Here is a 55,306-nt window from a genome sequence, read left to right on the forward strand (position 1 = left end):
GGACCATCGCCGTCTCCCCCGTTGCGCCGTACCCGTTCAAAACGAAGATCCACGAGCTCGGCCACGTTGAGCTTGGGCACACCGGGGACGCTCCCGACGAGGAAGAAGAGCCGGGAACCATGCACCAGGGCATCGGTGAGTTTCAAGCGGAGTCCACCGCGTACCTGACGTTGCATCAGCTAGGTGCCGAGGACCAGATGAACGCGAGCGAGAGCCGCGCCTACGTGCAGCACTGGCTACGCGGAGGTGAACCGTCCGAGGTTGATGTCCGCCAGGTCTTCAGCGCTACGGATCGGATCGTTAGAGCCGGGCAAGAGCCAAGGGAAGAATAGCATTGACCGACTTAAGCAGAAATGCGAATATCAGAGTGTCCCGCAAGACAAACGGCGGTGAGCGTCAATATCGTGGCAGACGTTTCATGTGCTCAACGTAACAAGCACAGCCGCCTCGCACCTTTCACAACCGGATCAACGACAGACATGCACGCAACAAGCGTGAGAGAAGTACGCTAGGTCAAAGTTTAGGCCGATGACGGCGGAGTACCGAGAGGTCCCGCACGGGCGATCCTTCGTCCGATAACCGTCCCCACTGTGAGGTGCAAGTCCTCACCTCGCGAGGCAGTCGTTGAGCCGTCTGGCTCGTTCGCCGTCGCCGCCCATGTTGAGAGGCGGGGACAGGACGGTCCAGACGGGCGCGCGATTTCAGGCGTCCCCCTGATCGTGCGCTTCAGCCAGTGGTCGACCAGGCAACTACCCACCGTCTCGTCGACCTCCTAGTTCCGCGCATACCTCGCAGGTGCGTGGAACTAGGAGGACACAGCAATACCAATCCACTCCCCCATCCTCAGAGCCGGCCGTCGTGCGTAGGGCGATGCTGCCCAACAGCGAGTCTGTGATCCAGCAGCGCGTCTGCCTCTATCTGGCCACGCACTACCCGGACGTCATCTTCCGCTCCGACTTCGCGTCGGGCCTGAAGCTGTCGATCGCGCAGGCGTCGCTCCACAAGAGGCTCCAGTCAAGCAGGGCGTGGCCAGACCTGCACATCGTCGAGCCGCGCGGTGAACACGCTGGCCTCTTCATCGAGCTCAAGCGCGAGGGTGTCGTCGTCTTCAAGCAAGACGGAACGCTGCGCGCTGACGAGCACCTCAAGGAGCAGGCGGCGATGCTCGCTTCACTACGGGCGCGTGGGTACCGAGCTGAGTTCGCGATCGGCTACGACGCGGCCGTGGCGTTGATCGAGTCGTACCTCTCTTAATGCGGCTGGAACTGCACGCCCAACCGGACGTGCTGACCACCCACGATCACTAGGAGACCTCGTGACCAAGGCCATCGTCCTGCCCGCAACGGACGCCCCGTACCTCGTCGACCTCAACAGCGCAGCGGACATCCACGCACTCGTCGAAGGCTGGTTCGAGATCCTCGATCTCGCCACACCGGACGCGACGCTCTGGATCAACGACGAAGCAGCGATCGACGGCAAGAGCTGGAACAAGCACGCGATGTGGCTGCTCGTCGTTCACTCCGTACACCCGACCACGAACCCGTTCCTTCGCGGAACCATGGTGCTCACCGGACCCATGAGCACCAACGAGGACGGACTGTCAGATGTTGACGACTACTACGTCGATCTGATGTTCCCGTCGAAACGGCTGACGGTGCACGTGCAGCGAGCGAACAGCGACGAGTGGATCGACATGCGCATGCCGTTCGACACGTGGCGTTCTGCGTACAACGCTGCGCTGAATGTGCAAGGCGCGCACGAAGACATCACGAAATTTAAAGTTGTACCAAAATGATCGTGGGGAGCCCCGCAGCGTATTTTGCTGCGGGGTTTTCTAACTGTAGAACTTATTCACTGTAAAACGTTGAGCTCGTAATCAACCTTGATTTGTATCCAGCGATCTCGTTTTACACCGCCTACGTAAACTAATCGCGACACTTAGTCAAGACTCAGCTCGAACTCGCCTTGGATTGGCCTTCCATAAGCGGGGCATAGGTGCTAGAGTCCTACTTGTCTCTTCGAACAGAAGGGCCGGCCATCCTCTCGGACGGCCGGCCCTTTTTGTGACCGCAAGTTCCCGCTTGCGACCCACCTTGCAATATCTACGCAAAATCCCTAGGAGGACTTCACATGCTGAAGTTTACACGAAAAATTAAAAACTCGCAGGGCGAGTCTACAACGACGAAGTTCTCGATTACAACCTCGTTCGTCGTTCAAGGCCTGGCTGCATTCGGTACGTTCCTCGTGATCGTGATGCAGTACTGGCCGTTCTAAATGAAGGGGCCCCTACCACCGGCGAGCCTTCGGGTCGCTCAAGCTGGTAGTAGGGGCGTCGGTGGACCGTTCAGGAGCCAGGCTTGTAGCCCTTGCGACGACCCTTGAGGCCGTCAGCGTTCTCCAGGACGGCGCTGATGTTCGGAGCGAGCTTGTTGAACTCGGCCACGGAGACGACCATCTCGGTCGTCTCGCCGTTGCGGATCTCCAGCGCCACCAAGTTGCTGGCGGGCTTCAGATCCTTGACCTCAGACGGAAGCGCGTCGAACTGCTTCGGCTCGTCGAGGTCGGGGTGGCTGCGGACGACAATCGTTACGATCTCGTCCTCGGTCGCTTCGGCCCCGGTGAGGTCCGAGACCCTGATCTGGCGGAACCCCATGGGGATCGCACTCCTTTTTGTCGGTGGTCTTCACGGGATGTGTCGACCTGCCACTAGTAAGAAGCATGCGCGCTAGATCGTAAACCGTAGAAATTACAACAGACTTAAGGATCTCTGTTTGAGACAATAGATGTACACATGCAAGACCAGTTCGACCTCACCACTTACGTCAGCGAATCCACTCAAGCGAGCGCTGTTCCGTTGATGGTCGAAAACCGCGACGTACTTGCCTCGATCGCGACGATGGTTTCGAAGCGTCGAAATCAGACCCCCGCGTCTAACTAGCCCTCGTCAGGGGTGCTCTGCTCTTCGGCTTTCGCCCTTCGAGCATCACGCTTCTTTCTGTACGTCAGCATCGTGGTGGCATCGGCCTGGGCGCCGTCGTGCCCAAAAGTACGCAGACCGTGGTGAAGCGGGTCGGTCCACTTGTCGGTGTTCTTCTTAATTGCAACTACAGCTTCAGCTAGCTCATTCAGTCCCTTGCGGGTTATCCAACTCTGGTGCATGTAGACGTGCCAGTCCAGAACGACTTCGGTCGTCAATTTCTCGTTGTCGATCCCGTCGTAGGTGATCGTGCCCGTGTGGCGGTGCGGCAGACCTGCCTGATGGCGCTCAAGGTGCGCATCCCAGAACGTCCGATACTCCTGACCCGGCGCGAGCGCCGGAATGAAGTGCGGGAACATGAGGAACTCGGGCTCGCCATTGTTGCTCGTCTTCAGGTCAGAGTCCGTCTCGAAGCTGACGTTGCGCGCTATCGTCTGCCCGTAGTTACGGATAACGAGGTCCATGAATCCTTGAAGGTACGGCACCGGCTCCATGGAAACGACCACGTACGGCTGAGACCGAGCACGGTCAAGATCCGCGGTCAGTCTTCGCGCCTCGCGGGCTTCCTTCACCTGCCGCGCTCCAAAGATCCACGCAACGACGAAGGCTGCTGCTGCCACGAGGCCAGTGCCGAGTGTCGACCATGCGGACAGCGCGTCGAGGGCGGCTGAAGTCTGGTCGGGTGTCATAGGTGCATCCTGCCAGGGACCTCCGACACAGCTCTCGCAGGAGCGGACAGCGTGGTGTACTTTGCAGCTCCACGCCTCGTCGAGGAAGAGGATCCCCCTGGTGGCGCGCGCGACGGCGCCGGGCCGGATGCGTCCGCTACCGCCTCCGACGATCGCCGCGGGCGACGCGGAGTGGTGCGGGCTCTCGAACGGCGGCCGCCGCACGAGGTCACCGCCGGTCGGTTCGCCGGTCAGCGAACGCATGCACGTCGCCTCCAGCGCCGCCTCGTCGTCGAGGTCGGGCAGGATGCCGGGCAGCCGCGACGCGAGCATCGTCTTGCCCGCGCCGGGCGGCCCGAGCAGGAACACGTGATGCCCACCCGCGGCCGCAGCGATCATCGCCTCCGCCGCCTCCTCATTGCCGACCACGTCGGAGAAGTCGAGCCGCGACTCCGCCCGGACCGGCGGCCCCGGCACCGCCGCCTCCGCGGGAAGCACCGGCACCTCCCACTCCGCTCCGCGCCAGACCGCGACCGCCGCGAGCGAGGACACCGCGATCACCTCCACCCCATCGACGAGCTCGGCCTCACAGGGAGATGGATCTCGATATGCCGCCTGCGGCGGCTACTCGACCAGCAGACAGCTATTCGATCAGCCCGGATAGTGCACGCCGTGGCTCAGGAGCGACGAAGTCGTCCTACTCGTCGAGCGCCAGCTCCTTGGGCAGCTCGAACTCCTTGCGGGAGAGCTCCTCGACGTTGACGTCCTTGAAGGTCAGCACGCGGACGGACTTCACGAAGCGGTCGGAGCGGTAGACGTCCCAGACCCACACGTCGCGCATGGTCAGCTCGAAGTAGAAGTCGTGCTCGGTGTCGCGGCGGACCAGCTCGACCTCGTTCGCCAGGTAGAACCGGCGCTCGGTCTCGACGACGTACGAGAACTGCGAGACGACGTCGCGGTACTCCCGGTACAGTGCCAGCTCGACCTCGCGGTCGTAGTCCTCGAATTCGTCCTCATCCATCGTCCGACAATCCTACGCCGGTGCGGAGGCGGCCTCCGCCGCGACGGCCTCGCGCGACTTCGACAGCCAGGTGACGCGGTGCAGCGGGGACGGGCCGACGCGCTCGAGGCCCGCCCAGTGCGCGGCGCTGCCGTACCCCTTGTTGCTGTCCCACGCGTAGTCGGCGAAGTCGTCGTGGTGGCGCACCATCTGGCCGTCGCGGCCGACCTTCGCGAGCACGGAGGCGGCCGAGACCGACGCGCAGTCGCGGTCGGCCTTGATCCGGGTCACGATCGTGAGCTCCGACGCCCAGGGGCCGAGAGCGGGGCTCAGCCAGTCGTGCTTGCCGTCCAGCAGCACGACGGCGGTGGCGAGATCCACGCCCTGGTCGACCAGGCGCTCGATGCCGCGCGAGGCGGCGCGGGCGAGTCCGGCGATGATCCCGGTCTCGTCGATCTCGTCGGCGGAGGACTCGCCGATGGCCCAGCCCGAGACCCACTTCACGACGCCCGGGAGCAGCGCCTCGCGGCGCGCGGGGGCCAGCAGCTTGGAGTCGCGCAGTCCCTCCGGGAACCTGCCGCAGCGGCGGCCGATGGAGACGACTCCCACCGAGACGGGACCTGCGATCGCGCCGCGGCCGACCTCGTCGCAGCCGATGACGCTCTCGTAGCCCTGGCGGAACAGCCGGCGCTCGATCGTGAGGGTGGGGTCGGCGACGACCACCTAGCCCTCGCTGCTCTCGGTGTCGTCGGAGCTCTCCTCCGAGGCCTCGCTGTCGACGCCCTGGAACACGGACGGGTAGTCGTCGAGCCAGGCCCACTGCTCGATGGGCCAGGTGACGAGGATGGCGCGGCCGACGACGTTGTCGATCGGCACGAAGCCGCCACCGGGCTTGTCGGTGTTGTAGCGGGAGTCGGCGGAGTTGTAGCGGTTGTCGCCCATGACCCAGAGCGAGCCCTCGGGCACGGTGACGTCGAAGGGCGTCGCCGAGACGGCCTGCACGCCGTCGGGGAGCTTCACGTAGGGCTCGTCGATCGGGTTGCCGTTGATCTCGATCTGGCCGAGCGGGGTGCAGCAGGTGACGTGGTCGCCCGGCAGGCCGATCACGCGCTTGATGAGGTGGTCGTTGCTGTCGGGGGCCGTGAGGCCGACGATCGCGAGGGCGGAGTCGACGGCCGCCTGGAACGCGGGGACCTGCGGCTCGATGGTCGGCGAGAGCCAGCCGCCCGGATCCCGGAAGACGACGACGTCCCCGCGGGAGATCGGGACGACTCCGGGCACCAGCTCGTTGACGAGGATGCGGTCGTTCTCGATCAGCGTCTGCTCCATCGACGACGACGGGATGTAGAACGAGCGGATCAGGAACGTCTTCACGAGGAAGGAGACGAGCACGGCGACGACGACGATGATCAGCACATCGCGGAGGAAGAGCAGGATGCCCCGGCGTCGGCGCGGGCGGCGGGACTCCCCCGGCTCGGCGGAGTGGCGGGCGTGCTCACCGTCACCGGGGAGGCGGACCGGGGTCGTGCTGTCTGTCATCGCTGGCGTGGCCCCTCAGGTGCTTCTGGCTGCTGGGCCTCTCGGCGCGGTGTTGCTCAGCACCGTGCCTCTCAGCACGGCACGTTCCGGCGAGCGGCCGGTTGAGGTGCGACACCGGGCCGGAATCCCGAGCGGGATCGACCCCGGAAACGAGTCGAACCCCGGTCCCATTGTAGAGGGACCGGGGTTCGGGACGTCCTGTGCGGAGACCGCCTAGGAGCGCTTCTCCTTGATCTTGGCCTTCTTGCCGCGGAGGTTGCGCAGGTAGTACAGCTTCGCGCGACGCACGTCACCGCGGGTGACGACCTCGATGTGGTCGATCACCGGGGAGTGCACCGGGAAGGTGCGCTCGACGCCGACCTGGAAGCTGACCTTGCGGACCGTGAAGGTCTCGCGGACGCCCTCGTTGGAGCGGCCGATGACGACGCCCTGGAAGACCTGGATGCGCGAGCGCGAGCCCTCGACGATGTTGACGTGGACCTTGACGGTGTCGCCGGCGCGGAAGTCGGGGATGTCGGTCCGGAGGGACGCCGCATCGACGGAATCGAGGATGTGCATGGTGTATCGCTCTCCGTGCCCGCCACAGGTCGAGCACCGTTTCGTTGAATGGGAGTCGGTGCGTGCCCGCGTCTAGACGGCTCCCCTGTGGCAGAGCCTGCGCGAGGCACAAGCGCTTATTCTGTCACGCCGCGAGAGTCGGCGTCAAAGCCGGAGGCGCACCGCGTCAGAGGACGAGGGTCTGCCCGTCCTGCGGGCGCTCCGGGTCGAAGCCGTCGCCGACGACGGCCGGGTGTGCGGCCTGGGCCGACGTCGCCTCCGCGAACGCCAGGAGGGTGGCTCGCGCGTCGTGGAGGAAGCGCCACGTCGAGTGCCAGAAGGCGATGACCCCGAGCAGGACCGAGAGCAGGCCGATCGCCCAGGCTCCGGGAGGGAAGAACCCGAACGCGATCAGGGACGCGTGCCAGGCGCCGAGAGCGGCGACGTCGCCCCACGCCGGGGTCCGCGTCGGCCGCACAGTCACCCGGAAAGAGACGATGCCGGCCACGACCGCCAGGCTGACCGCCAGAATGGGGAGGGCGATGACGAGACCGAGGACGGTCCACCCGCTCGATCCCCCGAAGAGTCCGTACCCGAGGAGGATCCACAGGGGCAGGACGATCGCGGCCGGATACTGCCAGGAACCGAAAGCCCGTCGCGTGCGCATGCACCGACCGTACCCACGACCGCTGAACAACGCCTCAGCGACTCCCGAGAGGATCAGGATGATCGAGCTACGCACCCCCGCCGAGATCGAGGAGATGCGCCCCGCCGGCCGTTTCGTCGCCGAGGTCCTCCGGGCGACGGCTGCCGCCGCCGGAGTGGGTGTGAACCTCCTCGAGCTCGACCGCCTCGCCCACGACATGATCCGCAGCGCCGGCGCCGAGTCGTGCTACATCGACTACCACCCCTCGTTCGGCGCCAGCCCGTTCGGCAAGGTGCTCTGCACCTCGGTCAACGACGCCGTGCTGCACGGCCTGCCGTTCGACTACCGGCTGCGCGACGGCGACCTGCTGACCCTCGACTTCGCGGCGTCCGTCGACGGCTGGGTCGCCGACTCCGCCCTGAGCATCGTCGTCGGCACTCCGCGCGCCGAGGACCTCGCCCTGATCGACACGACGACCCGCGCGCTCGACGCCGGCATCGCCGCCGCACGTCCGGGCGGCAAGATCGGCGACATCTCGGCCGCGATCGCCGCCGTGGCCCGCGCCGAGGGTCTCTCGATCAACACCGACTTCGGCGGGCACGGCGTCGGACGGACGATGCACGGCGACCCGCACATCGCGAACGACGGACGCGCCGGCCGCGGCTACCCGCTGCGCCCGGGCCTCGTGGTCGCCATCGAGCCGTGGTTCCTGCAGTCGACCGACAAGATCTTCACCGACAAGGACGGCTGGACCCTCCGCAGCCGCGACGGCTCGCGCGGGGCTCACATGGAGCACACGATCGCGATCACCGAGACGGGCGTCGAGGTGCTGACGGCGCGCAGCTGACCGTTCGGCTCGCAGGAACCGCTTCGGCTCGCAGGAATCCGCAGTTCCTGCGAGCCGAACGTGCTTCTGCGACCCGGAGGTCGTCGGGCCCGCATCCCGGGCTCGTCGGATCGAGTTCGGCTCGTCAGAATCGGCGGTTTCTGCGAGCCGAACGGGATTCCGCGAGCCGGAGGTGCGCGTGGTGGACAGCGGCACTATCGGATAGTCATACTCTCTGTATGCGCATCTCCGAGCTCAGCGAGGCCAGCGGCATCAGCGTGGCGACGATCAAGTACTACATCCGCGAGGGGATCCTCGCCCCCGGCCTCCCCTCCGGTCCGCAACGGGCCGACTACGGCGACGGGCACCTCGCGCGGCTGCGGCTCCTGCGGGCGCTGATCGAGAGCGGCGGAGTCGGCATCGCCGGCGCCAAGCGCATCACCACCGTGCTCGACCGCGGGGATCCGCCCTCGGTCGCGTTCGAGGTCGCGCAGGACGTCGTCTCGGCGAACGCCGACTCGGCGACACCTGCGTCGGCGGAGGCGGTGGACCGCGTCCGCTCGCTGGTCGGCGAGGACGTCTGCGGACACCCCGCGGTCGCCACGGCGGCGCGCGCGCTCGACGCTCTCGAGGTGTCGGGCGGCGCGATGACCCCGGCGTGGCTCGAGAGCTACGCGGAGGCGGCCCGGATCGTCGCCCGCGCCGATCTCGACGAGCTCGAGGCCCGGACGAGCGTCAGCGAGCAGGCGTCGATCGCCGCCGTCGGCACGGCGATGGGCGACGTGGTGCTGCAGTCGCTGCGCCGGATCGCGCAGGCGACCGAGACGAAGGCCCGCTTCGGCGCGGGAGCCGGACGGTGAGCGTCGCGACCACGCGGCTCGCAGCGAGCAGCGCCTCCGGACGACCCGCACCGCACCGGCCGCTGCTCGCTCTGGCGATCGTGACGGCGATCGGCGCCGCTCTCTGCGTCGTCGCCCTGGTCGTCGACCCTCGCGAGCTCGGCGGGCAGCCGCTCTGGGCGAAGCCGCTCAAGTTCTGCCTCTCGATCGCGGTGTACTCGGTGACCCTCGCCTGGCTGATCGGCCTCCTCCCCCGCCGCCGGCGACTCGCCTCCGCGCTCGGGACCGTCGCCGTGGTCGGACTGGTGATCGAGATGGTGATCATCGCAGGTGCGGCCGCCGTCGGGGAGACCAGCCACTTCAACGTCTCGACTCCGCTGCACACGGCGCTGTGGAGCGCGATGGCCGTCTCGATCGTGGTCGTCTGGCTGGTGACCGTCGTGCTCGCGGCGCTGCTCGTGCGGGTGCCGCTGCCGAATCCGGCCCTCACGCTGGCCGTCCGCGCGGGCCTCGTGATCGGCCTCGTCGGCATGGCGCTCGCGTTCCTGATGACGGGTCCGACGGCGTCGCAGCTCTCGGACTACCAGGGGATCGCCGGTGCCCACGCGGTCGGCGTCGACGACGGCGGAGCGGGCCTCCCCCTGCTCGGCTGGAGCACCACCGGGGGCGACCTGCGGATCCCGCACTTCGTCGGCATGCACGCCCTGCAGGGGCTGCCGCTGCTGGCGATCGGTCTCGACCGCCTCGCGCCGCGGGTGCGGAGGCTGCGGAGCGCGACGACGCGCCTCCGCCTGGTCGCGATCGCCTCGATCGCGTGGGCCGCCGTGGTCGCACTGACCTGCTGGCAGGCCCTGCGCGGCCAGTCCATAGCGACTCCCGATGCCCTCACCCTCGCCGTCGGCGGAGTGGTCGCCGCGCTGCTCGTCGGGAGCACCGTCGCGGCACTGGTTCAGCGACAGGAGGCGGCTCGATGAGTGCGCTCCGTCGCGGCTGGACGCCGCTCGCCCTGATCTACCTGGTGCTGGCGACCGCCGGCCTCGTCGGCACGTGGACGTGGAACATCCGCGCCGTGCTCGAGAGCGTCGACTTCCTCGGCGATCTCACCCGAGGCGGCCCCGCGGTGTCGTCGATCACGACCGACCTGCTCATCGTGGCCATCGCGGCCGTCGCGTTCATGGTCGTCGAGGGGCGCCGCGTCGGGATGCGCCGCGTGTGGGTCCTGGTGCTGCTCGCACCGCTGGTCGCGCTGGCGTTCGCTTTCCCGCTGTTCCTCGCGCTGCGAGAGCGCCACCTGGCGCTGAGGGCGGGGCCGGAGGACTAGGGCAGCAGCTCGGGACGGACGCGGCGGGTCCGCTCGACGCTCTGCTCGTGGCGCCACGCGGCGATGGCTCCGTGGTTGCCGCTGAGCAGCACCGGAGGGACGTCGAGTCCGCGCCACGACGCCGGCTTGGTGTAGCTCGGGTACTCGAGCAGGCCGTCGGAGTGGCTCTCCTCGACGAGGCTCGCGGGATTGCCGACGACGCCCGGGACGAGCCGTCCGAGGGCCTCGATCATCGCCATCACGGCGACCTCGCCGCCGTTGAGCACGTAGTCGCCGAGGCTGATCAGCCGCACGCGCGCTCGCGAGGCGGTGTGGTCGACGACGCGCTGGTCGATGCCCTCGTAGCGGCCGCAGCCGAAGACGATCGACGACTCCAGGGCGAGCTCGCGGGCGGTCGCCTGGGTGAAGAGCTCACCGGCGGGCGACGGGAACACGACGACCGGGTCGACCGCAGGGTCGACGAGGGCGTCGAGCGCCTCACCCCACGGCTCGGGCCGCATGACCATGCCGGCGCCGCCTCCGTAGGGCGTGTCGTCGACGGTGCGGTGCCGGTCGTGGGTGAAGGAGCGCAGGTCGTGCACGCCGAGCTCGATCAGCCCGCTCTGACGCGCACGCCCGAGCAGGCTGATGTCGAGCACTCCGAAGAACTCGGGGAAGATCGTGACGATGTCGATCCTCACGACCGGGGCTCCTCCTGAGCGGTGCCGTCGACGGTCCCGGTCTCCTCGATCGGAGCGGTCTCCTCCGCGGCGGCCTCGTCGGCCGGCTCCTGCGCGGTGAGCGCCGGATCGGCGAGGTCCACGCCGGAGAGATCGATCTCGGCAGGCTCCTCCTCGGGCGCCTCCTCGAAGAGGCCGATCGGAGGGGTGACGGTGACGACGCCGGCGACGGGATCGATGGACGGCACGATCGCGTTCACGAACGGCACCATCACCTCGCCCGCGGGGGTCGCGACGATCAGCAGATCCTGCGCCGGGAAGTGGTCGACGCGGCGGACCGTGCCCACCTCGACTCCGTCGCGGACGACCTTCAGGCCGACGAGCTGGTAGTCGTACCAGCTGTCGTCGTCGCCCGGCTCGGTCTGCAGGTCCTCGTCGATCCAGAGGATCGCCTTGAGGAGGGTCTCGGCCGCACTGCGGTCCTCGATGCCCTTGAAGAAGGCGACGGCGTGGCTGTTGTACCAGCGGAGCTCGACGAGCTCGAGCTTCTTGCCGTGCCACTCGGAGGTGCGGGGCACCTGGAGCGTGAAGGAGGCGCCGGGCGTGAAGCGCTTGCCGGGCTCGTCCGTGTAGAGCTCGAGCTTGATCGCGCCCTTGAGCCCGTGGGCCTTGGTCAATCGGGCGACGCGGAGCTGCGTCGTGCCCGTCTCGGGGATCGACACCTCTACTTGTCGGTGTCGACGACGTCGACGCGCACGCGACGCCCGTCGGCGAGAGCGGCGACCAGGGTGCGGACGGCCTTGGCGGTGCGGCCGGAACGTCCGATCACGCGGCCGAGGTCCTCGGGGTGCACGCGCACCTCGAGGACCTCTCCGCGTGGGGAGCTCGCAGCCACGACACGGACCTCATCGGGGTTCTCGACGATCCCCTTGACGAGGTGTTCGACGGCAGGAGCGAGCATCGACTACGCCTCGGTGGAGGTCTCGTCGGCGGCGTCGGCCTCGGGCGCGGCGACCTTGGCCGGAGCCTCGGACTTCGGCTTGAGGACGGGCTTCTTCTTGGCGTCGATGACGTAGGGAGCCTTGGGCTCCTTGACCTTGACGGTGCTGACGGCGTCGGCGTCGCCCTTGAAGCGGCCCCAATCGCCGGTCAGCTTGAGGATCGCGGCGACCTGCTCGGTCGGCTGCGCGCCGACTCCGAGCCAGTACTGCGCGCGCTCCGAGTCGACCTGGATGAACGAGGGCTCCTCGGTCGGGTGGTACTTGCCGATCTCCTCGATCACGCGGCCGTCGCGCTTGGTGCGCGAGTCGGCGACGACGATGCGGTAGTAGGGCGCCCGGATCTTGCCGAGGCGCTTCAGACGAATCTTGACAGCCACAATTCTCCTGTGTGGTCGTTGACCAGATGATGGTCGGTGATGGATGAACTGAGCCGTGAGCGTGGGGGCACACCCGGCCGGAAGCTCGAGGGGGTTTCGTCGGCGGTGAGTAGAGGGTCGACCGCCTCGGACCCGACGGATCATTCTGCCAGAAAAACGCCCGGTCTGCGGGCCCGACACCCGGGCACATGCTGCGGGAGCCGCTGAGCGCCGCCGGGAGCGCGTCGGAGGCGGCGCTCGGGCGCCGGATGCGAGGATGTCCACGCGCGCCCCGACCCTGCGGGCGCCGGATCGACGAGGACGCCGTCATGGAGATCAGCTTCGCCCCCTCCGCCCGCTCGACCCTCGGGATCGAGTGGGAGGTCGCCATCGTCGACCGCGAGACCGGCGACCTCGCCAACGTCGCGGATGTCGTGCTCGAGGCTCTCCGCGGCGACGACGGCGAACCGCATCCGCAGATCACCGGCGAGCTCCTGCGCAACACGGTCGAGCTCGTGTCCGGAGTCCACGACACGGTGCGCGATGCCGTCGCCGACCTGCAGGACCAGCTGCGGCAGGTGCGCGAGATCACCGACCCGATGGGGCTCGACCTCGTCTGCTCGGGGACGCATCCGTTCGCGCAGTGGTACGACCAGAGCATCACCGACAAGGAGCGCTACCACCGGCTCATCGACCGGACCCAGTGGTGGGGCCGCAACATGATGATCTGGGGCATCCACGTGCACGTCGGCATCGAGGATCGCGACAAGGTCCTCGCCATCCTCAACTCGCTGCTCGACTACTACCCGCACCTGCAGGCGCTCTCGGCGTCGAGCCCGTTCTGGGGCGGGGTCGACACGGGCTACGCGTCGAACCGCGCGCTGATGTTCCAGCAGCTGCCGACCGCCGGGCTGCCTCCGCAGTTCGGCGCCTGGGCGAACTACGAGGAGTACGTCGACGACATGATGCGCACCGGCGTCATCGACGACCACACGGAGGTGCGCTGGGACATCCGCCCGTCGCCGCAGTGGGGCACGCTCGAGATGCGGGCCTGCGACGGCCTGTCGTCGGCGGAGGAGATCGGAGCGGTCGCCGCGCTCATCCAGTGCCTGGTCGAGCATCTCTCGACGCGGCTCGACGCCGGCGAGGACCTGCCGACGATGCAGCCCTGGTACGTGCGCGAGAACAAGTGGCGGGCGGCCAGGTACGGACTCGACGCCGAGATCATCCTGGACGCGGCAGGAGCCGAGCGGCTCGTCACCGACGACATCCGCGATCTGCTGCAGACCCTCGCGCCCGTCGCCGAGCGGCTCGACTGCGCGACGGAGCTCGCCGACGTCGAGCTGATCCTCGTCGCGGGCGCGAGCTACCAGCGGCAGCTGCGGACCGCCGCCGAGAACGACGGCGACCTCAGGGCCGTCGTCCGGGCGCTGGCGGGCGAGCTGCGCGACGGACTCCGGGACCCTCGGGCATGAGGCGCGCGGGCGTGCCGTCGGCGGTGGCGCTGCTCGGGGTGCTCGCTCTCGCGGGATGCTCGGCGGCGCTCCCGGCGGCGACCGCCGATGCGACCACCACGGCTCGTCCGAGCGAGAGCACGAGTACGGGCGCCGATCCGGAGCGGCTCCTGCCGGGCACGCCGATCCCGGCCGGATCGCGCATCACGGTCGTCGGCGACAGCATCGTGCGGGGCTACGGGCTCGAGCCCGAGGCGGCCTGGCCGATCCTCGCGGGCGACGCGTTCGGCTGGAGCGTCACCAACCTCGGCTGCGACGGCGGCGGATTCGTGCAGCCCGGCGCGTGCGGCGAGCCGATCGGCGACCGCGGCGAGGAGATCGCCGCGACGGGTCCCGATGTGGTCATCGTCATCGCGAGCAGCAACGACCTCGGCTCCCCGAGCGACCAGGTGACCGACGCGATCCCTCCGGCCGTCGCGGCGATCGCGGACGCGGTGCCCTCGGCCCGGCTGATCGCGCTCGACTCGGTCTGGGGGCCCGATCCGCGCCCCGCCGACCTCGACGCGTACGACGCGGCCCTCGTCGCGGCCGTGACCGCGGCGGGGGGCACCGCCCTGGAGTACCCGGACCCGCTGCGGGCGGACGGGCTCCTCGCGGCGGACGGGGTGCACCCCACCGAGGCCGGTCAGCTCGCCCTCGCCGAGGCGTTCGCGCTGGCGATCGAGAAGGCCGGGCTCTCGGAGGCTGCGCCCACCGACGTGCGGGCGACGGACGCGCCGGACTGAGCCCGCTCCGACAGCGGAGGGGGCTCGCACGCCCTCGGCGCACGGCCCCCTCAGCCGGCGACGCGTCAGGCGTTCTTGCCGTCGCGCCAGGACAGGAGCTCGCGCACCGGCGCGAGATCGATGTCCGGACCGGTGATGCCGAGGGTGAAGAGGCGCGCGCCGAGCTCGAACTGCTCGTCGAGCACACCGAAGGAGGCGTCGCCGACTCCGCCGCGCACGCTCGCGCCGGTCGAGATCTCGATGGCGGCCATGTCGCGGTCGACGCGGCCGCACCACTCCGACAGCACGCCGAGCTTGCGCTCGAGCGTCGGGACGTCGGAGAAGCTGTGCCAGATGTCGGCGTGCTCGGCGACGATGCGCAGCGTCTTCTTCTCGCCGCCTCCGCCGATCATCACGGGGATGTCGCGGGTGGGAGCCGGGTTGAGCTTCTCCCAGCGGCTGCGGATGCGCGGCATCGCCTCGGACAGCTCGTCGAGGCGAGAGCCGGCCGTGCCGAACTCGTAGCCGTACTCCTGGTAGTCGCGCTCGAACCAGCCGGAGCCGATGCCGAAGATCAGGCGACCCTCCGCGCCCTTGGCGCTGATGTGGTCGACGGTGCGGGCCATGTCGGCGAGCAGATCGGGGTTGCGGTAGCTGTTGCAGGTCACGAGCGGGCCGAACTCGATCCTGCTGGTCTGCTCGGCCCAGGCGGCGAGCATGCTCCAGCCCTCGAAGTGCAGGCCGTCGGGCTCGCCCGACAGGGGGAAGAAGTGATCCCAGTTGAAGGCGATGTCCACGCCCATGTCCTCGATCTCGGCGAGCGTGTCGCGGATGACCTCGTAGGGGACGTGCTGGGGGGCGATCTGGACGCCGATGCGGACGGGGCGCGCGGGTGCGGTTGTCATGCCTTCACGCTAGACCTCGAGGGTGACGGGGAAGGGGTGCACTTCATCTCTCGGGCGGAGCCTTTTCCTCGCTGATCGAGTAGCCCGCGCAGCGGGCGTATCGAGATCCACGTCCGTCAGAAGGTGAGGGCGGACGCCTCACCTGCTGAAGTCGGTGGGTCTCGATACGCCCCTGCGGGGCTACTCGACCAGCATGGTGGCGGGGCTACTCGACCAGCATGCAGTGCGCACTACTCGCCCGCCGGGTCGGGGGCCGTCGTCGGGCTCTCGTCGGTGGTCGAGCGCGCGAGCTTCACGGTGGTCGCTCCGGCGTCGTCGAAGAGGCGGAGGCGTCCGCCGTCGATCGAGGCCATCGCCGACGAGCTGAAGATCGTGGGCAGGGCGACGCCGTCGCAGGCGATCTGAGTGCTCATGCCGGCCTCGACCGAGAGTGCGCCCTCGCCGTCGATCGACCACTCCCCCTGCGCACCGTTGCAGCCGTCGGATCCCGTCCAGGTGCCGTCGTCGGCGATCAGGAGGAAGGGCACCTCCGGCGAGTCGTACGACACACCGGTCACCCAGCGTCCGACGAGGTCCTCCGGCGCCGGAGCCGCCATCGCGTCGACTCCCGACCCTTCGGCGCAGCCGGCGAGGCCGAGCGCGACCGCGAGCACCGCGGAGGCGCCGAGCACTCGGCGGATCATCGACCGAGGAGCTTCTGCAGCTGCTCCAGCTCCTCCGGCGTCGGCTGCGCCGCGCCCTTGCCGGCGCCGCCGCCGAGCCCGAAGCCCGAGCCTCCGGCGTCCGAGGGACGGGGCCCCGCGGCCAGCGCCGCGTTCTCGGCCGCGCGCTTGGCAGGGTTTCCCGACTTCGAGCCGGCCTTCTTCTTCTGCGGCTTCGGCTTGCCGCCGTAGCCGGCGCCGGGCACTGGACCCATGCCGGGGACGTTGGGCATCCCGCCCTTCGCGACCGTCTTCATCATCTTCGCGGCCTGCTCGAAGCGGATCACGAGCTGGTTGACGTCGGTGACGGTCATGCCCGAGCCGCGCGCGATGCGCAGGCGGCGCGAGCCGTTGAGCAGCTTGGGGTTCAGGCGCTCGGCCTTCGTCATCGACTGGATGATCGCCTCGGTGCGCACGATCTCGCGCTCGTCGAACTGGTCGAGCTGCTCGCGCATGCCCTTCGCGCCCGGGAGCATGCCGATCATCTTCTTGATCGAGCCCATGTTGCGCAGCTGCTGCATCTGGCTGAGGAAGTCGTCGAGCGTGAACGAGTCGCTCATGATCTTCTCGGCGACCTTGCGCGCCTCGTCCTCGTCGAACGCGGACTGCGCCTGCTCGATGAGGGTCAGCACGTCGCCGAGGTCGAGGATGCGGCTCGCCATGCGGTCGGGGTGGAACTGCTCGAAGTCGTCGAGCGACTCACCCGTCGAGGCGAACAGGATCGGACGGCCGGTGAGCGACGCGACCGACAGGGCCGCGCCTCCGCGGGCGTCGCCGTCGAGCTTCGACAGGACGACGCCGGTGAAGTCGACGCCCTCCTGGAACGCCTTCGCGGTCGCGACCGCGTCCTGGCCGATCATCGCGTCGATGACGAAGAGCACCTCGTCGGGGTTCGTCACCCGGCGGATGTCGGAGGCCTGCTTCATCATGTCGGCGTCGACGCCGAGACGGCCGGCGGTGTCGATGATGACGGTGTCGTACTGCTTGTCGGTGGCGTAGCGGATCGCCTCCTGGGCGACCTTGACCGGGTTGCCGACTCCGTTGCCGGGCTGCGGGGCGAAGACCGCGACTCCAGCCTGCTCGCCGACGACCTGCAGCTGCTGCACCGCGTTGGGTCGCTGGAGGTCTGCCGCGACGAGGAGCGGGGTGTGGCCGTCCTTGCCGAGGTACTTGCCGAGCTTGCCCGCGAGGGTCGTCTTGCCCGCGCCCTGGAGGCCGGCGAGCATGATGACGGTCGGCGGCCTCTTCGCGAACTCGAGACGGCGCGACCGGCCGCCGAGGATCGCGACGAGCTCCTCGTTGACGATCTGCACGACCTGCTGCGCCGGGTTGAGCGCCTTGTTGACCTCGTCGCCGAGCGCCCGATCGCGCACCTTGCCGGTGAACTCCTTGACCACCTCGAGCGCTACGTCGGCGTCGAGCAGGGCGCGCCGAATCTCGCGGACGGTGCCGTCGACGTCGGAGGCCGAGAGCTTGCCCTTGGTGCGGAGGTTCTTGAACGTCTCGACGAGTCGATCGGAGAGGGTGCCGAAAGTAGCCATGATGCCCGGAATTCTACCGGAGCCGCGGAGAGGGTCGGTCGGGACGCGGTGACCGGCGATTAACTGGGTCCAGTGCAAGAAACCGAATAGGGTGGCGGCGTGATCGAGACACTCGTGGCGGGCGACTCCGCCGATCCCCTGGACTACCGCGACGGCTGGGAGCTGCAGCGCCGCCTCCACGCCGAGATCGTGGCCGGTGAGCGGCCGAGCACCCTGGTGCTCTGCGAGCACGCCTCCGTCTACACGGCGGGCAAGCGCACCGAGGCGCACGAGCGGCCCGACGACGGCTCCCCCGTCGTCGACGTCGACCGGGGCGGACGCATCACCTGGCACGGGCCCGGCCAGCTCGTCGGCTATCCGATCGTGCGGCTGCGCGAGCCGGTCGACGTGGTCGCCTACGTCCGCTCGCTCGAGGGTGCGCTGATCGCGGTGCTCTCCGACCTGGGCGTCGAGGGCGTGCGGGTCGACGGACGCTCGGGCGTCTGGATCCGGCGCGCGACGGGTGCCGACAAGATCGCGGCGATCGGCATCCGCGTCGCCGGCGGCGTGACGATGCACGGCTTCGCCCTCAACGTCTCGAACAGCCTCGAGCCCTACTCGCGCATCGTGGCGTGCGGCATCGCCGACGCGGGGGTCACCACGATCGAGCGCGAGCGGGGCAGCGCGCCGTCGATGGCGGTCGTGCGCGCGAGGGTGCTGGCGAGGTTCTCGGAGGCGGCACCCGCCTTCGCAGCGCCGGCCATCGCCTCCGAGGGGGTCGCGGCGTGAGCGCCGAGATCGGCGGCCGCAAGCTGCTGCGGCTCGAGGTGCGCAACGCCGAGACGCCGATCGAGCGGAAGCCGCCGTGGATCCGCACGAAGGCGACGATGGGCCCGGAGTACCGGCAGCTCCAGTCGCTCGTGAAGAGCGAGGAGCTGCACACGGTCTGCCAGGAGGCGGGCTGCCCGAACATCTTCGAGTGCTGGGAGGACCGCGAGGCGACGTTCCTCATCGGCGGCGCGCAGTGCACCAGGCGCTGCGACTTCTGCCAGATCGACACCGGGAAGCCGGCCGACTACGACGCCGACGAGCCGCGACGCGTCGGCGAGTCGGTGGCACGGATGAACCTCCGCTACGCCACCGTCACCGGGGTCGCGCGCGACGACCTGCCCGACGAGGGCTCGTGGCTCTACGCCGAGACGATCCGGCAGATCCACGCGCAGTCGCCGGGGACGGGCGTCGAGATCCTGGTGCCCGACTTCACCGGGCGCGCCGAGCACCTCCAGCGCGTGTTCGACGCGCGGCCCGAGGTGTTCGCGCACAACGTCGAGACGGTGCCGCGGATCTTCAAGCGGATCCGGCCCGCCTTCCGCTACGAGCGCTCGCTCGACGTGCTCACCCAAGGCCGCGAGGCGGGGCTGATCACCAAGTCGAACCTCATCCTCGGCATGGGCGAGGAGCGCGAGGAGATCTCGCAGGCGCTCCAGGACCTGCACGACGCCGGCACCGACATCGTCACGATCACGCAGTACCTGCGGCCGACCGCGCGCCACCTGCCGGTCGACCGCTGGGTGCACCCGGAGGAGTTCGTGGCGATCAAGGAGGAGGCGGAGGACATCGGGTTCCTCGGCGTGCTCTCGGGTCCGCTGGTGCGCTCGTCCTACCGCGCAGGGCGGCTCTGGGCGCGGTCGATGGAGTCGAAGGGGCTGCCGGTGCCGGAGCACCTGCGGCACCTGGCCGACGCGGCTCTCGGCTTCTCGCAGGCGGTCTGACGCGGCTCCGCGAGATGCCACTTCGGTACGCCTCCCGCGGCGTGTCGCGTACCGGAGTGGCATCTCGCGGTGGGGTTGCACCCGTGGGGGCCGGGGAGCAACACCGGAGGAGAGACGCCCCGCGTATTCTGACGTCATGTCGACGGTCACGGAGCGAGCGAGCGCCCTGCGCGCGGCGGTCGACGCGCACCGTGGTGCTCTGTCCGACGTGCTCGCCCGCTACGGCGCGAGCAATCCGCGACTCTTCGGCTCCGTCGCGCGGGGTGACGCGCATACCGAGAGCGACGTCGATCTGTTCGTCGATCTCGACGCGGCCGCGGGCAACCCGCTGCTGCGCGTCGCGGGGATCGGGGAGGAGCTCAGCCGGATCCTGGGTGTGCGAGTCGATGTGGTGGCGGAGTCGCTGCTCCGCGAGGCCGTGTCCGTCACCGCCCATCGCGACATGGTCGCCCTGTGAGCAGGTCGTCGGACGACCGCTTCTCCGACATGCTCGCGGCGATCGAGCGCGGCCTCGAGTACCGCGCCTACCTCGAAGAGGAAAATGCTCTTCTCTCGGGGATGGCGCTCGACGCGGTACTCCGAAATCTGGCAGTGATCGGAGAAGCGGTGCGCACGCTCCCTGAAGCCGAGCTCCGGTCTTTCGCCGATGTTCCCTGGGCGTCGATCGCCGGTCTCCGGAATGTCATCGTGCACGAGTACTTCCGAATTCAGCCGGCACTGATCGTCGAGATCGTCGACGACGAACTCGTCCCTCTGGCCGCCGCGCTGCGCGGGAGACGGTCGTAGCGGTAGCCGACGGCGCTCTCGTCGGGTGGCTCTCCCAGCGCCAGGGTCAGCCGACGAGCTGCTGGGCGAAGACGTGGGGGGTGAAGCCGGTCAGGTCGCCGATCTTCTCGCCCTGGCCGACGAGCTTGATCGGGATGCCGGTCCGCTCCTGGACGGCGAGGACGAAGCCGCCCTTGGCGGAGCCGTCGAGCTTGGTGATCACCAGACCGGTGACGCCCGCGTGCTCGATGAACGCCTCCGCCTGGCTGAGGCCGTTCTGACCGGTCGTCGCGTCGAGGACGAGCAGGATCTCGGAGATGGGCGCCTGCTTCTCGATCACGCGCTTGATCTTGGTCAGCTCGTCCATCAGACCGCCCTTGGTGTGCAGGCGGCCGGCGGTGTCGATGATGACCATCTCGATGCCGTTGTCCTTCGCGAACTGCACGGTCTGGAAGGCGACGGACGCGGGATCCTGACGCTCCTGCTGCGGGCGGACGATCTGCGCGTCGGCGCGCTGAGCCCACGTGGCGAGCTGGTCGACGGCGGCGGCGCGGAAGGTGTCGGCCGCGCCGACGACGACGCTGCGGTCGAAGTTGCGGAGGAACTTGGCGAACTTGCCGATGGTGGTGGTCTTGCCGACGCCGTTCACTCCGACGACCAGGATCACGGCGGGGCGCTCGCTGAGCTTGAGCGTCGTGTCGTACTTCGACAGCCGCTCCTCGAGCGACTCGCGGAGCATGCGCTGCAGGTCGCGCGGGTCGGTCGTGCTGTAGCGCTCGACCTTCGCGCGGAGGTCGGCGACCATCTCCTCGGTGATGTCCGGACCGAAGTCGGCGGTGATCAGAGCCGTCTCGAGGTCGTCCCACGTCTGGTCGTCGATCGTGCGCTTCTCGAACAGGCCGCGCAGTGCGCGACCGAGCGACCAGGAGGTGCGTTCAGCCATGGGTCCAGGGTACCGGGGCGCGGGGGTGGGGCACTCTGGCGCGGATAGGTGCGTTCTGCAGGTGATGGCGGTGTCGCGAGAGGATCCGTGCGGCTGAGCGCGCTCTCTCACGCCGGAGTCCTGCAGATCGCACCGGCTCCTGCAGATCGCACGGGAGCCTGCAGACCGCACGCGAGCCGCGGCGTCAGACCGCCGGCGCCTCCACGCGCTGGCCCACCACGGCCGACACGCCGTCCTGGCGCATCGAGACGCCGTAGAGGGCGTCCGCGATCTCCATCGTGCGCTTCTGGTGCGTGATCACGATCAGCTGGCTCGAGGTCCGCAGGTCCTGGAAGATGCTCAAGAGTCGACCCAGGTTGGCGTCGTCGAGCGCCGCCTCGACCTCGTCCATGATGTAGAACGGGCTCGGCCGCGACTTGAAGATCGCGACCATGAAGGCGACCGCTGCGAGCGAGCGCTCGCCTCCCGAGAGCAGCGAGAGCCGCTCGATCTTCTTGCCGGCCGGGCGCACCGCGACCTCGATGCCGGTCGTCAGCAGGTTCTCGGGGTCGGTCAGGCGGATGCTGCCGGTGCCGCCCGGGAAGAGCACCGGGAAGACGTCGGCGAAGGCGGCCTGCGTGTCGTCGAACGCCGAGGCGAAGACCGTCTGCATGGTCTCGTCGAGCTCCTCGATGATCGTGAGGAGGTCGCGGCGGGTGTTGGTGAGGTCGGTCAGCTGCTCGGTGAGGAAGACGTGCCTCTGCTCGAGCGCGGCGAACTCCTCGAGAGCGAGCGGGTTCACCCGGCCGAGCTGGCCGAGCTGCTTCTCGGCCTTGTCGAGGCGCCGGCGCTGCTCGTCGCGGACGAACGGGCGATCGGGGGCCTCGGAGCCGGTCTCGTCGGGCACGCCGACCTCGGGTCCGTACTCGGCGACCAGCACGTCCTCGACGAGGCCGAGCTCGGAACCCGCTCGCTCGAGCAGGCCGGAGAGCTGCAGCCGCTTCTCGTAGATCTGCAGCTCGAGTCCGTGCACGCTCTCGGTCACCGACTGGAGGCGATCGCGCAGCGCGGCCTCCTCGCGCCGCAGCGTCTGCAGCTCGGCGTTCTGCTGCGAGCGCGCGGTCTCGGCCTGCACCAGCTCGGCGCGCGCCTGCTGCACCGAACGGTCGACGGAGGCGAGCACCGCGGGGATCGCGCCGGTCACGTCGGCCGCGGCGTCGTGCTGGCGCCGACGGAGGACTGCGCGGCGCGCGGCCTCGTCGGCGGCCGCACGATCGGCGGCGAGCTGGCGGGCGAGGGCCTCGCCGCGGGACTGCTCGGCGCGCACGCGCTCCTTCGCGGTCTCGACTCCGAGCCGCGCCTCGATCTCGCGCTCGCGCGCCGCGTCGACCTCGGCCTGCAGACCGTCGCGGCCGCTCACGTCGAGGATCGGCCGTGGGCGGGAGCGGGCGGTGTCGAGCTCGCTCTTGGCCCGGTGCGCCGCCTGCTCCGCGTCGCCGACGCGCTCGGACGCGATGGCGAGCGCCTTCTCGCCGCGGCCGTGCTCGGCGACGGCGGCCTCGAGCTGCGCGCGGACCCGGCCCAGGCGCTCGGTGTGAGCGGCTCGGGCGGCGTCGTGCTCGCGCAGCGCGGAGAGGGCGAGCCTCGACTGCTCCTTGGCCGCCTTCAGCGCGCCGGTCTGCTCGGCGAGCTCGAAGCGGAGGCGGTCGATGCTCCCCTCGATCTCGTCCAACCGGCTCGCGGCCGAGTCGCGCTCGGAGACGAGCTCGAGGCGGCTGCGCTGCCCGCCGGAGCCGCCGCTGAGGACGACGTCGGAGACGGCCGCTCCGTCGCGGGTGACCACGGTGACGGGGTGCGCGCCGCCTGAGAACGCCGGCCAGAGCCTCCGCGCCACGGCGAGGTCGTCGACGACGACGACCTGCTCGAGGAGCGCCAGGACACCGGCGGGCCCGGTGACGAGGTCGCCCGCGCGGATCGCCCCCTCCGGGACGCCGATGGCGATCGGGGGCCGTGCCGCGTCGGCGACGAGCAGCTCGACCCGACCGAGATCACGGCGGACCGCCTCGTCGAGCGCCGCCTCCGCGTGCTCGACGGTGTCGGCGAGGACCGCGTCGGCGGCGACCCCGAGAGCGGCGGCGATCGCGGCCTCGTAGCCGGGGCGCACCCGGATCCGCTCGGCGACCCTGCCGCGGATGCCGTCCAGGCGCATGGCGATCAGCTCGGCAGAGCCGTCGGAGACGTCGAGGGCGAGCGAGAGGGCGCTGGTGCGCGCGGCGAGTCCGTCGCGCTCGCGCTCGAGGGCGTGCAGCTCCTCGCGGAGGCGCTCGATCTCGCCCTCCGCCTCGAAGACGGAGGACTGCGCGAGCTCGTAGCCCTCGTCGAGCGTGCCGTCGGTGCCTCCGCCCGCCTCGCCGATCTCGTCCTCGAGGGCGTCGAGCTGACGCTGGGCCGCCTCGCGCCGCTGCACCGCGGAGTCGAGGGTGTTCTGGGCGCGCAGGACCTCGCCCCGCACGGCGGCCAGGCGGGAGGCGGCGCTGTCGGCCTGGCCGGTGAGCTTCGAGATCTCGAGATCGTGCCGCGAGACGAGCGCCGACTGCGCCGCGATCTCGTCGTCGACGGCGTCGAGCGCGCGCCGGGCGGCGAGCGTCGCCTGCTGTGCCGCGGCCCACGCCGCCTCGGAGTCGAGCACGGCCTGCCGCAGCCGCTCCAGCTCCTCCCCCGCCTCCTCGATCAGCTGCGGAGTGACCCGCGGCTGCGCGGCCGGCTGCTCCGCCTCGAGCTCGAGCATCGCGAGTCGCTGCCCGGCGAGCGCAGACAGGTTGCGCAGCCGCTCCTGCACCGACTCGAGCTCGAAGGTCGTGCGCCGGGCGTCGTCGACCGCGTCGCCGACCATCTCGGACTCGATGCGCGCCATCCGCAGAGTCGACTGCTCGAGCTTCTCCTGCAGCACGATGCGCTCGCTGTGGCGCTCGCTCTCGGAGCGGGCGAAGCCGTCGAGGGCGGTGCGGAGGGTCACCACGTCGTCCGCGAGCAGGCGCGCCCGCGCGTCGCGCACGACCGCCGCGATCATCTGCGCCTGCCGTGCCACCTCCGCCTGCCGGCCGAGCGGCTTGAGCTGGCGCCGGATCTCGCCCGCGAGGTCGGAGAGACGCGTCAGGTTGGCCTGCATCGCGTCGAGCTTGCGCAGGGTCTTCTCCTTGCGGCGGCGGTGCTTGAGGATCCCGGCGGCCTCCTCGATGAAGCCGCGGCGCTCCTCCGCAGTCGCGTGGAGCACCGCGTCGAGCTGACCCTGTCCGACGATGACGTGCATCTCGCGACCGAGACCGGAGTCGCTCAGCAGCTCCTGCACATCGAGCAGCCGGCAGGAGCGGCCGTTGATCGCGTACTCGCTGCCGCCGTTGCGGAACAGCGTGCGGGTGATCGTCACCTCGGTGTACTCGATCGGCAGAGCGCCGTCGGTGTTGTCGATGGTGAGGGCGACCTCGGCGCGGCCGAGGGGACCGCGGGTCGAGGTGCCCGCGAAGATGACGTCCTCCATCTTGCCGCCGCGGAGGGTCTTGGCGCCCTGCTCCCCCATCACCCAGGCGAGCGCGTCGACGACGTTGCTCTTGCCCGAGCCGTTGGGGCCGACGACGCAGGTGACGCCGGGCTCGAAGGCGAACGTGGTCGGCTGAGCGAAGGACTTGAACCCCTTGAGGGTCAGGCTCTTCAGATACACCCGCGCCCGCCTCGCTCCCGGTCGAAAACGCTCCCCACGGTACTCGATGGGGTCGCTCCGGCCCGGGAGGCGGGCGCGGCCGGATCTCCGAGGCCTGCGACCGTGCACACTGGGGAGGTGACCCGCACCGCCGTCCGCGCTCTCGCGATACCGGAGCGCCCCGGCGCCGACGGCTGGAAGGACTTCGTCGCCCTGACCGCGATCGGCAACGCGATCGAGGCCGAGGGCACGGGGACCGACGACCTCGGCTACTCCCCCGAGACGAACCTCGGGGAGTGGCGGCAGCAGGAGTTCTCGCCCCGGCGGGCCTACCTCGCCGAGCGGGACGGCCGCGTCGTCGGCGGCGGGGAGCTGCACTGGAGCGCCGAGCCCGGGGACGACGCCGCGTGGCTGTCGATCGCGGTGCTCCCCGACGAGCGCGGACAGGGTGCGGGGACGGCCCTGCTCGAGCGGCTGAGCGCGGACGCGGTCGACCTCGGCAGGCGCGTGCTGCAGACCTGGACGGCGCACCGGGCGGACGCCGGCGGCGAGCGCACGGAGCCGCTCTCGGGCGCGGGCTCGGTCCCCTCCGCCGACACCGGATCGCGCTGGCTCGCTGAGCGGGGCTGGAGTCTCGAGCAGGTCGAGCGCGTCAGCGTCGCGCGGCTCCCGATCGCGTCGCTCGAGGAGCGCCGTCGCGTCGCCCTCGAGCACAGCGCGGGCTACGAGGTGCTGCACTGGCGCGGGGCGACACCGGAGGAGTGGATCGACGACCTGCTCCTCCTCCGCACCGCGATGTCGACGCAGGCGCCGTCGGCCGGCCTGTCGGTGCCCGAGGAGACCTGGACCCGCGATCGGCTCGCGGCCCACGAGCGCGGGGCAGCGGCCGGCGGACGGGTCGAGCTCGCCTCCGCCGCGCTGCACCGCTCGAGCGGGCGGCTCGTCGGCTACTGCACGACCGATCTGCTGCCCGACCGCCCCGCGCTGTGGGGCGACACGCTCGTGCTGCCGGAGCACCGCGGCCACCGCCTGGGCATGCTGCTGAAGCTCGACGCCCTCGAGCAGCTCGCCGCGACGGGCTGCTCGGCCGTCTACACCTGGAACGCCGAGGAGAACCGCCCGATGCTCACCGTGAACGAGGCCGTGGGCTTCACCGCCGTCGCCGTCGAGGGCCAGTGGAAGAAGGTGCTCGCGTGAGCGGGCTCAGCGCAGGCGAACGGGAGCGCTTCGCCCGCCAGATCCGCCTGTTCGGCGAGGAGGGGCAGCGGAGGCTCCTGGACGCACGCGTCCTGGTGCTCGGCGCCGGCGGCATCGGCTCGCCGGTGATCACGGCGCTCGCCGCAGCCGGCATCGGGCGGCTCGGGATCGTCGACTCCGACGTCGTCGAGCCGTCGAACCTCTCGCGCCAGACCGCGCACGACGGCGACTCGGTGGGGCGGTCGAAGGCGGAGTCGGCGGCCGCGACCGCGCGCCGCCTCTCGCCGGGGATCGACGCGCGCGCCTTCTCCGTCGCGTTCACCTCGGTGAACGCCGACGCGCTCGTCGCGGACTGGGACGTGGTCGTCGACGGCTTCGACACCTTCGGGTCGCGCTACCTGGCCTCTGACGCGACCACCCGCGCCGGCATCCCGCACGTCTGGGGCTCGGCCCTCGGCTTCGACGGCCAGCTCTCGACGTTCTGGGCCGAGGCGCCGGGCGGAGGCGTCACGCTGCGGGCCCTGCACCCGGAGGCGGAGGACTCGGCCGACAGCTGCGCCACGGTCGGCGTCCTGGGGACGCTCTGCGCGACGATCGGCTCGGCGATGGCGAGCGAGGTCGTGAAGCTGGTGACGGGAGTCGGTGCACCGCTGTTCGGGCGGGTGCTGGTGCACGACGCGCTCGACGGGTCGTGGACCGAGTTGCCGCTCGCGCGCGCGGTGCCGACCGTTCCTCCGCCGCTCGTGGGTGCGGGGGCGGTGACGGCCGCCGAGCTGCGTGCGCGGCTGGCGGGATCGCGCCCGCCGACGGTGATCGACCTCCGCGAGGACTCCGAGGACCGCTCGATCGCGGTGCCGGGGGCGGTGCGGATGCCGATGTCCCGCTTCGACCCGGGGGCGCTGCCCGCGGGACCGCTGGTGCTGTACTGCGCGTCGGGGGTCCGCTCGCGGCTGGCGGCGGAGCGCGCGGCGGCGGCGGGGATCGCCTCGGACTCGCTGGTGGGCGGGGCGGCGGGCTGGGGCTGACGCCCTGAAGCGCTAGACGAGTCCGTGCCGGTGCGCGAAGGCGACGAGCTGCAGTCGGGACGCGAGACCGAGCTTGCCGAGGATGCTGGAGACGTGGCTCTTGACGGTCGACTCACTCAAGTGGGCCTGACCCGCGATCTCGGCGATGCTCCGACCCTGGGCGGCGGAGGCGAAGATCTCCCGCTCCTTGGCGGAGAGAGCGGCGAGCGCCTCCGGAGTCGCGGGCGCGACGGTGGACACGTAGTCGCGCAGCGGGGAGCGGTGGCCCGCGCCGGCGATGATCGTGCGGCCGGCGGCGACGGCGCGGACCGTGCCGAGCAGCAGCTCGGTGGAGGCGTCCTTCATGAGGAAGCCGACGGCGCCGGCGGCGAGAGCCTCGGCTATCGCACTGTCGTGCTGATGGGTCGTGAGGATGATCACCCGGGTGCGGTTGGCCGGCTCCTGCGTGATCCGGCGGGCGGCCGAGATGCCGTCGAGGACCGGCATCCGCACATCGAGGAGGAGGACGTCGGGTCTCGCGCCGAGCGCCAGGGCGACCGCGGCGGAGCCGGTGTAGGCCGCGCCTGCGAACTCCAGATCGGTCTCGGCGTCGATCAGCATCTGCAGCCCGGAGCAGAACAGCAGGTGGTCATCGGCGACCGCCACGCGGATCACGGCGCCACCTCGACGGGAGGCGCCGGCACCGAGGCGGTGACGACGAAGCTCTCGCCGTCCTGCGACTCCTCGGCGGTCAACCACCCGCCCGCGAGCTCGGCACGCTCCTTCATCCCCACGACTCCCCGACCCGACCCGATCGACGGCTCGCGGCCCGGCCGCCCGCGCGAGGTGACCTCGAGCAGGAGCGCGGAACCGCTCCAGAGCAGCCGGACGAGGGCGTTCGGCCGGTCGCCGCTGTGCCGCAGCGCATTGGTCAGCGCCTCCTGGACGATGCGGTAGACCGCCAGCTGCTGGCCGCCGGTGAGCGGGACTCGTGCCCCGGACTCCTCGATGTCGACGGCGAGACCGGCGGAGCGGAACCGCTCACCGAGCGCGGGGAGGCTCTCGAGCGTCGGCTGGTCGAGGACGACGGCGCCGGGCCCGATGGACTCGAGGAGCATCCGCACCTCCACGAGTGACGCGCGAGCGACGTCGGAGATCACTCCGAGGGACGTCTCGGCTCGCCCGGGGTCGACCCGGACGAGCGAAGCGGCTCCGTTCGCCTGGGCGAGGACGATCGACAGCGACTGCGCCATGATGTCGTGAACGTCGCGGGCGATGCGGGAGCGCTCGGAGATGAGGGTCAGCTCGCGGCCAGCGTCGTCGAGGCTCTGCTCGAGCGCGCGCCGCTCGACGAGCAGCTGCGCGCGCCCGCGGATCAGGCGGTGGAGGTGCCCTCCGGCCAGTCCGAGCACGACCAGGCCGACCGGCACTCCGGCCGCGAAGGGACCCTCCGCTCGGTAGGCGAGAGCGCCGGAGCCGACGAGGAGCAGAGCGGAGAGCACGACTCCGGCCCGCGACGGAGGACGGGCGCCCGTGCGGACGGCGGCGTAGACGAGGCCGGTGACGAGCGATCCCATGCCGCTGGAAGCCGTGTCCGGCAGGAGGACCGCGCACACGGCCAGGGCTGCGGACGCCCCGACGGCGACCCACGGTGCTGAGGAACAGGCGGCCACGACTGCGGTGACGAGCAGGACGAGCGCGGCGCGGCCCGATCCGCCGTCGCCACCGATGCGCCCCGCCTCCGCCGACAGCCAGAACCCGCCGAAGGCCGCCGCGACGAGGAGGTCGAGCCAGGGGCGGGCACGACGGAGGAGAGCGGGCATGCCCCGACGCTAACGGCTGCCCCGAGCCGCCCGTCGTGCGCACGGAGCCTTTTCGTCCGAACGGACGAGAGGGAGTGGCTGTTCGTCCGGCGCCCGCGATCGGTGCAGGGAATTCACTGGAGAGGCGCCGCAGTCGAGCGCCCCGACTCTGGAGGTCACCACCATGACGCACGTTCCGCCGTCACCGTCCCGACGCCCGCAGCAGCCGACCGGAGGGCGACCCGCTCGTCATCAGGGTCGCGTGCCCGCCGCGTGGTCGGCACTCCTCCTCGTCCTCCTGGCGGGGTGCTCCCAGAGCGCCTTCGGCGCATCCGCCCCCCGGGACCCGTCAGCGCACGCGGTGCTCGACCGGGACACCGGTGAGATCGTCTTGCCGCTGGGCGAGTACGACTTCTACGACTCCGAGTCGACGATGGATCTGGCGAACCACGCCACCGACATCGCCCTCGCGACCTGCATGACCGCCGCGGGATCCGTCTACTCCGCGGTCTCGATCGAGGAGACGCCCGAGTCGAGGATCGGGGACAGGACCTACGGCCTCTGGAACGAGGACCAGGCGCTCCTGCACGGATTCGGATCGGCGCCCTCGCCGGTCGATGCGGCGATCGATGCCGACCGCGCGGCGGGGGGCGAGGCGTGGGACGCGGCGTACGAGGACTGCGCGACGCGGCCGGACGCGGAGCTCACCGCGCTCCTCCCCGACAACGGCGAGCTCACCGAGTCGCTCGTGCCCCGACTCCGGACGGCCGCCTACAACTCGGCCTCCGCCGACCCGGCCTGGCAGGCCGCTCGCGAGTCGTGGTGGCAGTGCCTCCGCGAGGCCGGACTCGACCCGCGCACCGGTTCGGGCGACTGGACGTCGCGCCAGGGAGTCGAGGTCGCCGAGGCCCGCAGTCCGGCGGGCGGTTCCGCGAGCGAGGAGGAGATCCGCGTCGCGTCGACTGAGGCGCGGTGCAACAGCGAGACCGGGCTGGCACAGACCCTCGGCGATCTGGAGGCCTCGTACCAGGCCCCGCTGATCACCGCGAACCGGGCGGCGCTGGACGAGCTGAAGGCCGAGAACGCCGAGCGCCTCGCCGGCCTCCGCGACTACCTCGCCCGCAGGGGCTGAGCCGCGGCCCGGAGTCGCGTCGCCGCCTCCGCACGAGCAGGTGGCGGCGCGGCGTCAGCCGCCGGCGAACGGCGGCAGCACGTCGACCGCCGCGCCGTCGGTGAGCGGAGTCGCGCGATCGGTCGTCGACACACCTCCGACGAGGTAGGTGCACCGCGCCAGCACCTCGGCCGCACTCGGCGCGGATTCGACCAGCCGCGCCTCGAGCGCACCCAGATCAGCCACGCCGTCGAACTCGTCGCCGGCGCGCCCCAGAGCGGCCTTCGCCGCGGCGAAGTAGCGGACGCGCACGCTCATCCGCCGATCGCGCTCATCGTGCGCTCGGGCTGCACGAAGCCCACGCGGTTCATCTCGTGGCCGGCCGGCTTGCCCCACATCGCGCCGCGCCAGAGCTGGGCGACCTCGTGGTCGTCGGCACCCGCGCGCATCGGGGAGAGCAGGTCGGTCTCGTCGTTCGAGAACAGGCAGCTGCGCACTCCGCCCTCCGCCGTCAGGCGCGTGCGACGGCAGTCTCCGCAGAACGGCTCGGTGACGGAGGCGATGATGCCCACCTGACCGAGGACCGGCCCTTCGAGGACACCGGTCTCGTGCACGTCGAACAGCTCGGCGGGGGCTCCGTCGCGCGGGGCGGCGTGCGGGGTGAGGGTGAAGCGCTCCGAGAGGATCTCGCGGATCCCGGCGGCGGTGATCATCGTCTCGCGGTCCCAGCCGTGGTCGGCGTCGAGGGCCATCTGCTCGATGAAGCGCAGCTGGTGACCGCCGGCGAGCGCCCACGCGAGCAGCTCGGGCGCCTCCTTGTCGTTGATGCCGGGGAGGAGCACGGCGTTGATCTTCGTCTGGGCGAGTCCCGCGGGGCCCAGGGCGTCGATGCCGGCGAGCACGCGGTCGAGGAACGGGCGCCGGGTGACCTTCGCGAAGGTCTCGGCGCAGATGGAGTCGAGCGAGACGTTGACGCGGTTCAGGCCGGCCGCGGCGAGCGCCTCCGCTCGACCCGAGAGGCCGATCGCGTTGGTGGTCAGCGAGATCTCGGGGCGGGGCTCGAGCGCGGCGACGTCGCGGATGATGTCGACGAGATCCTTCCGCAGCAGCGGCTCCCCGCCGGTGAAGCGGATCTGCCGCACGCCGAACTGCTCGACCGCGATGCGCGCGAGCCGCACGATCTCGTCGCGGGTGAGCAGTGACGCGGGCGGGAGGAAGGGCAGCCCCTCGGCCGGCATGCAGTAGGTGCAGCGCAGATTGCACTTGTCGGTGAGGGAGATGCGCAGGTCGTCGGCGACCCGTCCGTAGGTGTCGAGGAGGAGCGGAGTCGCGGGGCGCTCGGCCGGGAGCACGGAGCTCTGCTGCCGGGGCCGGATGCCGGGAATCCCGAGTGCTGTGCTCATCCGGACAGACTACGCGCCGGATCTGCGCGCGACCCGGCAGGATGGACTCCTCCCCGCCACTCGGCGCGGGCGAGCGACGGAGAGGACGCGATGACGTCGATCGACCTGCACGCCGCCCGGGTGCGCGCTCTGCTCTCCCCCCTCGCCGAGCGCGGTGCCCACGAGACGCTGCCGCTCGATCCCGCCGCCGTCGCCGCCGATCCCGGCGCCTACGACCGCCGCGTGCTCGCGCGCTCGGTCACCGCTCCCCTCGACCTGCCGCGCTTCGACAATTCGCAGATGGACGGCTACGCCGTGCACGCCACCGATCTCGACGCGGCCACCACCGGCAGTCCGGTCGTCCTGCCGGTCGTGGCCGCCATTCCCGCGGGCGACCGGGCGCCGCGCCTCGCGCCGGGCACCGCCGCTCCGATCATGACCGGCTCGCCTCTGCCCGTCGGCGCCGACGCCGTGGTGCCGATCGAGCGGGTCGACCCGCCGCGCTTCCCCGCGACCGGCTCCGAGGACGCGCGCGTCGCCTTCTCGGCACCCGTCATCGCCTCGACCTTCGTGCGCGCGCGTGGGAGCGATACCCGGAGCGGCGACCTGGCGCTGCCCGCCGGCACGACCCTCCGCGCCGCGCACTACGGCCTGCTCGCCTCCCTCGGCCTCACCGAGATCGAGGTGCTCCCCCGGATCCGCGTCCTCGTCGTGCCGACCGGGCACGAGATCCGCCCGGCCGGTGCACTGCTCGAGGACGCGCAGATCTACGACGCGAACGGCTCGCTGCTCGCCGAGGCCGTCCGCGAGGCGGGCGCGCTGCCGATCGTCGCGCCGTGCGGCAGCGACCGAGCGGAGGATCTCCTGGCGCTCCTGCACGAGCACGCGGCCCAGGCGGATCTCGCGATCACGGTCGGCGGAGTGAGCGCCGGCGCCTACGAGGTCGTGCGCGACGCGCTCGGGCCGGCCGGCTCCGAGTTCGGGCACGTCGCGATGCAGCCCGGCGGGCCGCAGGGACTCGGACTCGTGCGGATGACGGACGGCACCCACCTGCCGATCGTGTCGCTGCCCGGCAACCCGGTGAGCGCGCTGGTGTCGTTCGAGGTCTTCCTCCGCCCCGTGCTGCGCTCGCTCGCCGGGCGGTACCCGGCGGAGCGGCCCCGGCTGCGGGCCCGGCTCGGCACCCCGCTCGACTCCCCCGCGCACCTGCACCAGATCCGGCGCGGAACCCTCGACGACGAGGGCCTCGTGCACGCGGTCGGCGGGCCGAGCTCGCACCTGCTCGCGTCCTACGCGCGCTCCAACGTGCTCATCCACGTCCCCGTCGGGACGGAACGCGCAGCGACCGGCGACACGGTCGAGATCTGGAGGATCGATGACTGAGGTCTCAGACCACCTGACCCATGTCCGCGCCGACGGCGCCGTGCACATGGTCGATGTCGGCGGCAAGGAGGTGACCTCGCGCACCGCGGTCGCCGAGGGCTTCGTCGTCACGACGCCCGAGGTCGTGCGGCTGCTCGAGCAGGGCGAGCTGCCCAAGGGCGAGGCGCTGACAGTGGCGCGGATCGCCGGGATCATGGGCGCGAAGGCCACCTCGACGCTGATCCCGCTCTGCCACCCGCTCGCGCTGGACGGGGTCGACGTCGACCTCGAGCCGGGCGGTGACCGGGTGCGGATCGAGGCGCGCGTGCGCACCAGCGGGCGCACCGGGGTCGAGATGGAGGCGCTCACCGCCGTCACCGTCGCGGCGCTGACCGTCTACGACATGCTCAAGGCCGTCGATCGGAGCGCCGTCATCACCGACATCCGCGTGCTCGCCAAGGCTGGCGGGCGCACCGGCTCGTGGAGCGCGCAGTGACGCGGCGGGCGGTCGCGGTCGTCGCGTCGACGCGCGCCGCCTCCGGCGTGTACGAGGACCGCACGGGGCCGGCGCTGCTCGCCTGGTTCGAGAGCCGGGGCTGGGAGGGGCGCGTGGTCGTGGTCGCCGACGGCGACGCGGTCGGCGAGGCGATCTCGGACGCGATCGGAGCGGGAGTCGACATCGTGGTCACGACCGGAGGCACGGGGGTCGCCCCGAGCGACGTCACACCCGAGCAGACCGCGCCGCTGATCGAGCGCGAGCTGCCCGGTCTCGCCGAGGCGATCCGCGCCCGGGGAGCCGCGCACGTCCCCACGGCGATCCTCAGCCGCGGCACGGCGGGAGTCGCGGGCACGAGCGTCGTCGTCAATCTGCCCGGCTCGCCCGGCGGTGTCCGCGACGGCATCGGCGTGCTCGACCCGGTCATCGGCCACCTGCTCGACCAGCTCGGAGGCGGCGATCATGCCCGCTGAGGCCGTCGCGCTCGCGCGCATCGCCCACGAGACCGTCACGGTCGACGAGTGCGAGCACGCCGTCGACTCCCCCGCGCACGGCGCGGTGGTCACCTTCGCCGGCATCGTCCGCGATCACGACGAGGGTCGCGGTGTGCTGCGCCTGCACTACGAGGCGCATCCGGAGGCGTCGGCGGCGCTGCTCGCGTCGGCGCAGCGGATCGCGGAGCGCTTCCCCGACGTGCGGATCGCGGCGGTGCACCGGGTCGGCGACCTGGTCGTCGGCGACCTGGCCCTGGCGTGCGCGGTCGCGTCCGCCCACCGGGCCGCGGCCTTCGAGGCGTGCGCGGCCCTGGTCGACGACATCAAGGCGTCCGTGCCGATCTGGAAGGAGCAGTCGTTCGTGGACGGCAGCTCGGAGTGGGTCGCGTCGCTCGGCTGAGCCGACTGGCGGATCCGCCAAGGCGGTACCGCGCGCGGACTCGGCGGGACAGCGCGGGGTAACACGGGTGTCACACGTCTGAGGTTGACTGGACGGGCACGCATCCGGCGGGCGCGGTCGAGAGGTGCGGCATGGACCTGAACACGATCCAGCGCGTCCGCGTCGTGCGCGACCGCGCCGATCTCGCGGCGATGGGGCCGCGCACCGCGGTCATCGGAGGCGGCTCCTGGGTCTTCTCCCTCCCCCACGATCACCTCGACGAGCTCCTCGACCTGCAGGGCTTCGGCTGGGAGCCGCTCCGCGCGACTCCCGAGGGCCTGTCGGTCGCCGCGACCTGCACCTTCACCGAGCTGGCCGCCGTGCCCGATCGCGGTCCGCTGTTCTTCCAGTGCTGCACGGCGCTTCTCGGCTCGTTCAAGATCTGGAACACGGCGACGGTCGGCGGCAACATCGCCAACGCCCTGCCCGCGGGGCCGATGATCGGCCTCGCCGCGGCCCTCGACGCCGAGGCGCTGATCTGGCGGGCCGACGGCTCCGACGCGCTGGTCCCCGTCGGCGAGCTGGTCACCGGGAACATGACGACGACGCTCGGGCACGGCGACGTGATCCGCTCGATCGAGTTCCCCGCTCGGGCCCTCGAGGCGCGCACCGCGTTCCGGAAGATCGCCCTGTCGCCGCTCGGGCGCAGCGGCGCCGTCGTCATCGGTCGGCTCGACCTCGACGGGGCGTTCCTCCTCTGCGTGACCGGTGCGACCGTGCGGCCCGAGGTGCTGCGGTTCGCCGCGATCCCCTCGGCCGACGAGCTCGCCGCGGGCGTCGACGCGATCGCGACCTGGTTCACGGATCCGCACGGCGCCGCCGACTGGCGGCACGCCGTCGTGCGGGTGCTGGCCGACGAGATCCGGCACGAGCTCGGAGGGAGCGGCGCATGAGGTTCACCGTCAACGGCGAGGCGGTCGACGCGACCCCGCAGCCCGGCCAGGTGCTGCGGACGCTGCTCCGCGACCACGAGCACTTCGAGGTCAAGAAGGGCTGCGACGCGGGCGACTGCGGCGCCTGCTCGGTGCTCGTCGACGGCACACCGTTCCACTCCTGCATCTACCCCGCCCACCGGGTCGAGGGCCGCGAGGTCACGACCGCCGCCGGGCTCGGCACCGCCCAGGAGCCGAGCGCCGTCCAGCAGGCGTTCGTCGATCTCGGCGCGTTCCAGTGCGGCTTCTGCACGGCGGGCATGGTCGTGACGGCCACGGCGATCGAGGGGGCGCGTGCTGAAGACGTGCCGCGCCTGATGAAGGGCAACCTCTGCCGCTGCACGGGCTACCGCGCCATCCGCGAGGCGGTGACCGGTGGGCACTCCTGCGGAGACTCCTGCGAGCACCCGAGCGGTCTCAGCCCCGTGCGCCGCACCGGCCGCCCGACCGCCGACGAGTCCCGCGTCGGCCGCTCCCTCGGCGCCCCCGCCGGGCGCCGGATCGTCTCGGGAGGCGAGCCCTACACGCTCGACGTCGCGGTGCCCGGGCTCCTGCACCTCAAGGTGCTGCAGAGCCCGCACGCCCACGCGCGCATCGTGTCGATGGACACCCACGCGGCCGCCGCCATCCCCGGCGTGATCGCGGTGCTGACCGCCTCCGACGTGCCCGATCTGCTCTACTCGACCGCCCGTCACGAGTCGCGGCTCGACGACCCCGACGACACGCGGATGCTCGACACCGTCGTGCGGTTCCGCGGGCAGCGCGTCGCCGTCGTCGTGGCGGAGTCGGTCGCGCAGGCCGAGATCGCCTGCCGCGCGATCGAGGTCGAGTACGAGGTGCTGCCGGCCGTCTTCGACCCCGAGGAGGCGCGCTCGCCGGGCGCGCCCCTCCTGCACGGCGAGAAGGACCCGATCGCCTCGCGCATCGCGAAGCCCGGCTCGAACGTGGTGGCCGAGCTGCACGGCGAGTACGGCGACGTCGCGCAGGGTCTCGCCGAGGCCGACGTGGTCGTCGAGGGTCGCTGGCAGACCTCCCGCGTCGCTCACACGGCACTCGAGACGCACGGCACGATCGGCTGGCTCGAGGGCGACGAGCTGGTGCTGCGCACCTCGACGCAGGTGCCCTTCCTCGTCCGCGACGAGATCGCTCGGATCTTCGACCGGGCGCCCGAGAGCGTCCGCGTCTTCACCGCGCGGGTCGGCGGCGGGTTCGGCGGCAAGCAGGAGATCCTCACCGAGGACGTCGTCGCCCTGGCCGTGCTCGCGACCGGGCGGCCCGTGCAGTACGAGTTCACCCGCACCGACGAGTTCACGATGGCGCCGTGCCGTCACCCGATGCGGGTCGATGTGCGGCTGGGCGCCACCCGCGACGGACGCCTGACGGCGATGACGGTCGACGTGCTGTCCGACACCGGCGCCTACGGCAACCACGGGCCCGGCGTGATGTTCCACGGCACCTCGGAGTCGGTCGCGACCTACAACGCGCCCCACAAGCGCGTCGACGCCCAGGCCGTCTACACGAACAACCTGCCCTCCGGCGCCTTCCGCGGCTACGGGCTCGGGCAGGTGATCTTCGGCATCGAGTCGGCGATGGACCAGCTCGCCGTCGAGCTGGGCATCGAACCGTTCGAGCTGCGCCGGATCAACGCGGTCCGCCCCGGCGATCCGCTCGTCGTGACGCACGTGGAGGGCGACGACATCGGCTTCGCCTCGTACGGGCTCGACCAGTGCCTCGACCTGACCGAGGCGGCGCTCGTGCGCGGCCGGGCGGACGCCGTCCCCGAGGGGCCCGACTGGCGGATCGGCGAGGGCATGGCGGTGGCGATGATCGCCACGATCCCCCCGCGCGGTCACTTCTCGGAGGCGACGGTCGCGGTCGACGCCGACGGTCTCCTCACGATCGGGGTCGGCACCGCCGAGTTCGGCAACGGGACGACCACCGTGCACACCCAGCTCGTCGCGAGCGCGTTCGGCGCCTCGGCCGACCGGGTGCGCATCCGGCAGTCCGACACCGCCGCCGCTCGCTACGACACGGGCGCCTTCGGCAGCGCGGGCACCGTGGTCGCCGGCAAGGCGGTCTACGGAGCGGCGGTGCGGCTCCTCGCCGATCTCCGCTCGCTCGCGAAGCGGATCACCGGGATCGAGGGCGGCGAGTTCGAGCCCGACGACGAGGGCCTGCTCGCGACGGACGGCACACGGGTCACCTTCGACGAGCTGGCGCGCGCCGCCGGTGGACCGATCACCGCGACGGGGACCGAGGACGGCGCCCAGCGCTCCCTCGCGTTCAACGTGCAGGGCTTCCGCGTGGCTGTGCGGGAGTCGACCGGCGAGGTCCGCATCCTGCAGTCGGTGCAGGCCGCGGATGCGGGCTTCGTCATCAACCCGGAGCAGTGCCGGGGCCAGGTCGAGGGCGGAGTCGCGCAGGCGATCGGCTCGGCGCTCTACGAGGAGGTCATCCTCGACGGCGCGGGGACGGTCACGACCGCGATCCTCCGGAACTACCACATCCCGCAGATGGCCGACCTGCCGAGCACCGAGGTGCTCTTCGCCGACACGGCCGACGACCTCGGTCCGTTCGGCGCCAAGTCGATGAGCGAGGCGCCCTACAACCCGGTCGCCCCGGCCCTCGCCAACGCCGTCCGCGACGCCATCGGCGTGCGCCCCCACGAGCTGCCGCTGTCGCGCGACCGCGTGTGGCGGATCCTGCACCCCGACGCGGCCCCCGTGCGCACCGTCGCGGCGGAGGCCCCGCAGGGCTGAGCGGGAAGTCAGCGTCGGTAGCGCCCCCATGCTGGTCGAGTAGCCCCGCAGGGGCGTATCGAGACCCACGAGCGTCAACAGATCGGGCCTCGGAACCGGACTCCTGAAGCTGGTGGATCTCGATACGCCCGCTGCGCGGGCTACTCGATCAGCATGCCTGGGCTGAATGCGCCAGCTCCGCGGGCTACTCGATCAGCGAGGGGGGACTCACACCCGCGACGCGAGCTCCGCGCTCGCGCGGGCGACCTCGCGGGCGATCGCGTCCTCGTCGGCGTTGACGAGGCGACCCTCCGTCACGGTGGACCGCCCGTTGACGAGCAGCAGCGTCAGCGGAGGCTGCGATCCGAGCGCCAGCGCCGCTACGGGATCCGCGATGCCCGCGTGCTCGATCCCGTCGACCTTCCAGAGCGCGAGATCCGCCAGCTTGCCGACCTCGATCGAGCCGATCTCGTCCTGACGGCCGAGCACTCGCGCGCCTCCGATCGTCGCGACCGAGAGCGCCTGACGAGCGCTCATCCGGTCGGCCCCGGCGCGCAGCCGGTTCATCAGGACCGCCTCGCGGATCTCGATGCCGAGCTGCCCCGACTCGTTCGAGGCCGAGCCGTCGACCCCCAGCCCCACCGGGACCCCGGCCGCCAGCAGCTGCGGGACGGGCGCGATGCCCGCGGCGAGCCGGCCGTTCGAGGACGGGCAGTGCGCGACTCCGGTGCCCGTGGCCGCGAACTTCGCGATCGCGTCGTCGTCGAGGTGCACGCAGTGCGCCATCCAGACGTCGTCGCCGAGCCAGCCGAGCGACTCGAGGTAGTCGGTGGGCGACATGCCGAACGCCTCGCGCGTGTAGGCGTCCTCCTCGATCGTCTCGGATCCGTGGGTGTGCAGGCGCACGCCGAGCTGCCGGGCGAGCACCGCCGACTCGCGGAGCAGATCCGGAGTGACCGAGAACGGCGAGCACGGCGCGATCGCGACCCGCACCATCGAGTCGAACGAGTCGTCGTGGTAGCGCTCGACGGCGGCGCCGCTCGCCTCCAGGGCCGCCGCGGTCGTCTCGACGGCGAAGTCCGGCGGCAGGCCGCCCTGCGACTCGCCGAGGTCCATCGAGCCGCGGGTCGCGTGCAGGCGGAGCCCCAGCGTCGAGGCCGCATCGACGATCCCGCCGACGATGTCGCCCGATCCGCGCGGGAACACGTAGTGGTGGTCGCCGACCGTCGTGCATCCGGAGCGGGCGAGGACGCCCATCGCACCCAGCGACGCCGAGCGGGTCAGGTCGGCGTCGATCCGCGACCAGGCGGGGTACAGCGCGACGAGCCAGTCGAAGAGGATCGAGTCCTGCGCCCAGCCGCGGGTGAGCCACTGGTAGAGGTGGTGGTGCGTGTTGATCAATCCCGGCGTGAGGAGGTGACCGCGGCCGTCGACGCGGGTGATCGAGACCGGCTCCTGCGCGGGCAGTCCGGTCGGCGCGCGGCCGTCGAGCGCCCAGGCGGGAGGAGCACCCGCGCCGACCGCGGTGATCCTGCGGTCGTCGACCACGACGTGCCCGCCCGCGTGCTCGGTGCCCGCCGCATCGACGGTGGCGACGTGGGCTCCGGTGATGATGTGGCGCTGCATCCCCCGAGCTTGCCACCGCCGTGTTTCCCGTCGGTTTCGACGCGACCCCCGATCCGCCTCAGCGAGCCGCGTGGATGGGCCCGGGGAGGCCGGCGAGCGGGGAGCCGGAGGCGCCCGAGCGCACCGCGAGCACCTCGGCGAGGATCGAGACGGCCGTCTCCTCCGGGGTGGACGCGCCGATGTCGAGGCCGATCGGCGAGTGCAGGCGGGACAGCGCCTCCTCGGCGACCCCCGCCTCCCGCAGCAGCCCGAGCCGGCGCTCGTTCGTGCGCCGCGACCCCATCGCGCCGACGTAGGCGACCGGCAGGGTCAGCGCCAGCTCGAGCAGCGGGACGTCGAACTTCTCGTCGTGGGTGAGCACCGCGATCACGGTGCGCGCGTCGACCGCGGTGGCGGCGAGGTAGTCGGAGGGCCACTCCACGATCACCTCGTCGGCGGCGGGGAAGCGCTCGGCGGTGGCGAAGACCGGCCGGGCGTCGCAGACCGTCACGCGGTAGCCGAGCAGAGCGCCCGCGGCGCAGAGGGCGGCGGAGAAGTCGACGGCGCCGAAGACCAGCAGGCGCGGCTTCTCGGCGTGCACGATGTAGGTCACCTCGAGCTCGGTGCCCTGGCAGTCGATCTCGACGCTCTCGGAGCGACCGGACAGCATCCGCGCCGAGCGCTCGGCCAGGATCCGGTGCACCGCGTCCTCATCGAGGTGCGGCCCGAGCACGTCCTGCGCGCGGGTCGCGCCGGTGATCACCAGCCCGACGAGCTCCTGGGGACCGCCGACGATCATCGCCAGCCCGGCCGGTCGGCCCGCCCGGGCGGCGCGGAGCTCGGCGAGCACCGCACCCGAGGAGGCGTCGACGGCGTGCCCGAGCACCCGCAGCTGCCCACCGCACGAGAGCCCGGCCGCGAAGGCCGCCTCGTCGTCGAAGCCGAAGTGCTCGGAGGCGCTGCCGCCCGTGCCGAGCACCTCCTGAGCGAGGGCATAGGCCTGCGCCTCGACGCAGCCCCCCGAGATCGAGCCGATCGCCGCGCCCGCCGCGTCGACCGCCATCGACGAGCCGAGAGCGCGGGGCGCGGATCCGAAGACGTGGGTGACCGTGACGACCGCGAGGCGCTCGCCGGCCTCGACGCGCTCGAGGATCGGCACGGCGAGTTCGAGCACGGCGACCTCCTCGGTGCGGGTGGGAGGCGTCGCTGCCGGGGGCGCGGGCGAGCCGCCGAGGGGCGCTCACACGCAGGAAACATGCCGAGTATAGGGTCGATCCATGCCTTCCGACGCTCCCTCGCTCGACCTCGTGATCCGCTCCTCCGCTGTGCTGACCGAGCACGGCTGGCAGTCGGGCAGCGTCGCGATCGCCGAGGGACTGATCGTCGCCGTGGGCGCCGTCGACGCCCCGTGGCGGACGGCCGAGGAGGTCGTGCTGCCCGAGGGACAGGTGCTGATCCCGGGCGCGGTCGACACCCACGTGCACGTCAACGAGCCGGGCCGCACCGAGTGGGAGGGGTTCGCCTCGGCCACCAGGGCCGCCGCGGCAGGAGGCGTCACCACGATCATCGACATGCCGCTGAACTCGATTCCGCCGACGACCACCGTCGCGGGTCTCGAGGCCAAGCGCGCCGCCGCCGGCCCGCAGGCGCTGGTCGACGTCGGCTTCTGGGGCGGAGCGATCCCCGAGAACCTGGGCACCCTCCGCGAACTGCACGAGGCCGGGGTCTTCGGCTTCAAGTGCTTCCTCTCGCCGAGCGGGGTCGACGAGTTCCCGCACCTCAGCACCGACCAGCTGTTCGCGGCGATGCGCGAGATCGCCGCCTTCGACGGCCTGCTGATCGTGCACGCCGAGGACCCGGCCGAGCTCGAGTCGAGCGCCAACGACGGAGGCACCTCCTACGGCGCGTTCGTGGAGTCGCGGCCGCCCGCGTCCGAGAAGAGCGCGATCCTGCACGTGATCGAGGCGGTCCGCGAGACCGGCGGACGCGCGCACATCCTGCACCTCTCCTCCGCCGACGCGCTGCCGCTGCTGCGCGAGGCGAAGGCCGAGGGGCTGCGGATCACCGCGGAGACCTGCCCGCACTACCTCACCTTCGACGCCGGATCGATCCCCGACGGCGCCACCGAGTTCAAGTGCTGCCCGCCCATCCGCGACGAGCGCAACCGCGAGCTGCTCTGGAAGGGGCTGCTCGACGGCACGATCGACATCATCGCCTCCGACCACTCCCCCGCCACCGCCGAGCTGAAGTTCGCGCACGACGGCGACTTCGGTCTCGCCTGGGGCGGCATCTCGGGGCTCGAGCTGAGCTTCCGCGCGATCTGGACGGGGGCGCACGAGCGCGGGATCCCGCTCGAGCAGGTCGTCGCCTGGATGTCGACCGGCACCGCCGCCTTCGCCGGGCTCGGGCAGAAGGGGCTGCTGCGGGCGGGAGCCGACGCCGACCTCGTCGCCTTCGACCCCGCCGCCCAGGCGCGCGTCGACGTCGGCGCGCTCGCCCACAAGAACAAGGTGTCCGCGTACGACGGCCGCGTGCTCCGCGGTGCCGTCGCCGCCACGTGGGTCGGCGGAGTCGCGGTGACCGCGTCGACCGCGGCACCCGTCGGCCGCCTCCTCGACCGCCCCGCCCTCTGATCCGCCCTCGCGAGTCTCTGCTCGGGCGCAGGGCGCTGCGTGCTCGTCGCAGACGAAGCGGCCTCTCGCGGGGCGTGTTCCGGGCACGTTTCGAGCGTGTGAACTCACGCGGTTCGAGGCGCTCCGGCGGGCGGATCGCACAAGACTGGCGGGGCAGCGACGGCGGATTCAGCGCATCGGGAGGCGCGGACCCCGTGCCCGCCGCGGCATCCTGACAGACGGGCGCGCGGCGCCCACCACCACCCGGACAGGAGCGGACATGTCGATCATCCTCGGAGACCACCAGTACGGGAAGGCCGAGAACCGCGTCGTCCGGATCTACCGCGACAGCCCGCGACACGAGATCCACGACGTCAACGTGTCGACCGCCCTCCGCGGCGACTTCGAGGCGGCGCACCTCGAGGGCGACCAGTCGGCCGTCCTGCCGACGGACACGCAGAAGCAGACCGCCTACTCCTTCGCGAAGGAGAAGGGCCTGCGCTCGATCGAGGCCTACGGTCTCGAGCTCGCCCGGCACTTCGTCGACGGCTACGCGCCCGTGCACGGAGCCCGCATCGAGATCGAGGAGTTCGCGTGGGAGCGGGTCGTCGTCGACGGCGAGGAGCACGACCACACCTGGGTCCGCAAGGGCCAGGAGGTGCGCATCGCCTCGGTCACCGTCGAGGGCTCGGGCGACGAGCAGCAGGTGTGGGTCACCGGCGGCTTCAAGGATCTGACGATCCTCAAGTCGACCGGCTCCGAGTTCCACGGCTTCCTCACCGACCCCTACACCGTGCTCCAGCCGACGAACGATCGGGTGATGGCCACCTCCCTGGTCGCGAAGTGGCGCTTCGCCCTGACCGGGGAAGAGCTCGCCTCGACCGACTGGGAGGGTGTCTACGCCGGCATCAAGGCGCTGATGATCAGCCGCTTCGCGACCGTGCACTCGCTCGCCCTGCAGCAGACGCTGTTCGAGATGGGCAAGGCGGTACTGGAGGAGTACCCGCAGATCGTCGAGATCCGCCTGTCGGCGCCGAACAAGCACCACTTCCTCTACGACCTGTCGCCGTTCGGAGTCTCGAACGACAACGAGGTCTTCCACGCCGACGACCGCCCCTACGGCCTGATCCAGGCGAGCGTCACCCGCGACGACGCGCCCGACGCGGGCCCGGCCTGGTACGCCTACACGGGTCTGGTGTGAGCCGAGGCGTCCACCGCGGCCACGTCCTGCACCTCGCGGGGCGGCCCTCGCTCTCGGAGGCGGAGGCGGCGCTGGTGTCGATCCCGGACGGCGCCCTCGTCGTGGACGACGCCGGCACGATCGCCTGGGTGGGCGCGCACCGCTCGCTGCCGCGCGAGTACGGCGACTGGCCGGTGACGGGCGACGCGTCCGCGTTCCTCCTGCCCGGCTTCGTCGACACGCACGTGCACTTCCCGCAGACCTGGACGACCGACGCTTTCGGCGGCGGCCAGCTGCTCGAGTGGCTCGACACCGCGGTGTTCCCGGCGGAGGCGCGCCTCGCCGACGAGAACGTCGCCGCCCGCATCGCCCGCGCCTTCACGCGTCGACGGGTGCAGGCCGGGACGACGGCGGCGATGGTCTTCGGCTCGGCGTTCCCGCACGCGCAGGACGCGCTGTTCGAGGCCAGCCTGGCGGCGGGGCTGCGCACGGTCTCGGGGCGCGGCATCCAGACCGTCGGTCCCGCCTCCGCCGCACCGCTGCTCACCACCGAGAAGGAGGCGCTCGCGCTCGTCGCCGACGAGATCGAGCGCTGGCACGCGGTCGACACCCAGGACGCCGCGACGGCGCTCCTCCAGGTCGCGATCGTGCCGCGCTTCTCGCTCTCGGTCACCCCGACCACACTCGCCGGGCTCGGCGAGCTGTACGACTCCGTCCGCAGCCGCGGCGTGTACGTGCACAGCCACCTCAACGAGAACGACCGGCCGGGCGACGGCGAGATAGCCGCGGTGCGCGAGCTCTACGGCACGAAGAGCTATCTCGACACGTACGACGGGCTGTTCCTGCCCGGCTCCGCGCGGGGCGGCTCCTCACTCCTCGGCCGGCGCACGATCCTCGCGCACGCGGTGCACTGCCAGGACGACGAGCTGCACCGGATGGCCGAGACCGGCACCTCGATCGCGCACTGCCCGACGTCGCAGCAGTTCCTCGGCTCGGGGACGATGCCCTGGCGGCGGACCGTCGCCTCCGGAGTGACCGTCGCGCTCGGCAGCGACGTCGGGGCCGGCGACGAGTGGCTTCTGTCGCGGGTGGCGAACGACACGTTCAAGGTGCACCTGTCCGAGGCGGGCGACGCGGCGGTCGCGCTGCACCCGGCCGAGCTGCTGTTCACGGCGACGCTGGCGGGCGCGCGCGCCCTCGACATGGAGGAGCGCTTCGGCAACTTCGACCTCGGCAAGGACGCGGACTTCGTCCGCATCGAGCCGGACCGCTGGGAGCCGCTGGCCGAGGTGCTCGCCCACGGCGTGCGGGCCGACGACGAGGCGCGGGCGACGGCGCAGCTGCTGTTCGCGCTGCTGATGGGGCTGCGCGAGCCGGCGATCGCGGCGGTGCACGTGCGGGGGCGGCGGGTCGCGGCTCCGGAGTAGCGGGGCGTGCGGTCTGCAGGCGCCACCGCCACCCGTCCTCCGCCGGATTCGCCGCAGCCCTGGGCTCACCGTCTCGCGCCCGCTACCGTCGGGGCATGCGCATCGCCCCCGCGTCCGTCCTCGCTGCCGCACTGCTCGCCGTCGGGCTCACCGGGTGTGCGACCGCGGCGCCGAGCGGAGCAGCACAGCCGGCCTCCTCCGCGCCGACTCCCGGCCAGTGGGTCGGTGCCGCCGTCGACGTCTGGTTCGAGAACGACTCCGCTCGGATCTGCGGCCACGACATCGATCCCGGATTCACCATGGGCCTCCCGCCCTGCGATGAAGGACTCGCCGTCACCGGCATCACCGCAGCCGACCTCCGCGCTCGGCTGATGGCACAGGGCATGACCGTCCGCACCGAGGACGGCGTCGACGTCGTCCCCGCCTTCGTCGTCGGCACCCTCTCCGGCCGGATGTTCCAGCTCGAGAGCCTCGACTACGAACGGTACGCACCGTCCACCTCGACTCCGACGCCGGATCCGGCTCCGAGCTTCGCGACCGACGAGGAGAAGCTCGCGTACATGAGCGCGCAGCCCTTCCCCCAGCCGGCGGGCTGCACCGCGCCCGCGGGCGGCTGGAAGTCGATGTCGGCGCTCGGCACCGGAGCCGCGGCCGAGTACCAGCGCGCGCACCCCGACGTGCTCCTCGGCAACGGCCAGACCTTCGTCGCCGATGACACCGCGATCGTTCTCCTCGCCGTCGCCGCCGATGCCGATCCGGAGCAGGTCGCCGCCGATCTCGCCGGCGCCTTCCCCGACGCGCTGTGCGTCCGGCAGTCCGCGCTCACCGCCGCCGACCTGCGCGAGGTCGAGGACGATCCGGCCTTCGCCCCCTCCGACACCGTCCTCTCCTCGGGCCTCTGGCAGCCGACCGACGGCTTCAGCGACGATCCCGAGCCGGTCTTCACCGTCCTCACGACCGTGCTGACCGACGAGCTGGTCGACCGCGCGGCGGAGTACCCGGACGGTCTCGTCGACCTCGTCCCCTGGTTCGAGCCCGTCACCGCCCGCTAGCGCAGCTGGAGCGCCAAGAAGAGGTCCGCGCGGTCCGAGGTGTCCGACAGGTCGCGCTGCGTGAGCTCCTCGACCCGCGCGATGCGGTAGCGGACCGTGTTGAGGTGCAGGTGCGTCTGCTCCGCGGTGCGCACCCACGAGCCTCCGCACTCGAGGAACGCCGCGAGCGTGGCGACGAGCTGCGAGTTGTAGCGCGCGTCGTGCTCGACGAGCCGGCCCAGCACGAGCTCGATGAAGACGGTGCGCAGGTGGTCGGGCACCGCGGTCAGCAGCTGCACGGCCGAGGTGACCTCGCCCGAGTCGCTGATGCGCACGGCCGAGGTGTCCCCCGGCGCCCCCGGCAGCAGCATGCCGTAGCGCGCCGAGCGCAGCGCCCCGCCGAGAGCCGATGACGCCGTCGCCGCACTCGTGCCGACCCGGAGGACCGGCCCGTCGAGCCCGGCACCCGCGCGCCGCAGCGCCGAGGTGACGACGGCGAGCGGATCCGCTCCGATCGGGATCTCGCTCGAGCCGTCGATCGGCACGATCGCCACGACGCAGCCCTGGGCGTCCCGCCCGACGACGGCGCGGCCGAGGTGCGAGGCGGCGTCGGTCAGCAGCCAGCGCGCGAGATCGGAGGAGGCGTCCTCCTCGAATCCCGCCGCCACCACCGCGCAGCGACCCGCGCCCGCGAGTCCGAGCTGTCGGAGGTAGACGGCCGTCTCGGGCTGCTCGCTGTCCTCCTCGATCAGCTCGAGCAGGCGGTCGGCGAGGGCGGAGTCGGCGAGCATCGCGGAGTCGCGCTGCAACCGGTAGAGGCCGACCACGCCGGTCAGCTCGGTCACCGCATCGAGCAGCGAGGGGTGCCACTCGTTCCAGTCGCCGGCGACGACGACGAACCACGACGTCGCCCGGTGCTCGTCGGCTCCGGCGACGACGAAGACCGAGAGCACGCCGCCGTGGGCGTCGGGTACGGTCACCGGGTTCCGGCGCGCGGTGAGACCGGCGCGCACGACGCGCTCGATCTCGGTCAGGCCGAGCGGCTCGGCGGAGGCGGCGAGGCGGCCGGTCGCGGTCAGCACGCGCACGGGGCGGCCGAGCTCGGTCGAGGTGCGGGTGATCAGCTCGTCGAGCAGCTGCCCCCGGTAGACCTCGGTGAGCAGCTCCCGCTGGCGCGCGAGGCCCGCGGTCAGCCGCGCGACGCGGTCACCGGCGAGCGTGTTCGAGAGGTGCGCGGTGATCGAGGCGAACGACACGTCGGCCGGCACCGCGAACAGCGCGACTCCGTGCGCGCGGCAGGCGGCGATCACGTCGTCGGGCACGAAGCCGTAGAGGCCCTCGCCGGCCAGCAGCGCGACGGCGCCCGAGGCCGCGACGGCCGAGACGAAGGTCTCGCTGTCCTCCGGGGTCCGGCGCCAGACCAGGCCGGTGAGCACGAGCTGGTCGCGCGCGAGGTAGCGCCGCGGATCGAGCAGATCGGTCGTGAACGTCCAGTTGACCGGTCGCGCGAGCGCCTCCGGGGTGGTGTAGACGGCGCGGATCCGGAGCTGGGGGGCGTCGAGGACGTCCTGGAGCTGCACGCTCAGCTCCCCCGGTACGTCGAGTAGGCGAACGGGCTGAGCAGCAGCGGGATGTGGAAGTGCGCCTCGACGTCGTCGAGCCGGAACGCGACCACGACCTCCGGGTAGAACGCGTCGGCACCGAAGTAGGCCCCGGTGTCGAACACGACGCGGTAGACGCCCGCGGGAAGCGCCTCCGGACCGAAGACCCCGACCCGACCGTCGGCGTCGGTCCGCGCCGTGGCGACGGGCGACCAGCCGGAGTCGGTGCGCGCCTCGAGCGCGACCGGCACTCCGCTCGCGGGGCGGCCGAGCACGGCGTCGAGCACGTGCGTCGTGACGTGGCTGGCGTGCGCGCTCACGGGCGCACCTCCGCCACGATCGCGCCGGTCTCCGGGCCGAGCGCCCTGACCCGCAGCACGGTGATCTCGCGCAGCTGGTCGGCGACGATCCCGCGCTCCGTCTCGTCGTCGAGGCCGAGTCGGCGCTCGAGCTCGGCGACGATCTCGGCGCGGTCGCGGCCGGCGGCGCGGATGAGGAAGACGCGGTCGAAGCGCTCCTCGTAGGCCCGGTTGCCCGCCAGCAGACGCTCGGCGAGCACCTCGTCACTCGAGCGGCTCGACGCCTGCTCGGCGGCGGCGAACTCGGAGGAGCGCCCGGCGCCGGCGTGCTTCTCTCCGATCCTGGGGTGGTCGGCGAGTGCGGCCTCGATCTCCTCGGCGGTGAGCGAGCGCGCGACGCGGTCGGCGGCGGCCGCGAGGGCGTCGGTCGAGGCGTACGGGGCGCCGTCGGCGACCTCGTCGACCCAGCGGGGAACGGCGAGGCAGGCGGTCAGGGCATCGCGGAGGACGTCGGGTGCGGTCATGGGGTCTCCTCGTCGAACGGCGGGTGGGGCACGATGGGCGGATGGATGCGGCTGCGGTGACCGGGATCGTCCTCGCCGCGGGGGCGGGACTCCGCGCGGGCGGGCCGAAGGCCCTGCGGCGGACGGCGGACGGGGTGCCGTGGCTGGAGCACGCGGTGCGCCGCCTCGAGGCGGTCGGCTGCGCGCGGGTGGTCGTGGTCCTCGGCGCGGGGGCGGAGGAGGCCCGGCCGCTCGTCCCGGCCGGCGCCGAGATCGTCGTGGCGACCGAGTGGGCCGAGGGGCTGTCCGCCTCGCTGCGCGCCGGGCTCGCTGCCGCGGACGGCGACGCGGCCCTGGTGACGCTCGTGGATCTGCCGGACGAGCCCGCCGCGGTCGGTGCGCGCCTGCTCGAGCGGGCGACGGACGGGCCCGACACTCTCGCCCGCGCGGTCTACGGCGGCCGCCCCGGTCATCCGGTGCTGCTCGGCGCGGCGCACTGGCCGGCGATCGCGGAGGGGGCGACAGGTGACAGCGGCGCGCGCGACGTGCTGCGCTCGAGGGGAGCGCAGGAGGTCGAGTGCGGCGATCTCGCCTCGGGACTCGACGACGACGGGCCCGCTCACCGCAGCTCCCCCGCCTCGAGCGCCGCGCGCAGCGCGCGCCAGGCGAGTGTCGCGCAGACCGAGCGCACCGGATTGCCCGCCACCGCGAGCAGCGCCGACTCCTGACCGGAACCGGCCTCGGCCTCCCGTCGCTCCATCGAGGCGAGGAAGCTCTCGATCCGCCCTCGGATCTCTGAGGCGCTGCGCCCGTCGAGCTCGTCGGCCATCAGCGACGCCGAGCCCTGCGAGACCTCGCAGCCGCGCCCGCTCCAGGCGACACCGACCGCCGACGGCGTGCCGGTGACCCGCACCTCGAGCCGGTCGCCGCAGGTCGGCGTGATCAGCTCGGCGCGCCCGACGACGGCGGCCGACGAGTCGGACCGGCCCACGGGGTGGCGCGCGTGATCGCGGATGAGCTCGGCGGCAGCGCTCACGCGCGGTCCTCGATCTCGGACAGCTCCGAGTAGACCGTGCTGATCCCGGCGATGCGCTCCCGGGAGTCGCGGGGCGAGGCGCCGAGCACTCCGGAGGCGAGCAGGGCGGCCGCGCTCATCGCCGCCGCGTAGCTGTCGAAGGCGGCGTCGCTGTCGACGGGGCACTCGAGCCAGACCGAGACCCGCTCGGCGAAGCGCCGGGCCTGCGGGTCGGCGAGGAGGATCACGGGGACGCCGTGCGCGGCGAGGACGTCGACGAGGGCCGAGAACGAGGCGGGGCGGCGCCGGAACCCGACCAGCACGACCACGTCGTGCGCCCCCAGACCGGCCAGCTCCTCGCCGAGCGACTGCCCGGGCTGCGGCGCGATCCTGACCCGGTCGCGCGCCTGCGCCAGCTGCTGCCGCAGGTGCAGGGCCACCGGGTAGCTGTTGCGCATCCCGACGACCACCACCTCCCGAGCGTCGGCGAGCAGCGTCACCGCCGCCTCGAGCCGGCCGCTCGAGAGGGTCGTCGCCAGACGCAGGAGGTTCGCGCGCTCGCTGTCGAGGTGGGCCGCGAGGGCGTCGCCCGGCCCGCCGGCGGAGGCGGGGCCGACCGGGACGCCCGAGCTGCGGAGTGCTCGGGCGTGCTCGCGCACCTCCTGCGAGCTGGTGAAGCCGAGGCGCCGGAACAGCCGCGAGACCGTCGCCTTCGAGACACCGCTGTTCTGCGCGAGCTCGGTGGCGGTGTAGATCGCGAGATCGCCGAGGTGATCGAGGATGAAGTCGGCCGCGCGCTGCTCCTGCCGGGACAGGGAGGCGTAGCTCGCGTCGATCCGGTGCCCGATCGAGGGTGCCTCGGCCACGGTCACGCCCGCGACGCCCGGGCGTCGGCGAAGGCGTGCACCGCCGACTCGAACGCGTCGAGAGCAGTCGCGACATCGGTCACGGTCACGTTCTCGTCGGGGTGGTGGCTCACTCCGCCCTCGCAGCGGACGAAGAGCATCGCGTAGTCGGTGAGATCGGCGATCGCCATCGCGTCGTGCCCGGCCTTCGAGAAGAGCACCATCGGCTCCGCGTCGCCGGTCGAGCGGATGCCCTGCCGCACGACGTCCTGCAGCCACTCGGCCGCGACCACGGCCGGGGCCTCGTGGGTCTCCTCGATGGTGAGCGCGAGGCGGCGACGGCGGGCCGACTCCGACATCGCGTGCTGGATCTCGTCCCAGACGCGATCGCGGACATCGTCGAACTCGGCGCGCAGATCGAGGCTGAACTCGACCCGGCCGGGGATCACGTTGACCGCGCCCGGGAACGCCTCGAGCCTGCCCACGGTGGCGATGCAGCCGTGCTCGCGGGCGATGCGCTCGACGGCGAGCACCGCCTCGGCGGCTCCCGTCAGCGCGTCGCGGCGGCGGTCGAACGGCACTCCCCCGGCGTGGCCGGCCTTGCCGGTCAGCGTCAGCGCGAAGCGGCGCGCTCCAGCGATCGAGGAGACGACTCCGAGAGCGCGGTCGGCCTCCTCGAGGTACGGCCCCTGCTCGATGTGGGCCTCGAGGTAGGCGAGCACGTCGTCGGAGTCGCGCGCCGCGGTGCTGATCCGAGAAGGGTCGAGCCCGAACTCGTGGAACGCCTCGACGAGGGTCGTGCCGTGCGCGTCCTCGAGCTCCCACCAGTGCTCGTCCCAGGTGCCCGCGACAGCGCGCGAGCCGAGCAGGGCTGTGCCGAAGCGGGTGCCCTCCTCGTCGCCGAACGCGACGACCTCGATCGCGAAGGGCAGTCGGGTGCCCGCGGCGTTCAGCCTCGAGACGACGGCGATCGCGAGGATCACGCCGAGGATCCCGTCGTAGCGGCCCGCGTTCGGCACCGTGTCGAGGTGGGAGCCGAGCAGCAGCGCGGGGAGCCCCGGCGTCGAGCCCTCGTAGCGGCCGCACTGGTTGCCCGCGGCGTCCTGCCACGAGCGCATGCCTGCGTCCTCCATCCAGCGGGCCGCCATCGCGTTGACGCGGGCGTGCTCGGGAGAGAGGTAGACGCGCTCGATCGCGCCGCGCGTGCTCGAGACCGCCGCGAGCTCGTCGCAGCGCGCCATGATCTCGGCGGCGTCGACCGCGCTCATGCCGCGCCTCCGCGCGACGCCTCGTAGACCCCGTAGGCGCCCGCGACTCCGCCGCCCGGAGCGACGGAGGCACCCGCGCGCCGCAGCACCGACTCGAGCGCCGACAGCGTGGTCAGCACCGCGTCGGTGCGCGCGTTGTAGCCCATGGTCCCGATCCGCCAGACCTTGCCGTGCAGGGGGCCGAAGGAGGTGCCGATCTCGATGCCGAAGTCCTCGAGCATCGTGCCGCGCACCGCGTCGCCGTTCACTCCCTCGGGGATGTGCACCGCCACGACGTTGTTCATCTTGTGCGCGACGTCGCCGAAGACCTCGAGCCCGAGACCGCGGACGCCCTCGAGCATCGCCTCGCCGTGCAGCACGTGCCGGGCGATCGTGTTCTCGAGGCCCTCCTCGACGACGATGCGCGCGCACTCGCGGGCGCCGTAGAGCATCGTGGTGGCCTCGGTGTGGTGGTTGAGCCGGCGCGGTCCCCAGTAGTCGAAGATCATGCCGAGATCGAAGTAGTTCGAGCGGATCGGGCGCGCGCTCACGGCGTCACCCGCATCGCGGATGCCCGCCTCGATGGACTTCCGCGACTCGATCACCGCGACGGCCTTCTCCGAGAAGGTCGCGGGTGCCGAGCCGGACGGCCCGCCGAGGCACTTCTGCAGACCGGCGGTGACCGCGTCGAGGCCGAGCTGGTCGGCGTGGAAGACGTTGCCCGCCAGCGACGCGGTGACGTCGGTGTAGAAGAGCACGCCGTGCTTGTCGCACAGAGCGCCGAGCTCCTCGAGCGGCTGCGCCATCGTCGTCGAGGTGTCGCCGTGCACGACGGCCAGGACCTTCGGTCGCACCCGCTCGATCGCCTCGGCGATGACCGAGACCGGGAAGACCTGGCCCCACTCCGCCTCGATCACGTGCACCTCGGCTCCGCAGCGCTCGGCGATCTCACGGAGGAGGTGGCCGAACCGCCCGAAGACAGGGACGAGCACGCGATCGCCGGGCTCGAGCATCGACACGAGCGCCGCCTCGATGCCCGCGCGGCTGGTGCCGTCGACGAGCAGCGTCTTCTCGTTCGCGGTGTCGAAGACGCGGCGGTACAGCTCCTGCGTCTCGTTCATGGCGGTGGTCATCGCCGGGTCGTACTGGCCGACCAGCTGCGCCGACATCGCGCGGAGCACGCGCGGATCGGCGTTGATCGGACCGGGGCCCATCAGCAGCCGCGGCGGCGGGTCGATCGGGAGGAACGTCGAGGGCGCGGGCACGGACGGGATGGGGACCACCTCTTCGCAGACGGACGGACAGAGAAAAACCTGTTTCAGTCGCACATCCTACGCAACAGACGTTTCTCGGGTGTTTCGAGTTCCGGCGTCTCCGCGGGTCGGAGGGAGGTGGGTCTCGCAGCTCGCTGGTCGAGCAGCCCGCGCAGCGGGCGTATCGAGATCCACCTCCCTGCGAACGCGAGCTATCCCGCCAGCCCCGCCGCCACGTCGAGCAGCGCCAGATCCGCCCCGCGCGGCCCCACGAGGCACAGCCCCACCGGCTTCCCGTCGACCACCAGCCGCGGAACCGACAGCGCCGGATACCCGCCGATCCCCGCGAGGCACGTCAGCCCGAGCGTCGCCGTCCGCGCCGCATCGATGACCTCGGCCGACGCGTCCAGCGCCGGCGCGACCGACGACGCCGACGGCAGCAGCAGCACACGCCACCCGAGCGCCGTGTCCAGCGCATCCCTGAACTCCGCCAGCCTCTCCCGCGCCGCCGCCTCCGTCGCCGCGTCGACGCGCGCCGCCGCGTCGAACCGCGCCTGCACGTCGGCCGCCAGCACCCCGGGGTGGGCCGCGACCCACTCGCCGTCCGACGCCCACGCCTCCGCCGCCTGCACCAGCCGGAACGCCTCGAACATCTCCGCGACCGGCGGCAGCTCGATCCGCTCCACCTCGAGCCCGTCCACCACCGCCGAGAACGCCGCACGCACGCCCGGATCCACCTGCTCGAGCAGCGCCTCCGCCACCACGAAGCCGCCGACACTCTCCGAAGGCGCCCCCGCCAGCCCGGCAGTCGCCACCCGCCGCAGCGTCGCGACGTCGCGGGTGAGCCAGCCGACCGTGTCGAAGCTCGGCGCGAGCGGCAGCAGCCCCGCTACCGGCACCGCCCCGTGCGTCGTGCGCAGCCCCCACAGCCCCTGGTACGACGCGGGCACCCGGATCGACCCCGCCGTGTCCGTCGCCAGCCCGACCGACGCCTGCCCGAGCGACACCGCCGTCGCCGGTCCGCTCGACGATCCGCCCGGGATCGCCCCCGGCACCGCGGGATTCGGCGGTGTCCCGTAGCCGGAGTTCCGCCCTGCGATGCTGTACGCGAACTCGTCGGTCTGCGCGATCCCGCGCACCGAGGCTCCCGCGCCGAGCAGCATCGCGACGGCGGGAGCGGTCGCGCGTTCGACCGGCGCCTCCGCGAGTCGCGCGGGCAGCCCCGCGCCGATCCGCTGCCCCTCGATGGCGAAGAGGTCCTTGACCGCGACGTCGAGGCCGTCGAGCGCTCCGGAGGCGGCGGCCGGCACGAGCGGCGCGCCGACAGCCCGCCAGACCCGCGGGTCCAGGGCCGCCGCGGGAGCCTGCACCTGCGCCGCGCGCACGCGCCAGACCCCGGAGTCGCGAGTCCAGAGCTGCGTGACGAGGCCGCGCCCGCCGCGGACCGGCACGTTCACCGTCACGACCAGCGCCGTGTCCGGGTCGACCGCGCGCACGTGCAGCTCGGCCAGGGCGCGCGGAGGCGTCCCGCCCCGCCGCCCGCGGAAACCGGTGATCGCGTCGTGCCCCACGAGCAGTCCGGAGGCGTCGCCCCGCAGCGTCGTCGGCGCGCGGACGAACGCGTCGGCGAGGGCGGGCACGTCGTCGGCCGCGAGGGCCGCTTCGTAGGCCTCGACCGCGTCGACGAGACCCTCCGGCAGCTCGCCCTCGAGCGTCGTCACGCGCGGGTCAGTCATCGAAGTCCGCCGTCCGCACGCGGGCGTGCACGCCCTTCACCAGGTCGACGACCTGCGAGATGTTGAAGTCGGTCGCGGCGCTGAGGTACGCGTAGGCGAGGCTCGGATCCATCCCGTAGCGGGCCTGCAGCAGAGCGATCGCGGCGCGGACGCAGTTCTGCACCGCCACGTCGAGGTCCGCGTCCATGCCGGTCGGCACCAGGAACTCGCTCGTCTCCCCCAGCGGCCCGACCAGCTCGCCGAACGCCGCGAGCGCCTCCGCCTGCGGCACCACCTCGAGGCGCACCCGCACCCGCAGGCTCGCCTCCATCGCCGTCAGCGCCACCTCGCCGTCGCCCTGCGCGAAGTGAGGATCGCCGACGTAGGCGAGCGCCCCCTCCACCTGCACGGGCAGGTAGAGACTCGCGCCGGCCGTCAGCAGCGAGATGTCGATGTTGCCGCCGTGCGCTCCCGGAGGCACCGAGTGCGGTCGTACGTCGCCCGCGACCGCGACGCCCATGATCCCGAGGAACGGGTGCAGCTCGAACCGCGCCGACCGCTCGCCACCGGGCACCAGGGGCAGCACACCCCGGCGCACTCCGTCGGCGCCGTCCTCGACGAGCGCGAAGGCGCTGAAGGGGCCGGCCTGCAGCGGGTACTCCCCCGGCAGAGCACCCCGTCCGTGCCGGTTCGAGATCACTCCGTAGGGCACGCGCGGCACGGCCTCGAGCAGCGTCATCTTCAGCAGATCGCCGGGCAGCGCGCCGCGCACGGCGATCGGACCGGTGACGACGTGCGGCCCGTCGACCGCCGTGTCGCGGAAGGGCCCGGAGGCGGCGAGCTCGATCGCGTCGCGCAGCACGCCCTCGGGCGCGACTCCGTGCCCGCCGAAGAAGGCGACCGGGTCGCGGCCCTGGTCCTCCAGCACACCCTCGTGGCTGAGCGTGTCGATGACGACCTCGTCCCCGGAGTCGACCGTGAGCACCGGACGGTCGGTCGCGCAGGGCAGCCGCCCCCACAGCACCGACTGCGGCGTCGCCGCGAGGTACTCCACCCCGTCGGGCACCGATTCACCGGGCTGGACCGCCCACTCCGCCTGCAGCATCCGCCGCCGCCTTCCCGCGCGGGTCCGCCCCGCGATCGCTTC

At 71.9% G+C, this 55,306-nt stretch carries 58 protein-coding genes (1 of these 58 running past the window's edge); 27 read left to right on the forward strand and 31 right to left on the reverse strand.

Annotation, left to right across the window (positions count from 1 at the left end):
- The 3 genes from GRS92_RS05195 to GRS92_RS05205 all read left to right on the forward strand — a co-directional run.
- A protein-coding gene (locus GRS92_RS05195; protein ID WP_159853939.1) for a hypothetical protein crosses the window boundary here: on the forward strand, nt 1-332 show its 3' portion. The gene continues 184 nt to the left of window position 1, outside the view; the window shows 332 of its 516 coding nt (coding positions 185-516); its start codon lies beyond the left edge, outside the window; its stop codon occupies nt 330-332.
- A gap of 538 nt (nt 333-870) precedes the next feature.
- On the forward strand, nt 871-1,254 hold the full coding sequence (locus tag GRS92_RS05200) for a hypothetical protein (protein ID WP_159853941.1): 384 nt from the start codon (nt 871-873) through the stop codon (nt 1,252-1,254).
- A gap of 61 nt (nt 1,255-1,315) precedes the next feature.
- Entirely contained in the window at nt 1,316-1,795 is a 480-nt protein-coding gene (locus tag GRS92_RS05205) for a DUF3846 domain-containing protein (RefSeq protein ID WP_159853943.1), read from the forward strand.
- 549 nt (nt 1,796-2,344) lie between these two features.
- Here GRS92_RS05205 and GRS92_RS05210 read toward each other — a convergent pair.
- The 7 genes from GRS92_RS05210 to GRS92_RS05240 all read right to left on the reverse strand — a co-directional run bounded on the left by GRS92_RS05210 (nt 2,345) and on the right by GRS92_RS05240 (nt 7,388).
- Nucleotides 2,345-2,653 (reverse strand): hypothetical protein, encoded by a 309-nt coding sequence (locus tag GRS92_RS05210; protein WP_159853945.1) that lies wholly within the window; start codon nt 2,651-2,653, stop codon nt 2,345-2,347.
- A gap of 281 nt (nt 2,654-2,934) precedes the next feature.
- Nucleotides 2,935-4,197, reverse strand: coding sequence for an ATP-binding protein (locus GRS92_RS19210; protein WP_235021821.1), 1,263 nt, complete (start codon nt 4,195-4,197; stop codon nt 2,935-2,937).
- 145 nt (nt 4,198-4,342) lie between these two features.
- Nucleotides 4,343-4,666 carry a DUF2469 family protein gene (locus GRS92_RS05220; protein ID WP_056044100.1) on the reverse strand — a complete coding sequence of 108 codons (324 nt, stop codon included), beginning with the start codon at nt 4,664-4,666 and terminating at the stop codon, nt 4,343-4,345.
- A gap of 12 nt (nt 4,667-4,678) precedes the next feature.
- Nucleotides 4,679-5,368 (reverse strand): ribonuclease HII, encoded by a 690-nt coding sequence (locus GRS92_RS05225; protein WP_159853949.1) that lies wholly within the window; start codon nt 5,366-5,368, stop codon nt 4,679-4,681.
- Nucleotides 5,369-6,184, reverse strand: a complete 816-nt coding sequence (gene lepB / locus GRS92_RS05230) for a signal peptidase I (protein ID WP_159853951.1) — start codon at nt 6,182-6,184, stop codon at nt 5,369-5,371.
- 213 nt (nt 6,185-6,397) lie between these two features.
- Nucleotides 6,398-6,742: a 50S ribosomal protein L19 gene (gene rplS / locus GRS92_RS05235; RefSeq protein ID WP_085475685.1), complete on the reverse strand. Its 345-nt coding sequence runs from the start codon at nt 6,740-6,742 to the stop codon at nt 6,398-6,400.
- 166 nt (nt 6,743-6,908) lie between these two features.
- Entirely contained in the window at nt 6,909-7,388 is a 480-nt protein-coding gene (locus tag GRS92_RS05240; protein ID WP_159853953.1) for a hypothetical protein, read from the reverse strand.
- A 58-nt stretch (nt 7,389-7,446) separates the two neighbouring features.
- On the opposite strand from GRS92_RS05240, the gene map reads away from it, so the two are divergent.
- From map to GRS92_RS05260, 4 genes are all read left to right on the forward strand, one after another.
- Nucleotides 7,447-8,214 carry a type I methionyl aminopeptidase gene (map, locus tag GRS92_RS05245; RefSeq protein WP_159853955.1) on the forward strand — a complete coding sequence of 256 codons (768 nt, stop codon included), beginning with the start codon at nt 7,447-7,449 and terminating at the stop codon, nt 8,212-8,214.
- Between the two features lie 218 nt (nt 8,215-8,432).
- The gene (locus tag GRS92_RS05250) at nt 8,433-9,053 is read left to right on the forward strand and encodes a MerR family transcriptional regulator (protein ID WP_159853957.1); all 621 of its coding nucleotides are present in this window, start codon (nt 8,433-8,435) and stop codon (nt 9,051-9,053) included.
- Nucleotides 9,050-10,006, forward strand: coding sequence for a hypothetical protein (locus GRS92_RS05255; protein WP_159853959.1), 957 nt, complete (start codon nt 9,050-9,052; stop codon nt 10,004-10,006). Before GRS92_RS05250 ends, GRS92_RS05255 begins: the two co-directional genes overlap by 4 nt.
- The gene (locus GRS92_RS05260) at nt 10,003-10,353 is read left to right on the forward strand and encodes a DUF2834 domain-containing protein (RefSeq protein ID WP_159853961.1); all 351 of its coding nucleotides are present in this window, start codon (nt 10,003-10,005) and stop codon (nt 10,351-10,353) included. Before GRS92_RS05255 ends, GRS92_RS05260 begins: the two co-directional genes overlap by 4 nt.
- Here the strand turns inward: GRS92_RS05260 and trmD are convergent.
- Genes trmD through rpsP form a run of 4 tightly spaced genes read right to left on the reverse strand, consistent with a single transcriptional unit; the run spans nt 10,350 to nt 12,390 of the window.
- Complete coding sequence (gene trmD / locus GRS92_RS05265; protein ID WP_159853963.1) at nt 10,350-11,033, reverse strand: tRNA (guanosine(37)-N1)-methyltransferase TrmD; 684 nt, start codon at nt 11,031-11,033, stop codon at nt 10,350-10,352. The genes GRS92_RS05260 and trmD overlap by 4 nt on opposite strands.
- Nucleotides 11,030-11,734, reverse strand: coding sequence for a ribosome maturation factor RimM (rimM, locus tag GRS92_RS05270; RefSeq protein ID WP_159853965.1), 705 nt, complete (start codon nt 11,732-11,734; stop codon nt 11,030-11,032). Before rimM ends, trmD begins: the two co-directional genes overlap by 4 nt.
- Before the next feature lie 2 nt (nt 11,735-11,736).
- Nucleotides 11,737-11,973 carry an RNA-binding protein gene (locus GRS92_RS05275; protein WP_056044115.1) on the reverse strand — a complete coding sequence of 79 codons (237 nt, stop codon included), beginning with the start codon at nt 11,971-11,973 and terminating at the stop codon, nt 11,737-11,739.
- Nucleotides 11,974-11,976: 3 nt separating this feature from the next.
- Nucleotides 11,977-12,390 carry a 30S ribosomal protein S16 gene (gene rpsP / locus GRS92_RS05280; protein WP_159853967.1) on the reverse strand — a complete coding sequence of 138 codons (414 nt, stop codon included), beginning with the start codon at nt 12,388-12,390 and terminating at the stop codon, nt 11,977-11,979.
- A gap of 308 nt (nt 12,391-12,698) precedes the next feature.
- On the opposite strand from rpsP, the gene GRS92_RS05285 reads away from it, so the two are divergent.
- Nucleotides 12,699-13,844, forward strand: coding sequence for a glutamate--cysteine ligase (locus GRS92_RS05285; RefSeq protein WP_159853969.1), 1,146 nt, complete (start codon nt 12,699-12,701; stop codon nt 13,842-13,844).
- Nucleotides 13,841-14,608 carry an SGNH/GDSL hydrolase family protein gene (locus GRS92_RS05290; protein ID WP_159853971.1) on the forward strand — a complete coding sequence of 256 codons (768 nt, stop codon included), beginning with the start codon at nt 13,841-13,843 and terminating at the stop codon, nt 14,606-14,608. Before GRS92_RS05285 ends, GRS92_RS05290 begins: the two co-directional genes overlap by 4 nt.
- Nucleotides 14,609-14,673: 65 nt before the next feature.
- Here the strand turns inward: GRS92_RS05290 and GRS92_RS05295 are convergent, their stop codons facing one another.
- The 3 genes from GRS92_RS05295 to ffh form a co-directional block, all read right to left on the reverse strand.
- Nucleotides 14,674-15,492 (reverse strand): LLM class F420-dependent oxidoreductase, encoded by an 819-nt coding sequence (locus GRS92_RS05295; RefSeq protein ID WP_159853973.1) that lies wholly within the window; start codon nt 15,490-15,492, stop codon nt 14,674-14,676.
- A 230-nt stretch (nt 15,493-15,722) separates the two neighbouring features.
- Nucleotides 15,723-16,175: an META domain-containing protein gene (locus tag GRS92_RS05300; protein WP_159853975.1), complete on the reverse strand. Its 453-nt coding sequence runs from the start codon at nt 16,173-16,175 to the stop codon at nt 15,723-15,725.
- Complete coding sequence (gene ffh / locus GRS92_RS05305; RefSeq protein ID WP_159853977.1) at nt 16,172-17,734, reverse strand: signal recognition particle protein; 1,563 nt, start codon at nt 17,732-17,734, stop codon at nt 16,172-16,174. The genes GRS92_RS05300 and ffh overlap by 4 nt, the downstream gene beginning before the upstream one ends.
- Nucleotides 17,735-17,833: 99 nt before the next feature.
- On the opposite strand from ffh, the gene lipB reads away from it, so the two are divergent.
- From lipB to GRS92_RS05325, 4 genes are all read left to right on the forward strand, one after another.
- A complete protein-coding gene (lipB, locus tag GRS92_RS05310; protein ID WP_159853979.1) occupies nt 17,834-18,502 on the forward strand; it encodes a lipoyl(octanoyl) transferase LipB in 669 nt (222 codons plus the stop codon).
- Nucleotides 18,499-19,485, forward strand: coding sequence for a lipoyl synthase (gene lipA, locus GRS92_RS05315; RefSeq protein ID WP_204162084.1), 987 nt, complete (start codon nt 18,499-18,501; stop codon nt 19,483-19,485). The genes lipB and lipA overlap by 4 nt, the downstream gene beginning before the upstream one ends.
- Before the next feature lie 136 nt (nt 19,486-19,621).
- The gene (locus GRS92_RS05320) at nt 19,622-19,942 is read left to right on the forward strand and encodes a nucleotidyltransferase family protein (protein ID WP_159853981.1); all 321 of its coding nucleotides are present in this window, start codon (nt 19,622-19,624) and stop codon (nt 19,940-19,942) included.
- Entirely contained in the window at nt 19,939-20,271 is a 333-nt protein-coding gene (locus GRS92_RS05325; RefSeq protein ID WP_159853983.1) for a HepT-like ribonuclease domain-containing protein, read from the forward strand. The genes GRS92_RS05320 and GRS92_RS05325 overlap by 4 nt, the downstream gene beginning before the upstream one ends.
- A 46-nt stretch (nt 20,272-20,317) precedes the next feature.
- Here GRS92_RS05325 and ftsY read toward each other — a convergent pair whose 3' ends face one another.
- Both ftsY and smc read right to left on the reverse strand, forming a co-directional pair.
- Nucleotides 20,318-21,193, reverse strand: coding sequence for a signal recognition particle-docking protein FtsY (gene ftsY, locus GRS92_RS05330; RefSeq protein ID WP_159853985.1), 876 nt, complete (start codon nt 21,191-21,193; stop codon nt 20,318-20,320).
- A gap of 184 nt (nt 21,194-21,377) precedes the next feature.
- Nucleotides 21,378-24,890: a chromosome segregation protein SMC gene (smc, locus tag GRS92_RS05335; protein WP_159853987.1), complete on the reverse strand. Its 3,513-nt coding sequence runs from the start codon at nt 24,888-24,890 to the stop codon at nt 21,378-21,380.
- Between the two features lie 117 nt (nt 24,891-25,007).
- Between smc and GRS92_RS05340 the strand changes: the two genes are divergently transcribed.
- Together GRS92_RS05340 and GRS92_RS05345 are read left to right on the forward strand one after the other, a co-directional pair.
- Nucleotides 25,008-26,066, forward strand: coding sequence for a GNAT family N-acetyltransferase (locus GRS92_RS05340; RefSeq protein WP_159853988.1), 1,059 nt, complete (start codon nt 25,008-25,010; stop codon nt 26,064-26,066).
- The gene (locus tag GRS92_RS05345; protein ID WP_159853990.1) at nt 26,063-27,091 is read left to right on the forward strand and encodes a HesA/MoeB/ThiF family protein; all 1,029 of its coding nucleotides are present in this window, start codon (nt 26,063-26,065) and stop codon (nt 27,089-27,091) included. Before GRS92_RS05340 ends, GRS92_RS05345 begins: the two co-directional genes overlap by 4 nt.
- Nucleotides 27,092-27,103: 12 nt before the next feature.
- On the opposite strand, the gene GRS92_RS05350 is transcribed toward GRS92_RS05345, so the two are convergent.
- Complete coding sequence (locus GRS92_RS05350) at nt 27,104-27,745, reverse strand: response regulator transcription factor (protein WP_159853992.1); 642 nt, start codon at nt 27,743-27,745, stop codon at nt 27,104-27,106.
- Nucleotides 27,742-28,893: a sensor histidine kinase gene (locus GRS92_RS05355; RefSeq protein WP_159853994.1), complete on the reverse strand. Its 1,152-nt coding sequence runs from the start codon at nt 28,891-28,893 to the stop codon at nt 27,742-27,744. Before GRS92_RS05355 ends, GRS92_RS05350 begins: the two co-directional genes overlap by 4 nt.
- A gap of 241 nt (nt 28,894-29,134) precedes the next feature.
- Between GRS92_RS05355 and GRS92_RS05360 the strand changes: the two genes are divergently transcribed.
- Nucleotides 29,135-30,004 (forward strand): hypothetical protein, encoded by an 870-nt coding sequence (locus GRS92_RS05360; RefSeq protein WP_159853996.1) that lies wholly within the window; start codon nt 29,135-29,137, stop codon nt 30,002-30,004.
- A 54-nt stretch (nt 30,005-30,058) separates the two neighbouring features.
- On the opposite strand, the gene GRS92_RS05365 is transcribed toward GRS92_RS05360, so the two are convergent.
- Entirely contained in the window at nt 30,059-30,301 is a 243-nt protein-coding gene (locus GRS92_RS05365) for a MoaD/ThiS family protein (protein WP_159853998.1), read from the reverse strand.
- The gene (gene moaA / locus GRS92_RS05370; RefSeq protein ID WP_159854000.1) at nt 30,298-31,386 is read right to left on the reverse strand and encodes a GTP 3',8-cyclase MoaA; all 1,089 of its coding nucleotides are present in this window, start codon (nt 31,384-31,386) and stop codon (nt 30,298-30,300) included. Before moaA ends, GRS92_RS05365 begins: the two co-directional genes overlap by 4 nt.
- Nucleotides 31,387-31,476: 90 nt before the next feature.
- Here moaA and GRS92_RS05375 point away from each other — a divergent pair, with 90 nt between their 5' ends.
- The 6 genes from GRS92_RS05375 to GRS92_RS05400 all read left to right on the forward strand — a co-directional run bounded on the left by GRS92_RS05375 (nt 31,477) and on the right by GRS92_RS05400 (nt 37,847).
- Nucleotides 31,477-32,748: a molybdopterin molybdotransferase MoeA gene (locus tag GRS92_RS05375; protein WP_159854001.1), complete on the forward strand. Its 1,272-nt coding sequence runs from the start codon at nt 31,477-31,479 to the stop codon at nt 32,746-32,748.
- Entirely contained in the window at nt 32,741-33,223 is a 483-nt protein-coding gene (gene moaC / locus GRS92_RS05380; RefSeq protein ID WP_159854002.1) for a cyclic pyranopterin monophosphate synthase MoaC, read from the forward strand. Before GRS92_RS05375 ends, moaC begins: the two co-directional genes overlap by 8 nt.
- A complete protein-coding gene (locus GRS92_RS05385; protein ID WP_159854003.1) occupies nt 33,220-33,696 on the forward strand; it encodes a MogA/MoaB family molybdenum cofactor biosynthesis protein in 477 nt (158 codons plus the stop codon). Before moaC ends, GRS92_RS05385 begins: the two co-directional genes overlap by 4 nt.
- Nucleotides 33,686-34,117: a molybdenum cofactor biosynthesis protein MoaE gene (locus GRS92_RS05390; protein WP_159854004.1), complete on the forward strand. Its 432-nt coding sequence runs from the start codon at nt 33,686-33,688 to the stop codon at nt 34,115-34,117. The genes GRS92_RS05385 and GRS92_RS05390 overlap by 11 nt, the downstream gene beginning before the upstream one ends.
- 131 nt (nt 34,118-34,248) lie before the next feature.
- Nucleotides 34,249-35,049 carry an FAD binding domain-containing protein gene (locus tag GRS92_RS05395; RefSeq protein WP_159854005.1) on the forward strand — a complete coding sequence of 267 codons (801 nt, stop codon included), beginning with the start codon at nt 34,249-34,251 and terminating at the stop codon, nt 35,047-35,049.
- Nucleotides 35,046-37,847, forward strand: coding sequence for a molybdopterin-dependent oxidoreductase (locus GRS92_RS05400; RefSeq protein WP_159854006.1), 2,802 nt, complete (start codon nt 35,046-35,048; stop codon nt 37,845-37,847). The genes GRS92_RS05395 and GRS92_RS05400 overlap by 4 nt, the downstream gene beginning before the upstream one ends.
- Nucleotides 37,848-38,054: 207 nt before the next feature.
- On the opposite strand, the gene GRS92_RS05405 is transcribed toward GRS92_RS05400, so the two are convergent.
- Nucleotides 38,055-39,452 carry an 8-oxoguanine deaminase gene (locus tag GRS92_RS05405; protein WP_159854007.1) on the reverse strand — a complete coding sequence of 466 codons (1,398 nt, stop codon included), beginning with the start codon at nt 39,450-39,452 and terminating at the stop codon, nt 38,055-38,057.
- A gap of 58 nt (nt 39,453-39,510) precedes the next feature.
- Nucleotides 39,511-40,605, reverse strand: a complete 1,095-nt coding sequence (locus GRS92_RS05410) for an XdhC family protein (RefSeq protein ID WP_159854008.1) — start codon at nt 40,603-40,605, stop codon at nt 39,511-39,513.
- Between the two features lie 103 nt (nt 40,606-40,708).
- Between GRS92_RS05410 and allB the strand changes: the two genes are divergently transcribed.
- From allB to GRS92_RS05430, 4 genes are all read left to right on the forward strand, one after another.
- Nucleotides 40,709-42,064 carry an allantoinase AllB gene (allB, locus tag GRS92_RS05415; protein WP_159854009.1) on the forward strand — a complete coding sequence of 452 codons (1,356 nt, stop codon included), beginning with the start codon at nt 40,709-40,711 and terminating at the stop codon, nt 42,062-42,064.
- A gap of 259 nt (nt 42,065-42,323) precedes the next feature.
- Complete coding sequence (gene pucL, locus GRS92_RS05420; RefSeq protein ID WP_159854010.1) at nt 42,324-43,244, forward strand: factor-independent urate hydroxylase; 921 nt, start codon at nt 42,324-42,326, stop codon at nt 43,242-43,244.
- The gene (locus GRS92_RS05425; protein ID WP_159854011.1) at nt 43,241-44,650 is read left to right on the forward strand and encodes an amidohydrolase family protein; all 1,410 of its coding nucleotides are present in this window, start codon (nt 43,241-43,243) and stop codon (nt 44,648-44,650) included. The genes pucL and GRS92_RS05425 overlap by 4 nt, the downstream gene beginning before the upstream one ends.
- A 95-nt stretch (nt 44,651-44,745) precedes the next feature.
- Nucleotides 44,746-45,702 carry a hypothetical protein gene (locus GRS92_RS05430; protein ID WP_159854013.1) on the forward strand — a complete coding sequence of 319 codons (957 nt, stop codon included), beginning with the start codon at nt 44,746-44,748 and terminating at the stop codon, nt 45,700-45,702.
- Here the strand turns inward: GRS92_RS05430 and GRS92_RS05435 are convergent.
- From GRS92_RS05435 to uraD, 3 genes are read right to left on the reverse strand one after another with little or no spacing between them, the layout of a single operon-like run.
- The gene (locus GRS92_RS05435; protein WP_159854015.1) at nt 45,699-47,261 is read right to left on the reverse strand and encodes a helix-turn-helix domain-containing protein; all 1,563 of its coding nucleotides are present in this window, start codon (nt 47,259-47,261) and stop codon (nt 45,699-45,701) included. The two genes, GRS92_RS05430 and GRS92_RS05435, sit on opposite strands and share 4 nt — an antisense overlap.
- 2 nt (nt 47,262-47,263) lie before the next feature.
- Nucleotides 47,264-47,602 (reverse strand): hydroxyisourate hydrolase, encoded by a 339-nt coding sequence (uraH, locus tag GRS92_RS05440; RefSeq protein ID WP_159854017.1) that lies wholly within the window; start codon nt 47,600-47,602, stop codon nt 47,264-47,266.
- Nucleotides 47,599-48,105 carry a 2-oxo-4-hydroxy-4-carboxy-5-ureidoimidazoline decarboxylase gene (gene uraD, locus GRS92_RS05445; RefSeq protein ID WP_159854019.1) on the reverse strand — a complete coding sequence of 169 codons (507 nt, stop codon included), beginning with the start codon at nt 48,103-48,105 and terminating at the stop codon, nt 47,599-47,601. Before uraD ends, uraH begins: the two co-directional genes overlap by 4 nt.
- A 41-nt stretch (nt 48,106-48,146) precedes the next feature.
- On the opposite strand from uraD, the gene GRS92_RS05450 reads away from it, so the two are divergent.
- Complete coding sequence (locus tag GRS92_RS05450; RefSeq protein WP_159854021.1) at nt 48,147-48,812, forward strand: nucleotidyltransferase family protein; 666 nt, start codon at nt 48,147-48,149, stop codon at nt 48,810-48,812.
- Here the strand turns inward: GRS92_RS05450 and GRS92_RS05455 are convergent.
- The 6 genes from GRS92_RS05455 to GRS92_RS05480 all read right to left on the reverse strand — a co-directional run bounded on the left by GRS92_RS05455 (nt 48,704) and on the right by GRS92_RS05480 (nt 55,264).
- Entirely contained in the window at nt 48,704-49,120 is a 417-nt protein-coding gene (locus tag GRS92_RS05455) for an iron-sulfur cluster assembly scaffold protein (protein WP_159854023.1), read from the reverse strand. The genes GRS92_RS05450 and GRS92_RS05455 overlap by 109 nt on opposite strands.
- Nucleotides 49,117-49,965, reverse strand: a complete 849-nt coding sequence (locus GRS92_RS05460) for a MurR/RpiR family transcriptional regulator (protein WP_159854025.1) — start codon at nt 49,963-49,965, stop codon at nt 49,117-49,119. Before GRS92_RS05460 ends, GRS92_RS05455 begins: the two co-directional genes overlap by 4 nt.
- A 2-nt stretch (nt 49,966-49,967) precedes the next feature.
- The gene (locus GRS92_RS05465; RefSeq protein ID WP_159854027.1) at nt 49,968-51,212 is read right to left on the reverse strand and encodes an allantoate amidohydrolase; all 1,245 of its coding nucleotides are present in this window, start codon (nt 51,210-51,212) and stop codon (nt 49,968-49,970) included.
- Nucleotides 51,209-52,405 (reverse strand): pyridoxal-phosphate-dependent aminotransferase family protein, encoded by a 1,197-nt coding sequence (locus GRS92_RS05470; RefSeq protein WP_159854110.1) that lies wholly within the window; start codon nt 52,403-52,405, stop codon nt 51,209-51,211. The genes GRS92_RS05465 and GRS92_RS05470 overlap by 4 nt, the downstream gene beginning before the upstream one ends.
- Nucleotides 52,406-52,656: 251 nt before the next feature.
- The gene (locus tag GRS92_RS05475) at nt 52,657-54,180 is read right to left on the reverse strand and encodes an AtzH-like domain-containing protein (protein WP_159854029.1); all 1,524 of its coding nucleotides are present in this window, start codon (nt 54,178-54,180) and stop codon (nt 52,657-52,659) included.
- The gene (locus GRS92_RS05480; RefSeq protein ID WP_159854031.1) at nt 54,173-55,264 is read right to left on the reverse strand and encodes an acetamidase/formamidase family protein; all 1,092 of its coding nucleotides are present in this window, start codon (nt 55,262-55,264) and stop codon (nt 54,173-54,175) included. The genes GRS92_RS05475 and GRS92_RS05480 overlap by 8 nt, the downstream gene beginning before the upstream one ends.
- Nucleotides 55,265-55,306 lie beyond the last annotated feature (42 nt).

Origin of the sequence: Rathayibacter sp. VKM Ac-2754, from assembly GCF_009807095.1 — a bacterium.
Lineage (GTDB): Bacteria > Actinomycetota > Actinomycetes > Actinomycetales > Microbacteriaceae > Rathayibacter.

Bases quoted from the DNA above. Each gene is read 5' to 3' on its own strand.
- GRS92_RS05275 (WP_056044115.1), bottom strand. From the start codon at position 11,973: ATGCTCGCTCCTGCCGTCGAACACCTCGTCAAGGGGATCGTCGAGAAC.
- GRS92_RS05285 (WP_159853969.1), top strand. From the start codon at position 12,699: ATGGAGATCAGCTTCGCCCCCTCCGCCCGCTCGACCCTCGGGATCGAG.
- pucL (WP_159854010.1), top strand. From the start codon at position 42,324: ATGTCGATCATCCTCGGAGACCACCAGTACGGGAAGGCCGAGAACCGC.
- GRS92_RS05375 (WP_159854001.1), top strand. From the start codon at position 31,477: ATGACGTCGATCGACCTGCACGCCGCCCGGGTGCGCGCTCTGCTCTCC.
- GRS92_RS05320 (WP_159853981.1), top strand. From the start codon at position 19,622: ATGTCGACGGTCACGGAGCGAGCGAGCGCCCTGCGCGCGGCGGTCGAC.
- GRS92_RS05295 (WP_159853973.1), bottom strand. From the start codon at position 15,492: ATGACAACCGCACCCGCGCGCCCCGTCCGCATCGGCGTCCAGATCGCC.
- GRS92_RS05220 (WP_056044100.1), bottom strand. From the start codon at position 4,666: ATGGATGAGGACGAATTCGAGGACTACGACCGCGAGGTCGAGCTGGCA.
- GRS92_RS05430 (WP_159854013.1), top strand. From the start codon at position 44,746: ATGCGCATCGCCCCCGCGTCCGTCCTCGCTGCCGCACTGCTCGCCGTC.
- GRS92_RS05200 (WP_159853941.1), top strand. From the start codon at position 871: ATGCTGCCCAACAGCGAGTCTGTGATCCAGCAGCGCGTCTGCCTCTAT.
- moaC (WP_159854002.1), top strand. From the start codon at position 32,741: ATGACTGAGGTCTCAGACCACCTGACCCATGTCCGCGCCGACGGCGCC.
- GRS92_RS05465 (WP_159854027.1), bottom strand. From the start codon at position 51,212: ATGAGCGCGGTCGACGCCGCCGAGATCATGGCGCGCTGCGACGAGCTC.
- lepB (WP_159853951.1), bottom strand. From the start codon at position 6,184: ATGACAGACAGCACGACCCCGGTCCGCCTCCCCGGTGACGGTGAGCAC.
- GRS92_RS05210 (WP_159853945.1), bottom strand. From the start codon at position 2,653: ATGGGGTTCCGCCAGATCAGGGTCTCGGACCTCACCGGGGCCGAAGCG.
- GRS92_RS05475 (WP_159854029.1), bottom strand. From the start codon at position 54,180: ATGACTGACCCGCGCGTGACGACGCTCGAGGGCGAGCTGCCGGAGGGT.
- GRS92_RS05250 (WP_159853957.1), top strand. From the start codon at position 8,433: ATGCGCATCTCCGAGCTCAGCGAGGCCAGCGGCATCAGCGTGGCGACG.
- GRS92_RS05290 (WP_159853971.1), top strand. From the start codon at position 13,841: ATGAGGCGCGCGGGCGTGCCGTCGGCGGTGGCGCTGCTCGGGGTGCTC.
- GRS92_RS05480 (WP_159854031.1), bottom strand. From the start codon at position 55,264: ATGCTGCAGGCGGAGTGGGCGGTCCAGCCCGGTGAATCGGTGCCCGAC.
- GRS92_RS05300 (WP_159853975.1), bottom strand. From the start codon at position 16,175: ATGATCCGCCGAGTGCTCGGCGCCTCCGCGGTGCTCGCGGTCGCGCTC.
- rplS (WP_085475685.1), bottom strand. From the start codon at position 6,742: ATGCACATCCTCGATTCCGTCGATGCGGCGTCCCTCCGGACCGACATC.
- GRS92_RS05400 (WP_159854006.1), top strand. From the start codon at position 35,046: ATGAGGTTCACCGTCAACGGCGAGGCGGTCGACGCGACCCCGCAGCCC.
- GRS92_RS05390 (WP_159854004.1), top strand. From the start codon at position 33,686: ATGCCCGCTGAGGCCGTCGCGCTCGCGCGCATCGCCCACGAGACCGTC.
- map (WP_159853955.1), top strand. From the start codon at position 7,447: ATGATCGAGCTACGCACCCCCGCCGAGATCGAGGAGATGCGCCCCGCC.
- GRS92_RS05395 (WP_159854005.1), top strand. From the start codon at position 34,249: ATGGACCTGAACACGATCCAGCGCGTCCGCGTCGTGCGCGACCGCGCC.
- GRS92_RS05405 (WP_159854007.1), bottom strand. From the start codon at position 39,452: ATGCAGCGCCACATCATCACCGGAGCCCACGTCGCCACCGTCGATGCG.
- uraD (WP_159854019.1), bottom strand. From the start codon at position 48,105: ATGACCGCACCCGACGTCCTCCGCGATGCCCTGACCGCCTGCCTCGCC.
- GRS92_RS05470 (WP_159854110.1), bottom strand. From the start codon at position 52,405: ATGGGCCCCGGTCCGATCAACGCCGATCCGCGCGTGCTCCGCGCGATG.
- GRS92_RS05365 (WP_159853998.1), bottom strand. From the start codon at position 30,301: ATGAGCGTGCGCGTCCGCTACTTCGCCGCGGCGAAGGCCGCTCTGGGG.
- moaA (WP_159854000.1), bottom strand. From the start codon at position 31,386: ATGAGCACAGCACTCGGGATTCCCGGCATCCGGCCCCGGCAGCAGAGC.
- GRS92_RS05260 (WP_159853961.1), top strand. From the start codon at position 10,003: ATGAGTGCGCTCCGTCGCGGCTGGACGCCGCTCGCCCTGATCTACCTG.
- allB (WP_159854009.1), top strand. From the start codon at position 40,709: ATGCCTTCCGACGCTCCCTCGCTCGACCTCGTGATCCGCTCCTCCGCT.
- GRS92_RS05355 (WP_159853994.1), bottom strand. From the start codon at position 28,893: ATGCCCGCTCTCCTCCGTCGTGCCCGCCCCTGGCTCGACCTCCTCGTC.
- GRS92_RS05240 (WP_159853953.1), bottom strand. From the start codon at position 7,388: ATGCGCACGCGACGGGCTTTCGGTTCCTGGCAGTATCCGGCCGCGATC.
- ffh (WP_159853977.1), bottom strand. From the start codon at position 17,734: ATGGCTACTTTCGGCACCCTCTCCGATCGACTCGTCGAGACGTTCAAG.
- GRS92_RS05450 (WP_159854021.1), top strand. From the start codon at position 48,147: ATGGATGCGGCTGCGGTGACCGGGATCGTCCTCGCCGCGGGGGCGGGA.
- ftsY (WP_159853985.1), bottom strand. From the start codon at position 21,193: ATGGCTGAACGCACCTCCTGGTCGCTCGGTCGCGCACTGCGCGGCCTG.